The sequence below is a fragment of the Rhodococcus sp. NPDC056960 genome, from assembly GCF_042674125.1.
Taxonomy (GTDB): Bacteria; Actinomycetota; Actinomycetes; order Mycobacteriales; family Mycobacteriaceae; genus Rhodococcus_F.
Window position 1 is genome coordinate 1 of sequence record NZ_JBHURF010000029.1, and the last position, 57,054, is coordinate 57,054.

General features: G+C 66.6%; 56 protein-coding genes and 1 pseudogene (1 of these 57 only partly in view). 35 read left to right on the forward strand and 22 right to left on the reverse strand.

Going from position 1 to position 57,054, the window contains the following annotated elements; all coding sequences use genetic code 11:
* Positions 1-321: pseudogene (locus ACFTWF_RS35300) on the forward strand (dihydrolipoyl dehydrogenase); the annotation flags it as partial.
* Between the two features lie 113 nt (positions 322-434).
* Positions 435-884 (forward strand): DUF5709 domain-containing protein, encoded by a 450-nt coding sequence (locus tag ACFTWF_RS35305; protein ID WP_378465725.1) that lies wholly within the window; start codon positions 435-437, stop codon positions 882-884.
* Here ACFTWF_RS35305 and ACFTWF_RS35310 read toward each other — a convergent pair.
* Positions 877-1,287, reverse strand: a complete 411-nt coding sequence (locus tag ACFTWF_RS35310; protein ID WP_378465726.1) for a winged helix-turn-helix transcriptional regulator — start codon at positions 1,285-1,287, stop codon at positions 877-879. The genes ACFTWF_RS35305 and ACFTWF_RS35310 overlap by 8 nt on opposite strands.
* Positions 1,288-1,410: 123 nt before the next feature.
* Here ACFTWF_RS35310 and ACFTWF_RS35315 point away from each other — a divergent pair, with 123 nt between their 5' ends.
* A complete protein-coding gene (locus ACFTWF_RS35315) occupies positions 1,411-2,259 on the forward strand; it encodes an SDR family oxidoreductase (protein WP_378465727.1) in 849 nt (282 codons plus the stop codon).
* A 7-nt stretch (positions 2,260-2,266) separates the two neighbouring features.
* Here ACFTWF_RS35315 and atzF read toward each other — a convergent pair whose 3' ends face one another.
* The 12 genes from atzF to ramB all read right to left on the reverse strand — a co-directional run bounded on the left by atzF (position 2,267) and on the right by ramB (position 17,947).
* Positions 2,267-4,012 carry an allophanate hydrolase gene (gene atzF, locus ACFTWF_RS35320; RefSeq protein WP_378465728.1) on the reverse strand — a complete coding sequence of 582 codons (1,746 nt, stop codon included), beginning with the start codon at positions 4,010-4,012 and terminating at the stop codon, positions 2,267-2,269.
* Positions 4,012-7,662: an urea carboxylase gene (gene uca / locus ACFTWF_RS35325; protein WP_378465729.1), complete on the reverse strand. Its 3,651-nt coding sequence runs from the start codon at positions 7,660-7,662 to the stop codon at positions 4,012-4,014. Before uca ends, atzF begins: the two co-directional genes overlap by 1 nt.
* A 70-nt stretch (positions 7,663-7,732) precedes the next feature.
* Positions 7,733-9,172, reverse strand: coding sequence for a short-chain fatty acid transporter (locus tag ACFTWF_RS35330; RefSeq protein WP_378465730.1), 1,440 nt, complete (start codon positions 9,170-9,172; stop codon positions 7,733-7,735).
* Positions 9,173-9,253: 81 nt separating this feature from the next.
* Positions 9,254-9,787 carry a carboxymuconolactone decarboxylase family protein gene (locus tag ACFTWF_RS35335; protein WP_378465731.1) on the reverse strand — a complete coding sequence of 178 codons (534 nt, stop codon included), beginning with the start codon at positions 9,785-9,787 and terminating at the stop codon, positions 9,254-9,256.
* A complete protein-coding gene (locus ACFTWF_RS35340) occupies positions 9,784-10,620 on the reverse strand; it encodes an SDR family NAD(P)-dependent oxidoreductase (protein ID WP_378465732.1) in 837 nt (278 codons plus the stop codon). The genes ACFTWF_RS35335 and ACFTWF_RS35340 overlap by 4 nt, the downstream gene beginning before the upstream one ends.
* 99 nt (positions 10,621-10,719) lie before the next feature.
* Positions 10,720-11,418, reverse strand: a complete 699-nt coding sequence (locus ACFTWF_RS35345) for a GntR family transcriptional regulator (protein WP_378465733.1) — start codon at positions 11,416-11,418, stop codon at positions 10,720-10,722.
* Positions 11,418-12,131, reverse strand: coding sequence for an urea ABC transporter ATP-binding subunit UrtE (gene urtE / locus ACFTWF_RS35350; protein ID WP_378465734.1), 714 nt, complete (start codon positions 12,129-12,131; stop codon positions 11,418-11,420). The genes ACFTWF_RS35345 and urtE overlap by 1 nt, the downstream gene beginning before the upstream one ends.
* Positions 12,118-12,963 carry an urea ABC transporter ATP-binding protein UrtD gene (gene urtD, locus ACFTWF_RS35355; RefSeq protein WP_378465735.1) on the reverse strand — a complete coding sequence of 282 codons (846 nt, stop codon included), beginning with the start codon at positions 12,961-12,963 and terminating at the stop codon, positions 12,118-12,120. Before urtD ends, urtE begins: the two co-directional genes overlap by 14 nt.
* Positions 12,960-14,078, reverse strand: coding sequence for an urea ABC transporter permease subunit UrtC (gene urtC, locus ACFTWF_RS35360; protein ID WP_378465736.1), 1,119 nt, complete (start codon positions 14,076-14,078; stop codon positions 12,960-12,962). Before urtC ends, urtD begins: the two co-directional genes overlap by 4 nt.
* Complete coding sequence (gene urtB, locus ACFTWF_RS35365; RefSeq protein ID WP_378465737.1) at positions 14,075-14,959, reverse strand: urea ABC transporter permease subunit UrtB; 885 nt, start codon at positions 14,957-14,959, stop codon at positions 14,075-14,077. Before urtB ends, urtC begins: the two co-directional genes overlap by 4 nt.
* Positions 14,960-15,003: 44 nt before the next feature.
* Positions 15,004-16,257, reverse strand: a complete 1,254-nt coding sequence (gene urtA, locus ACFTWF_RS35370; protein WP_378465738.1) for an urea ABC transporter substrate-binding protein — start codon at positions 16,255-16,257, stop codon at positions 15,004-15,006.
* Positions 16,258-16,534: 277 nt separating this feature from the next.
* Positions 16,535-17,947 carry an acetate metabolism transcriptional regulator RamB gene (ramB, locus tag ACFTWF_RS35375; protein WP_185725308.1) on the reverse strand — a complete coding sequence of 471 codons (1,413 nt, stop codon included), beginning with the start codon at positions 17,945-17,947 and terminating at the stop codon, positions 16,535-16,537.
* A 520-nt stretch (positions 17,948-18,467) separates the two neighbouring features.
* Between ramB and aceA the strand changes: the two genes are divergently transcribed.
* The 4 genes from aceA to ACFTWF_RS35395 all read left to right on the forward strand — a co-directional run bounded on the left by aceA (position 18,468) and on the right by ACFTWF_RS35395 (position 24,312).
* A complete protein-coding gene (gene aceA / locus ACFTWF_RS35380) occupies positions 18,468-19,757 on the forward strand; it encodes an isocitrate lyase (protein ID WP_378465739.1) in 1,290 nt (429 codons plus the stop codon).
* Between the two features lie 118 nt (positions 19,758-19,875).
* Positions 19,876-20,772 carry a 3-hydroxybutyryl-CoA dehydrogenase gene (locus ACFTWF_RS35385; protein WP_185725306.1) on the forward strand — a complete coding sequence of 299 codons (897 nt, stop codon included), beginning with the start codon at positions 19,876-19,878 and terminating at the stop codon, positions 20,770-20,772.
* A gap of 122 nt (positions 20,773-20,894) precedes the next feature.
* Positions 20,895-23,189, forward strand: a complete 2,295-nt coding sequence (gene metE / locus ACFTWF_RS35390; RefSeq protein WP_378465740.1) for a 5-methyltetrahydropteroyltriglutamate--homocysteine S-methyltransferase — start codon at positions 20,895-20,897, stop codon at positions 23,187-23,189.
* Between the two features lie 82 nt (positions 23,190-23,271).
* Positions 23,272-24,312 (forward strand): NAD(P)-dependent alcohol dehydrogenase, encoded by a 1,041-nt coding sequence (locus ACFTWF_RS35395; RefSeq protein ID WP_378465741.1) that lies wholly within the window; start codon positions 23,272-23,274, stop codon positions 24,310-24,312.
* A gap of 1 nt (position 24,313) precedes the next feature.
* On the opposite strand, the gene ACFTWF_RS35400 is transcribed toward ACFTWF_RS35395, so the two are convergent.
* Both ACFTWF_RS35400 and ACFTWF_RS35405 read right to left on the reverse strand, forming a co-directional pair.
* Complete coding sequence (locus tag ACFTWF_RS35400; protein WP_378465742.1) at positions 24,314-25,111, reverse strand: RNA polymerase sigma factor SigF; 798 nt, start codon at positions 25,109-25,111, stop codon at positions 24,314-24,316.
* Positions 25,108-25,542, reverse strand: coding sequence for an ATP-binding protein (locus tag ACFTWF_RS35405; protein WP_378465743.1), 435 nt, complete (start codon positions 25,540-25,542; stop codon positions 25,108-25,110). Before ACFTWF_RS35405 ends, ACFTWF_RS35400 begins: the two co-directional genes overlap by 4 nt.
* 221 nt (positions 25,543-25,763) lie before the next feature.
* On the opposite strand from ACFTWF_RS35405, the gene ACFTWF_RS35410 reads away from it, so the two are divergent.
* Positions 25,764-26,531 carry an ANTAR domain-containing protein gene (locus ACFTWF_RS35410; protein ID WP_378465744.1) on the forward strand — a complete coding sequence of 256 codons (768 nt, stop codon included), beginning with the start codon at positions 25,764-25,766 and terminating at the stop codon, positions 26,529-26,531.
* A 358-nt stretch (positions 26,532-26,889) separates the two neighbouring features.
* Positions 26,890-27,198: an STAS domain-containing protein gene (locus ACFTWF_RS35415; RefSeq protein WP_378465826.1), complete on the forward strand. Its 309-nt coding sequence runs from the start codon at positions 26,890-26,892 to the stop codon at positions 27,196-27,198.
* Positions 27,199-27,220: 22 nt separating this feature from the next.
* On the opposite strand, the gene ACFTWF_RS35420 is transcribed toward ACFTWF_RS35415, so the two are convergent.
* From ACFTWF_RS35420 to ACFTWF_RS35430, 3 genes are all read right to left on the reverse strand, one after another.
* Positions 27,221-28,423, reverse strand: coding sequence for a glycosyltransferase (locus ACFTWF_RS35420; RefSeq protein WP_378465745.1), 1,203 nt, complete (start codon positions 28,421-28,423; stop codon positions 27,221-27,223).
* A 186-nt stretch (positions 28,424-28,609) separates the two neighbouring features.
* Positions 28,610-28,765 carry a DUF6131 family protein gene (locus ACFTWF_RS35425; RefSeq protein WP_005251863.1) on the reverse strand — a complete coding sequence of 52 codons (156 nt, stop codon included), beginning with the start codon at positions 28,763-28,765 and terminating at the stop codon, positions 28,610-28,612.
* Positions 28,766-28,781: 16 nt separating this feature from the next.
* A complete protein-coding gene (locus ACFTWF_RS35430; protein WP_378465746.1) occupies positions 28,782-29,339 on the reverse strand; it encodes a DUF2231 domain-containing protein in 558 nt (185 codons plus the stop codon).
* Between the two features lie 96 nt (positions 29,340-29,435).
* On the opposite strand from ACFTWF_RS35430, the gene ACFTWF_RS35435 reads away from it, so the two are divergent.
* Positions 29,436-29,666, forward strand: coding sequence for a hypothetical protein (locus ACFTWF_RS35435; protein WP_378465747.1), 231 nt, complete (start codon positions 29,436-29,438; stop codon positions 29,664-29,666).
* A 10-nt stretch (positions 29,667-29,676) separates the two neighbouring features.
* On the opposite strand, the gene ACFTWF_RS35440 is transcribed toward ACFTWF_RS35435, so the two are convergent.
* Positions 29,677-30,537 (reverse strand): polyphosphate kinase 2 family protein, encoded by an 861-nt coding sequence (locus ACFTWF_RS35440; RefSeq protein WP_378465748.1) that lies wholly within the window; start codon positions 30,535-30,537, stop codon positions 29,677-29,679.
* 35 nt (positions 30,538-30,572) lie between these two features.
* Here ACFTWF_RS35440 and ACFTWF_RS35445 point away from each other — a divergent pair, with 35 nt between their 5' ends.
* Positions 30,573-32,048, forward strand: coding sequence for a flavin-containing monooxygenase (locus tag ACFTWF_RS35445; RefSeq protein ID WP_378465749.1), 1,476 nt, complete (start codon positions 30,573-30,575; stop codon positions 32,046-32,048).
* Here ACFTWF_RS35445 and ACFTWF_RS35450 read toward each other — a convergent pair.
* Both ACFTWF_RS35450 and ACFTWF_RS35455 read right to left on the reverse strand, forming a co-directional pair.
* Positions 32,035-32,343 carry a DUF4873 domain-containing protein gene (locus ACFTWF_RS35450; protein WP_378465750.1) on the reverse strand — a complete coding sequence of 103 codons (309 nt, stop codon included), beginning with the start codon at positions 32,341-32,343 and terminating at the stop codon, positions 32,035-32,037. The two genes, ACFTWF_RS35445 and ACFTWF_RS35450, sit on opposite strands and share 14 nt — an antisense overlap.
* A gap of 48 nt (positions 32,344-32,391) precedes the next feature.
* Positions 32,392-33,126, reverse strand: coding sequence for a TetR/AcrR family transcriptional regulator (locus ACFTWF_RS35455; protein WP_378465751.1), 735 nt, complete (start codon positions 33,124-33,126; stop codon positions 32,392-32,394).
* A gap of 145 nt (positions 33,127-33,271) precedes the next feature.
* Between ACFTWF_RS35455 and ACFTWF_RS35460 the strand changes: the two genes are divergently transcribed.
* The 22 genes from ACFTWF_RS35460 (at position 33,272) to ACFTWF_RS35565 (ending at position 54,558) form a co-directional block, all read left to right on the forward strand.
* Entirely contained in the window at positions 33,272-34,543 is a 1,272-nt protein-coding gene (locus tag ACFTWF_RS35460; RefSeq protein ID WP_378465752.1) for a DUF445 domain-containing protein, read from the forward strand.
* A 91-nt stretch (positions 34,544-34,634) separates the two neighbouring features.
* The gene (locus ACFTWF_RS35465; RefSeq protein ID WP_185725292.1) at positions 34,635-35,141 is read left to right on the forward strand and encodes a helix-turn-helix domain-containing protein; all 507 of its coding nucleotides are present in this window, start codon (positions 34,635-34,637) and stop codon (positions 35,139-35,141) included.
* On the forward strand, positions 35,134-35,979 hold the full coding sequence (gene tadA, locus ACFTWF_RS35470; protein WP_378465753.1) for a major lipid droplet protein TadA: 846 nt from the start codon (positions 35,134-35,136) through the stop codon (positions 35,977-35,979). The genes ACFTWF_RS35465 and tadA overlap by 8 nt, the downstream gene beginning before the upstream one ends.
* Positions 35,980-36,051: 72 nt before the next feature.
* A complete protein-coding gene (locus ACFTWF_RS35475; RefSeq protein ID WP_185725290.1) occupies positions 36,052-36,345 on the forward strand; it encodes a DUF2516 family protein in 294 nt (97 codons plus the stop codon).
* A gap of 126 nt (positions 36,346-36,471) precedes the next feature.
* Positions 36,472-37,398 (forward strand): diiron oxygenase, encoded by a 927-nt coding sequence (locus ACFTWF_RS35480; protein WP_378465827.1) that lies wholly within the window; start codon positions 36,472-36,474, stop codon positions 37,396-37,398.
* Positions 37,398-38,168 carry a MerR family transcriptional regulator gene (locus tag ACFTWF_RS35485; RefSeq protein ID WP_378465754.1) on the forward strand — a complete coding sequence of 257 codons (771 nt, stop codon included), beginning with the start codon at positions 37,398-37,400 and terminating at the stop codon, positions 38,166-38,168. Before ACFTWF_RS35480 ends, ACFTWF_RS35485 begins: the two co-directional genes overlap by 1 nt.
* A gap of 18 nt (positions 38,169-38,186) precedes the next feature.
* On the forward strand, positions 38,187-39,215 hold the full coding sequence (locus ACFTWF_RS35490) for an alpha/beta fold hydrolase (protein WP_378465755.1): 1,029 nt from the start codon (positions 38,187-38,189) through the stop codon (positions 39,213-39,215).
* Positions 39,216-39,395: 180 nt separating this feature from the next.
* The gene (locus tag ACFTWF_RS35495; RefSeq protein ID WP_378465756.1) at positions 39,396-41,078 is read left to right on the forward strand and encodes an FAD-dependent oxidoreductase; all 1,683 of its coding nucleotides are present in this window, start codon (positions 39,396-39,398) and stop codon (positions 41,076-41,078) included.
* A gap of 228 nt (positions 41,079-41,306) precedes the next feature.
* Positions 41,307-42,179 (forward strand): SDR family NAD(P)-dependent oxidoreductase, encoded by an 873-nt coding sequence (locus ACFTWF_RS35500; RefSeq protein WP_185725286.1) that lies wholly within the window; start codon positions 41,307-41,309, stop codon positions 42,177-42,179.
* A 13-nt stretch (positions 42,180-42,192) separates the two neighbouring features.
* Complete coding sequence (locus tag ACFTWF_RS35505; RefSeq protein ID WP_378465757.1) at positions 42,193-42,426, forward strand: ferredoxin; 234 nt, start codon at positions 42,193-42,195, stop codon at positions 42,424-42,426.
* A 6-nt stretch (positions 42,427-42,432) separates the two neighbouring features.
* A complete protein-coding gene (locus ACFTWF_RS35510; protein ID WP_378465758.1) occupies positions 42,433-43,662 on the forward strand; it encodes a cytochrome P450 in 1,230 nt (409 codons plus the stop codon).
* A 181-nt stretch (positions 43,663-43,843) separates the two neighbouring features.
* Positions 43,844-44,446, forward strand: coding sequence for a TetR/AcrR family transcriptional regulator (locus tag ACFTWF_RS35515; RefSeq protein ID WP_378465759.1), 603 nt, complete (start codon positions 43,844-43,846; stop codon positions 44,444-44,446).
* Positions 44,447-44,916: 470 nt separating this feature from the next.
* Positions 44,917-45,972 (forward strand): ABC transporter ATP-binding protein, encoded by a 1,056-nt coding sequence (locus ACFTWF_RS35520; RefSeq protein ID WP_378465760.1) that lies wholly within the window; start codon positions 44,917-44,919, stop codon positions 45,970-45,972.
* 95 nt (positions 45,973-46,067) lie between these two features.
* Entirely contained in the window at positions 46,068-46,880 is an 813-nt protein-coding gene (locus tag ACFTWF_RS35525) for an ABC transporter permease (protein ID WP_378465828.1), read from the forward strand.
* A gap of 91 nt (positions 46,881-46,971) precedes the next feature.
* Positions 46,972-47,757: an MlaE family ABC transporter permease gene (locus ACFTWF_RS35530; protein WP_378465829.1), complete on the forward strand. Its 786-nt coding sequence runs from the start codon at positions 46,972-46,974 to the stop codon at positions 47,755-47,757.
* Positions 47,758-47,760: 3 nt separating this feature from the next.
* Positions 47,761-48,849, forward strand: coding sequence for an Mce family protein (locus ACFTWF_RS35535; protein WP_378465761.1), 1,089 nt, complete (start codon positions 47,761-47,763; stop codon positions 48,847-48,849).
* Positions 48,846-49,859 (forward strand): MlaD family protein, encoded by a 1,014-nt coding sequence (locus ACFTWF_RS35540; RefSeq protein ID WP_378465762.1) that lies wholly within the window; start codon positions 48,846-48,848, stop codon positions 49,857-49,859. Before ACFTWF_RS35535 ends, ACFTWF_RS35540 begins: the two co-directional genes overlap by 4 nt.
* Entirely contained in the window at positions 49,847-50,872 is a 1,026-nt protein-coding gene (locus ACFTWF_RS35545; protein WP_378465763.1) for an MlaD family protein, read from the forward strand. The genes ACFTWF_RS35540 and ACFTWF_RS35545 overlap by 13 nt, the downstream gene beginning before the upstream one ends.
* A 1-nt stretch (position 50,873) precedes the next feature.
* Positions 50,874-51,905 carry an MlaD family protein gene (locus tag ACFTWF_RS35550; protein WP_378465764.1) on the forward strand — a complete coding sequence of 344 codons (1,032 nt, stop codon included), beginning with the start codon at positions 50,874-50,876 and terminating at the stop codon, positions 51,903-51,905.
* 1 nt (position 51,906) lies between these two features.
* The gene (locus ACFTWF_RS35555; protein ID WP_378465765.1) at positions 51,907-52,914 is read left to right on the forward strand and encodes an MlaD family protein; all 1,008 of its coding nucleotides are present in this window, start codon (positions 51,907-51,909) and stop codon (positions 52,912-52,914) included.
* Positions 52,911-53,870, forward strand: a complete 960-nt coding sequence (locus tag ACFTWF_RS35560; protein WP_378465766.1) for an MlaD family protein — start codon at positions 52,911-52,913, stop codon at positions 53,868-53,870. The genes ACFTWF_RS35555 and ACFTWF_RS35560 overlap by 4 nt, the downstream gene beginning before the upstream one ends.
* 82 nt (positions 53,871-53,952) lie before the next feature.
* Positions 53,953-54,558, forward strand: coding sequence for a hypothetical protein (locus tag ACFTWF_RS35565; protein ID WP_378465767.1), 606 nt, complete (start codon positions 53,953-53,955; stop codon positions 54,556-54,558).
* Between the two features lie 25 nt (positions 54,559-54,583).
* Here ACFTWF_RS35565 and ACFTWF_RS35570 read toward each other — a convergent pair whose 3' ends face one another.
* Positions 54,584-55,186 carry a TetR/AcrR family transcriptional regulator gene (locus ACFTWF_RS35570; protein ID WP_378465768.1) on the reverse strand — a complete coding sequence of 201 codons (603 nt, stop codon included), beginning with the start codon at positions 55,184-55,186 and terminating at the stop codon, positions 54,584-54,586.
* A gap of 71 nt (positions 55,187-55,257) precedes the next feature.
* On the opposite strand from ACFTWF_RS35570, the gene ACFTWF_RS35575 reads away from it, so the two are divergent.
* Positions 55,258-56,439 (forward strand): Rieske 2Fe-2S domain-containing protein, encoded by a 1,182-nt coding sequence (locus tag ACFTWF_RS35575; protein WP_378465830.1) that lies wholly within the window; start codon positions 55,258-55,260, stop codon positions 56,437-56,439.
* Positions 56,436-57,054, forward strand: the 5' portion of a protein-coding gene (locus ACFTWF_RS35580; RefSeq protein WP_378465769.1) for an enoyl-CoA hydratase/isomerase family protein. The gene runs 143 nt beyond the window's last position; 619 of the gene's 762 nt are visible here — the first part of the coding sequence; the start codon lies at positions 56,436-56,438; its stop codon lies beyond the right edge, outside the window. Before ACFTWF_RS35575 ends, ACFTWF_RS35580 begins: the two co-directional genes overlap by 4 nt.

The following is a 57,054-nucleotide window of genomic DNA, read 5'->3' on the forward strand; positions in this document are numbered from 1 at the left end:
GGTCTGACCGAGCAGCAGGCGAAGGACGAGGGTTACGACGTCAAGGTCGCGACGTTCCCGTTCGCCGCGAACGGCAAGGCGCACGGCCTCGGTGACGCCACCGGTTTCGTCAAGCTGATCGCCGACACCAAGTACGGCGAGCTGATCGGTGGACACCTCATCGGCCCCGACGTCTCCGAGCTGCTGCCCGAGCTGACCCTCGCGCAGAAGTGGGACCTGACGGTCAACGAGCTGGCCCGCAACGTGCACACGCACCCGACGCTGTCCGAGGCCCTGCAGGAGGCCATCCACGGTCTCGCCGGACACATGATCAACTTCTGACCCGAACACCGACGAGGGCCCGCACAGTTACTGTGCGGGCCCTCGTCGTGTCTCACCGGGTTGCTTGCGTGACCCGATGGCGAATTGCCCGTTCCGGTGGCATCGTGGGGAAGATGACCATGCCGGACAGCACACCAGAAGGATCCGCGGGCGAGTACAGCCTGGACGAAGAGGACCAGCTGCAGCCGGAGGACACGTTGGTCGACCGAGGCGTGGACGACGTTCTCGACGAGGGGTATTCGCCGCCGGAGAAACCACTCGGGCTCGACGCGTTCGGAACGACGGCGGCCGAACAGCGTGAAGGGGAGACCCTCGATCAGCGGCTCGCGGAGGAAGAACCGGATCCGGCGTTCGAGGAGGACGACAATGCGGAGATCCTCGACGACAACGAGGTCGGACGGATGCGGTCGGGCCGACTTCTCGCCGAGGACGAGGGTTCCGGGGCGGACGAGGAGAAGGATCTCGTGGCGTCCGACATCGGGATCGACGGGGGAGCGGCATCAGCCGAAGAGGCCGCGGTTCACATCGTCGACGAAGAGTCGGATCTCGACGAGTTCAGCTGACGCCGCGATTGGCGTCGTATCTCTCCTGCGCCGCCCGGACGTCGGGTACGCGTGATTCGACCAGTTCGATGAGGCCGATGAGGCGTGAGCCGATCTCGGCGCCGAGCGGCGTGAGGCTGTATTCGACCTTCGGTGGAATCGCTTCGAGCACTTCGCGAATTACCAGGCCGTCTCGTTCGAGTGCCTGCAACGTCTGCGACAGCATGCGCTCACTGACGCCGTCGACGCGTCGGCGGAGTGCGCTGAATCGGTAGCTGCCCTCGGTCAGTGCCGCGAGGGCGAGCACTCCCCACCGGCCGGTGACGGTCTGCAGCGTCTCGCGCGACGCGCAGTCTCGCGCGAAGACGTCGGCTTCGAGGGTGCGGTCGTCACTTTCCTGTGCTGGGTGCGCGGGCTCGGACATGCGTCCAGTGTATCCCACGATGAGGAAGCACTTACCTAAACATTTGCACTTACGAAAAATTAGTGCATGATGGAAAGTGAGCTTGAATCGTCAACTCGCACCACTACGCGCTAGGAGTTCGTCATGACCATCGCCGTCACAGGAGCAACCGGACACCTCGGACGCCTCGTCGTCGAGGCACTGCTCGACAAGGGCACACCCGCCGCCGACATCGTTGCCGTGGTCCGTACCCCGGCCAAGGCTGCGGACCTGGCAGACAAAGGCGTCGACGTCCGCCAGGCGGAGTACGGTGACCGCGCCGCACTGGAGAAGGCGCTCGCCGGCGTCGACAAGCTGCTGCTCGTCTCGGGCAGTGACATAGGGCAACGGATTGCCCAGCACACCAACGTGATCGACGCCGCGAAGGCCGCCGGCGTCGGGTTCCTCGCCTACACGAGCATCCTCGATGCGCAGAACTCTCCGCTCGGACTGGCCGTGGAACACCGTGGCACCGAGGACCGGCTGGCGACATCCGGAATCGACTTCGCCCTGCTCCGCAACGGCTGGTACTGGGAGAACTACCTCGGCAGCATTCCCGCGGCGCGTGAGATCGGAGCCCTGTTCGGCAGTGCCGGAACGGGTGTCGTGGCCGCGGCCGCCCGGAAGGACTACGCCGAGGCCGCCGCCGCGGTCCTGCTCGCTGACGGTCAGGCCGGCAAGGTATACGAACTCGGCGGCGACGAGCGCCTGACCTACAGCGAACTGGCCGACGTGTTTTCCGAGGTCCTCGGAAAGCCGGTGTCGTACAAAGACCTTCCGCAGGCCGAGTACGCCGCGGTGCTCGAAGGTGCCGGACTGCCCGCGCCCATCGCGAGCATGCTCGCCGACTCCGATGCGGGAGTGGCGGCCGGCGCCCTCGACACCGAGAGCGGTGACCTGCAGACGCTGATCGGCCGCAAGTCGACCCGGGCAGTCAGTGCCCTCGGCCTGTGAGTACTTGTTAACCGCCCGCGGTTAACAAGTACTCACGGGTGTAAGCAACCCAACTGCGGAACTCGGTGATGTCGGTGGCCCCGTCGACCGCGTCGTGGGTGCAGCTGAAGCCCACCACGGCGCGGCCGTCGGACAGTTCGACGCTGGTCAGCGCCATCGGGGCGGGCAGGGCGGCCAGGAAGGTGCCCAGGCCTGCGGGCGACACGCGGAACAGTTCCCCGGCGATCTCGGCTCCCGCGCCGGGGCCGCGGCGGACGAGACCGGGTTTGGGCGGTGTCGTGGCGAGCGCGGTGAGCCGGTACGCGTCCGTGGTGGTGACGGTGCCGACGAACCGTGCGCCGATGTCCTCGAGCTGGAAATGCAGGGGCTGCCCGCGCAGGTGCGCGCCGAACACCGCGAGCTCGACACCGTCCTCGACGAGCGTGGGCGCGGGGACGCCGACGAGGCGGGCCGCCAGATCCACGGCGACCTGATCCGCGAACGCCGGCACCACGAACATGACGCCGAACGGGTCGCCGGCCGCGGTGGCGACGCCGGGGACCGCGACGGCCGCCATGTCGAGCAGGTTGCAGAAGTTCGTGTAAGTGCCCATCCGCCGGTTGATCTGGATCGGATCCGCTTGCACGGCAGCGATGGTCGGGTGTTCGGTGGTCGTGGGCAGAAGGAGGCCATCGAATCCGGCCAGCAGTTCCCGAGCTTGTGCTTTGACGCGGGCGAGGGTGTCGAGGTCGGCGGCGAACTCGTGGCCCGCCGGTTTCCGCGCCGACTCGACGATGGCGGTGACCACCGGGTCGGCGCCCGCGGGCGCGGTGTCGAGGAACTGCCCGACCGCGGTGTACCGCTCGGCGACGACCGCGCCGTCGTACAGCAGCCGCGCCGCGCCGAGCAGCGGGGAGATGTCGACCGCCTCGACGGCGAACCCACGGTCCGTCACCGCCGCCACGGTGGCGTCGAACGCCGCCCGGTACTCCGGCGTCAGCAGCGCGAGATCCGCCTCCGTGGGAATCGCGACCCGCGGCTGCGCTGGCGCCGCGAGTCCGACGTCGGAGGGCCACGCGCGGCTGCGCGGGTCCGCGTTCGCCGGTCCCGCCATGATGCGAGCGGCGGTCACGGCAGTGTCGAGTTCGGTGGCGAAGACGGTGACGCAGTCGTAGTCGACGCACGCGGGAACCACGCCGTCGGCGGGGATGACGCCGAGGGTCGCCTTGATCCCGACGAGACCGTTGAACGCGGCCGGGACCCGTCCGGATCCCGCTGTGTCGGTGCCGATTCCGATGTCGGCGATGCCGAGTGCGACGGCGACCGCCGAACCCGAGCTGGATCCACCGGACACACGTTCGGGATCCCACGAGCACCGGACGGCGCCGTACGGACTGCGCGTCCCGACCAGTCCCGTTGCGAACTGGTCGAGGTTCGTCTTCCCGAGGACGACGGCACCCTGTTCGACGAGGCGGCGCACGGCGGTCGCGGTGACGTCGGGAAGGTAGGCGAACTCGGGGCACGCCGCGGACGTGGGCAGTCCGGCGACGTCGATGTTGTCCTTGACCGCCACGACCTTCCCGGCCAGGGGGAGACGTTCGCCGGCGTCGAGACGGGCCTGCACGGCAACGGCATCGGCGTGGACGTCCGCGGCGGGCCGGAGGGTGATCCACACTTCGGGGCGGTCGACCTCGGCGATGCGCCGGAAGGCGTCCTCGACACGGGCGGTGGGGGACAGGGTGATCTGTGCGCGGTTCACGGCATCGACAGTCATCAGTTTTCTGCTCCAATCACGACGAGAGGGGTGCCCGGTTCGACGATCGCGCCCGGTGACACGAGGACGTCGAGGACCGTTCCGGAGGACGGGAACGCGACCGGCATCTCGAGTTTCATCGCCTCGAGCACCACCGCATTCTGTCCGGCTTCGATGCGTTGCCCGGCCTCGACCTCGACGCGCCACACGCTTCCGACCATCGGCGCCTCGACGACGATCGCGCCGGACGGAAGCTCGCCCCGCGCGGACGGTTCCGGGGCGGGCGCCTGTTCGACGCGGTCGAATTCGCCCGACGCCCGCCACGCCGCCTTCTCGGTGTCGAAGGCCGCGGACTGGCGTGCGTCGAATTCGGCGATGGATCGAGCATTGTCCCGCAGGAACTTCAGGTGGTCGGCGAACGCGAACGTGCCGTCGGAGATCTCCGCGTCGAACCGCCCGGCGACCGCCTGCGCGCGGTACTCGCGTAATTGCTCCGGGGTGACGGGTTCCCACACGATGCGGTCGAAGAACCGGAACATCCACGGCTTGCCCTCGTCGAACGGGCGGTGCTGCCGGTATCCGGACCAGATCGGGACGGTGCGGCCGATCAGCTGATACCCGCCCGGCGACTCCATGCCGTACACGCACAGGTACTTGCCGCCGATACCGACGGCGTCGGACGGCGTCCAGGTGCGCGCCGGGTTGTACTTGGTGGTGACCAGGCGGTGCCGCGGGTCGAGGGGCACCGCCAGCGGCGCGCCGAGGTAGACGTCACCGAGCCCGAGCACCAGGTACTCGGCGTCGAACACGGCGTTTCGGACGTCGTCGACGCTGTCCAAACCGTTGATGCGCCGGATGAACTCGGTGTTCGACGGCAGCCACGGCGCTTCGTCGCGGACACCGTTGCGGTAGCGGTCGATGGCCTCCGCGATGGACGGGTCGTCGAACGACAGCGGCAACCGGACCGTCCGGCTCGGGACCACCAGATCGTGCGTCGCCGGCAGCAGTTCCTCGATGTCCTGCAGGATGTCGAGCAGTCGACGGGCCGGAAGTTCGTCGGCGTCGAAGTGCAGGTGCAGCGACCGCACACCGGGGGTGATGTCGATGATGCCGGGGACGCGGCGCCGGACCAACGCCTCCGACAGCGCGTGGACGCGCATGCGGAGCCCGAGGTCGAGTTCGCGGTCGCCGTACTCGACGAGGATGTTGTCGTCGCCGCCGCGCAGATACACGACCTCCGGTCGGTCCAGTACGGGCGCGATCCGGTGCAGCACCCCGCCGTCGCCGGCCGTCGCCCGGGTAGAGGCGGGCGGAACATCCAGGCGCCGAGCCGAATCCGATGCCCGCAGCGCGTCCGCACCGTCGTCGGAGACCGCGAGAAACCGCACCCGGTCGCCGGGGCGGATCTGCCCCAGCTTCCAGCGGTGCGCCTTCACGACGGTGAGGGGGCACGCGAAACCGCCGAGGCTCGGACCGTCGGGTCCGAGCAGGATCGGAGTGTCCCCGGAGACGTTGAGGGCGCCGACACTGTACGGGTTGTCGTGCAGATTCGACGGATGCAGCCCGGCGTCGCCGCCGTCGGTCCGGGACCAGACCGGCTTGGGTCCGTCGAGCCGCAGTCCGGTGCGGTTGGCGTGAGTCTGGACCTTCCAGGTGGTGTCGTAGAACTGCGCCATGTCGGCATCGGTGAAGTAGATGGGCGCCGGTTGCGGTCCCTCGGTGACGGCGAGATGCCACTCGTGGGTGAGCTCGGGACGGAAGTCCGCCGGGACAGGTTGGGGCGCAGCGAGTCCCGCAGTGTTCTCGAACAGCGAGTCGTCGAAAAGGCCCAGCACATCACCCGTGGCGACGGCCTTGCCGGTGATGCCGCCGAACCCGCCGAGCGTGAACGTCGACGCGCTGCCGTGATACAGCGGCGCGTCGATGCCGCCGCGGAACGCGACGTACGTGCGCAGACCCGTGTCGCCCGGCGTGCCGATGTCGAGCACGGATCCGGCAGACACCTCCACCGGTTCCCACAGCGGGATCGGTTCGCCGTCGAGGGTGACCGGGGTGTCGGCGCCGCCCACGCAGATCACGGTCGGGTCCGAGAACACGAGCCGCGGGCCCTGCAGGGTGCATTCGAGCCCCGGTGCGCCGGCCGCATTGCCGACGGCGGTGTTGACGAGCTGGAACGACAGGTCGTCCATCGGTCCCGACGGCGGAATCCCGACCTCCCACAGACCGATTCGGCCCGGATGGTCCTGCACCGTGGTCATGGTTCCGGCGCGGAGCACGTCCACGCGGCGGCCGGTGGGTCGCAGATCTGCCAGCGACCGCGTGGTGTGCTCGACGGCCGGCACCGTGTCGGCGGCGCAGATCCGACGCAGCTGGGGCAGGTTGGTCTGGACCCCGTAGATGTGCGTGTCCCCGAGCGCCTCGGCGAGGGCCGCGAACGCCGCCGTGCGCCGGTGCCCGCGGGTGATCACCTTCGCCAGCATCGGGTCGTAGTGGGCGCTCACCTCGGTGCCCGTGTCGACCCACGTCTCCACCCGTGTGTGAGCCGGGAACTCGACGCCCGTGAGCCGTCCGGCGCTGGGACGGTAGTCGTGGCCGGGGTCCTCGGCGTAGATGCGGGCCTCCACAGCGGTTCCGGTGATCGCGGGTCCGGAGTCGGGCAGCCCGTCCAGCATGGACCCGTCGCCGCGGGCGAGCCGCAGCATCCACTCGACGAGGTCGATTCCGGTGACTTCTTCGGTCACCGGGTGCTCGACCTGCAGTCGCGTGTTCATCTCGAGGAACGACGCCTCACCCCGGTCCACGTCGTAGACGAACTCGACGGTGCCCGCGGACCGGTAGTTCACCGACGACGCAAGGCGACGCGACGAGCTCAGGAGTTGATCGACCAGGTCGTCGGAGAGTCCGGGCGCCGGGGCCTCCTCGACGACTTTCTGGTTGCGGCGCTGCAGTGAACAGTCACGGGTGCCGAGGCTGATCGTGCGGCCCAGGCCGTCGCCGAACACCTGCACCTCGATGTGCCGGGCCCGGGCCACGAACCGTTCGAGGAACACCCCGGACGAGGAGAAGTTGGCCTGGGCGAGGCGCTGCACGCGGTCGTAGGCGTCGCGGAGTTCCGCGGCGTCGGCGCAGGCCTGCATCCCGATGCCGCCGCCGCCACCGACGGCCTTGATCATCACCGGATAGCCGATGTCGGCCGCCGCGGACACGGTGGCGTCGGCGGAGTCCAGGAGGCCGCTGCCCGCCACGAGGGGAACGCCGACGGCCCGGGCGGCCTCGCGGGCCGTGTGCTTGTTTCCGAACGTGCGCAATTGTTCGGGGGTGGGGCCGACGAACGCGATGCCCGCGGCTTCGGCCGCCGCGGCGAACGTGTCGTTCTCCGAGAGGAAGCCGTAGCCGGGGTGAATCGCGCCCGCGCCCGTGGCCAGTGCGGCCTCCACGACGGCGTCGGCCCGCAGATACGACTCGTGGGCGGGTGCCGGGCCCAGCCGGACGGCGACGTCGGCCATCTCGACGTGTGCGGCGGCGGAATCGGCGTCGGAGTACACCGCGACCGTCTTCAGTCCGAGGAGATGCGCGGTTCGCATGATGCGGCAGGCGATTTCGCCCCGGTTGGCGACGAGCAGGGTGTCGAAGGAGTACTCGATCGTCGGCGTATTCATCCCTGTGGACATGGTTGTATACGCTAGGGACGGGGTGTTTCACCGAGATTTCTCGAGGTAAAGCGTGGGTAAGTAACACCTCTCACGGTGTCGAGGGCTGCACCGGGGGAACGAAGTCGAATGTCGTGCCGAGCAACCACACCAGGAGCAGGACCACCGGCAGGTGGAACATGAACTGCAGGAACGTGAATCCCACCAGATCGCGTGCCCGGAGCCCCAGCACCGCCAGCAGGGGCAGCATGAAGAACGGGTTGATCAGGTTCGGCAGCGCCTCGGCGACGTTGTACACCTGGACGGTCCAGCCCAGATTCATCCCGACGTCGGTGGCCGACTGCATGACATACGGCGCCTCGACCAGCCATTTGCCGCCGCCGGACGGGACGAAGAGGCCCAGCACGACGGTATACAGGGCGATGACGACGGTGAAAACTCCGCCGCTGCCGATATTCGTGAAGAATTCCGCGAGGTGCTCCGAGATGGTGAGACCGTTTCTGCCCTCGGCCTTGGTGAGGATCGCGGCCATGGCGGCATAGAGCGGAAACTGGACCAGAATGCCGGCCGTGGCCGGGACGGCCAGGGCTACGGCTTGCAGGAATTTGCGCGGCGTCCCGTGGAGCACCAGCCCCAGCATGAGGAAGACCAGCAGGTACGCGTTGAGGCTGCTGACGACGGTGAGCAGGGGCTTGGTCAGCAGCTGGGAGACGAGCCAGCCCAACGTCATCAGGCCGGCCAGCGCCGGCAGGATCCGGCTGTACTCGAGCCACTCGCCCGGTCGTGATCGGGGCGGCACCTGCTTCGGCCGGTCGTCCAGGTCCACCTCCAGATCCTGGGCGGTCGTGACGGCGGCGCCCCTCGGCGCCGAGAAGTGGGCGATCACCACGGTCAGGGCGATGATGATCGCGCACATGAGCAGCGACTGCCACGTGAAGATCGTGGTGCCGAAGTCGAGGACGCCGGTGATCCTCAGCAGCGCCGGAGGCAGGGACGCGGCGGTGGCCTGCAGCTGGGCCGCCGACGACGACATGCCCAGTGCCCACACTGCGCCCAGGCCCATGAACGCCGCCGCGCCCAGAGCGCGGTAGTCGACCCGCAGGTCGGATCGGCGCGCGATCGCCCGGGCCAGCAGCCCGCCGAACACCAGGCTGAGTCCCCAGTTCAGGAACGAGACCGACATGGCCAGGAAGGCGACGAAACTGACTGCGCTGCGCGCCGTCCGGGGCACCATGGCCAGGCGATCGATCAGCCGAGCGACCGGCGGGGACGTGGCGACGACGTATCCGGTGAGCACCACCATCGCCATCTGCAAGGTGAACGCGGTCAGATCCCAGAAGCCGTCGCCGAACGCGTCGACCACTTCCTGTGGCGACGAACCGTTGGCGAGCGCGGCCACCGCGACGACGAAGACACCCACGAGCGCGAAGACGTAGGCGTCCGGAAACCATTTCTCCGTCCACCCGGCCAGCGACTGCGCAACCCGCGCCAGTCCCTTCTCGGAACGGACGTCTTCGGTGGCGGATGTCATGCGGCCGGTCCTCTTCTCTACGCGATGCGGAACCTACGCGGCGTGGAACCTACGCGGTGTCGAACCTACGCGGTGTCGAACCTACGAATAGTCGCGTTCGATCCTCAGAGTCCCGATCGTGGTGGCCAGCGCGTCGTATTGGGTCACCAGAAAACAGAATTCGATCAGGCGGCGGTCGTCGTAGTACGCACCGAGCGCCGACCACGTGGCGTCGTCGAGGTTGTCGGTGGAGACGAGTTGGTCGACGGCCGTGAGGACGGCGCGGCGACGCGCGTCCCAGCCCGCCGCGTCGGGACCTTCCAGCACCTGTTCGAGCAGCGCCGGGGTGATGCCCGCGCGGCGTCCGAGGCGCACGTGGTGGTCCATCTCGTAGCCGCACTTCCGCAGGTGCGCCACCCGGATGATGATCAGTTCGGTCTCGTGCCGGGAGATCTTCCCGCCCGGCATCAGCTTGCCGGAGTAGCGCAGCCACACACGGAAGAGGCCCCTCGCGCGGCCCACCGTGCTGAACAGGTGCGCGTCCGGGACACCGGCGACGCGGGAGATGATCCGCCACAGCACCCAGTTGACGGGGCCGAGTTCCTTCAGACGTCCGGGTGGAATGCGTGCGGTCACGCGGCCCCCTCTCCTTCTATCCGCCCCTTCGCAGGAACGGTTGCGTGCGCGCGTAGTTCGATCGACCGGGTCATCTCCGTGGCCCGAAGTGCGAGCATACGCACAGATTCGGACCCGGGTACCCGGGACGGTGCGTATATCCGATTCTTCCGCCCGGCGATCGCCCGTTCGAGAGCGTCGACCGCCACCGTGATCGAGGAGGTCCGGGCCCGTGCGCTGCCGCGGGGTGCCGGAACCGCGACACCGTCGAAATCGATCAGCGTCCGGTCCGTGTCGATCTCGCCGAGACGGGCGATGCCCACCCGCGTCCCCAATGGTTTCAGCTCCTCCCGCAACACTTCGCCGAGTTCCTCGGCTCCGCCTCGCGTGGCGCCGTGGACGCCGCGCAGCGGGGTGAAGGCCGTCGACGATGCCACAACCAGTGCGTACCCGTTGCGGTGTCCGATGTGCGGTCCCGCGGCCCGCAGCGTGTGGTACGTGCCCATCACGTTGACCTCGACGGCGTACCGCATCACATCCGGGTCGCCCGCGACTATCTGCGCCGGCGGCGTCACGCCCGCGTTCGCGACCACCACGTCGAGTCCGCCGAGCCGATCGGCGAGATGGTCGACCGCATCCTCGACGGCCTTCCTGTCGCGGATGTCGCATCGACGCCAGGGTGCCCGGCCGCAGGCGGTGGCCGTCTGTTCGAGGAGTTCGGGTTCGAGGCCGAGCAACCCGACACGGGCGCCCCGCTCGTGAAGTCGTCTGGCGAGTCCGGCGCCGATACCCCGGGCTGCGCCGGTGATCAGGACGCGGCGTCCGACCAGATTCTCTTCGAGAGTGCGTGACATGAAGCGAGTTCCCAACCTGTGTTACCGAGCGGTAGCAAGACGCTAGCACCCGCTCGGGTCGGGGGAGGGAAAAATGTCACACGAAGTTGGACAACTGTCTCAATCGCGGATCGCCCACGCCATACGCGCGAGGGAAAGTGCCTGTTCAGCGCGCTCGACGACCACTTCCCGGGACTCGCTGATGTGCGCGAGAAGCGTGTCGTACGCGGTGTCGAGTTTGCCGTCGAGGGCGAACTCGGCCACCGAGATGTGCTCGTCGATGGTGGCGCTCATGCGGTCCGGGGTGAGGTAGTCGAACATCCGGACCGGCCGCACCTTCGCGTTCACGCCGACGAGCGCATCGGACAGCGCCCGGTTGCCGGCCGACCGCAGCAGCACCGTGTGGAACTGCTCGTCGAGCGCCACGAACCCGGCGTCCGGGGCCGGGACCTCCTTCCGTAACGCGTACCACCGCTCGAGTTCGGGCCCCAGAATGTCCGGGTCGTGCGACAGCGACGCGTCGGCGCGGACCCGGGCGATTCCCTGAAGCTCGAGCGTGATGCGGAGTTCGTACAGTCCCGCGAGTTCGTCGATGCGGGGACGGTACGGAAACAGCCCACCCACGTCGCGCTGGACGAGTCCGTCGGCGAGCAGGCGGGCCAGGGCCTCCCGCACCGGCGTCCGCGACACCCCGTACACGTCGGCGAGACGCTCCTCGCCGAGCCGCTGTCCCGGCGGGATCCGTCCGCTCATCAGGTCGGTACGCAGCGACAGATACACGTGGTCGCTGAGGGAACCGGCCGGCTCTCGGCGTGCCATCAGATCGCCATCGCCGCGCGGACGTCGGAGACCGCGGTCCCGACGTCGGAGCCGGGGGCGGCGCCGCCGGCGCCGGAGGACGTGACGCGCCCGGATTCGAGGACGTGATAGCTCTCGGCCGATTGGAGTGCGAACCCGATGTGCTGTTCCACCAACAGAACTCCGAGCCCACCGCGGCGGGTGAGCTCCATGATGGTGCGTTCGATCTCCGCGACGACGGACGGCTGGATGCCCTCGGTCGGTTCGTCGAGGATCAGCATTTTCGGTTCCGTGATCAGCGCCCGCGCAATGGCGAGTTGCTGCCGTTGCCCGCCGGAGAGGAGGCCGGCGCGCCGGTCGAGCAGGCCGCGCAGGGCCGGGAACAGGTCCAGTGCCTCGTCGACGAGTTTCTTTCCGCGCCTGCGGCCGTCCGCCACCACCTGCAGGTTCTCGGCGGTGGTCAACTGACCGAACGACTGCTGGCCCTGGGGGACGTAGGCGAGGCCGCGGGCGACGCGGGCGCTCGGCCGCAGCGCCGTGACGTCCTCGCCGTCGAAGAGCACCCGACCGGAACCGACTTTGATCAGCCCGACCGCAGCCCGCAGCAGTGTGGTCTTGCCCGCACCGTTGTGTCCCATCACCGCTGCTACGCCGTCCGACGGAACGGTCAGCGAGACCCCGTGGATCACCTCGGTTCGGCCGTACCCGGCGCGGATGTCGTCAAGCTCGAGCATCGCTGTCCTCCTTTGAAACCTCGGGCTGCAACTCGGGGGCGGCGCCGGCCGCCGCGGTCCCGAGGTACACCTCCTGCACGCGGGGATCGGCCTGCACCTGCTCGACCGTTCCCTCGCTCAGCACCTTGCCGGCGTGCAGCACGGTCACCGACGTCGCGAACGCGCGCATGAAATCCATGTCGTGCTCGACCACCACGACGGTCCGCTCACCGCCGATGCGGCGCAACAGTTTTCCCGTCTCGTCGCGTTCCTCGTGGCTCATTCCCGCCACCGGCTCGTCGAGCAGCAGGACGGAACAATTCTGCATCAGCAGCATCCCGATCTCGAGCCACTGCTTCTGCCCGTGTGCCAGGATGCCCGCCGGGGTGTCGCGGAGCCTGCCGAGACCGGTGACGTCGAGCGCCTCCTCGATCGCGGGGAGCACCGTCTTGCGGCGGCGCAGCAGCGTGAGCGCCGAGCGGCCGGCGCCCGCCGCAATGTCGAGGTTCTGGAGCACCGTCAATTCCTCGAACACGCTCGCGGTCTGAAACGTGCGGCCGACGCCGAGCCGGGCGATGCGGTGCACCTTCCGGCCGATCAACTCGACACCGGACTTCGTGACCGAGCCCGTCGCCGGAACGAGACCGGTGATCGCGTCGACGAGAGTGGTCTTGCCTGCGCCGTTGGGGCCGATGAGGAACCGCAGATCACCCTGCATGAGGGTGAGGTCGACGCCGTCGACCGCGGTGAAGCCGTCGAAGCTGACCCGAAGGTCCCGGACCTCGAGGTATTCGCTGGACATTCCGGCGTTGCCGCCGAGCACGGGTTCCTTGGTGGTGGTGGGAATCGTCATCGGGCCATCTCCATTCGTTCCGTCGGCTCCGTCTCGTCCGCGGGCCCGGGCGGTGCCTGCCGCTCGGACGAGGCCTTCTTCTTCCGCTTCAGCAGCGCGAACAGCCCCGCGACGCCGGCCGGGAAGAATCCGACGACCACGATGAACAGGAGGCCCTGCGCGTAGATCCAGCCGGAGGGGAACGACTCGGAGAACGCGCTCTGCGCCCACGCCACCCCGATGGCGCCGAGGACCGGGCCGAGAAGTGTGGACCGGCCGCCGATGGCCACGCCGATCAGGAACGCGATCGACGGGACGATTCCGACGTCCGCGGGGGAGATGATCCCGACGATCGGCACGAACAGTGCGCCCGCGAGGCCCGCGAAGAACGCGGCCGTCACGTAGGCGACGAGTTTGATGTTCGCCGGGTCGTACCCGAGGAAACGCACCCGCTCCTCCTGGTCCCGGACAGCGACGAGCAGTTCGCCGTATCGGCTGTTCATCAGCTGGCGGGTGACGGCGACGACGGCCAGCAGCACCCCGGCGGCGATGAAGAACAGCATCTGCTTGTTGGCCGGATCGTTCAGGTTGAACCCGAAGAACGTGCGGAACCGGTTGAGGCCGTTGCTGCCTCCGGTGCTCTGCTGGCCCACGAGCAGGATGGCGAACGCCGCTGCGAGCGCCTGGCTGAGGATCGCGAAGTAGGCGCCCTTGACGCGGCGCTTGAACACCCCGAGACCGAGGACGAACGCCACCAGTGCCGGGACGAGCAGGATGCCCAGGATCGTCACGATCGGCGACGTGAACGGCACCCAGTAGCCCGGCAGGTCGCGGATACCCGCGATCTGCATGAAGTCGGGCACCGGGTCGCCGCGGAGTTCGGCGTCCGCGATCTTCAGATGCATCGCCATCATGTAGGCACCCAGCCCGAAGAACACACCCTGGCCGAGGGTGAGCATGCCGCCGCGGCCCCACGCCAGGCCGATACCGACCGCGACGATCGCGAAGCACAGGAACTTGCCGAGCAGACTCAGCCGGAAGTCGCTGAGGACCGCGGGGGCGACGACGAACAGAAGCAGTGCGGCCAGCGCGAATCCCGCCCACGCGCGGTACCGGCCACTCGTCGGGATGCTCATACGAGACTCCTCGTCTTGACGGCGAACAGGCCCTGCGGCCGAACCTGGAGGAACACCACGATGACCACGAACACGATGACCTTGGCGATCGAGGCCGTGGTCGAGTACTCGACGAACGAATTGAGGATGCCGAGCGCGAACGCGGCGATCACCGCGCCCTTCATCTGACCCAGGCCACCGACCACGACCACCAGGAACGCGTCGATGAGGTAACTCTGCCCGATGGTCGGGCTCGTCGAGCCGATCAGGGTCAGCGCCACACCGGCGACACCCGCCAGACCGGAGCCGATGAAGAACGTCGTCACATCGGTTCGGCGACTGGATATCCCGCTGGTCTCCGCCAGGTCGCGGTTCTGCACGACGGCGCGGATGCGGCGTCCCATCGGCGACTTCTGCATCGCCAGGCTCAGCGCGACGACGGCCACCACCGCGAGCACGAGAATGAACAGGCGGGTCTTCGGGACCACGGCACCCAGAATCTCCACGCCACCCGAGAGCCATTCCGGTGCGGCGACGTTGACCGCCGGGGCCCCGAAGACGTCCCGTGCCAGCTGCTGCAGGATCAGCCCCACACCGAACGTCACCAACAGTGTGTCCAACGGCCGGTGGTACATCCGCTTGACGAGCGTGACCTCGAGCAGGACACCCATCGCGCCGCCGACCACGAATCCGACGAGCAGAGAGATGAACAGAGAACCCGTGGCGCTCGAAATCACCTGCTGCACCACGTATGCCGTGTACGAGCCGGCCATGATGAACTCGCCGTGGGCCATGTTGATGACGCCCATCTGACCGAACGTCAACGACAGCCCCAGCGCCGCGAGCAACAGGATCGACCCGATACTCAGCCCGGTGAACAGCTGTCCGATCACTACATCCATCGATGTATGTCCTCTCTCTTCCCTCGTGCCCGTCGGACGGTGTCCTAGCTGCCCAGTGCTTCGGCCCACGGGTAGGACTTCAGGTACGGGTCCGGCTGGATCGGAGTGCCCGAATCCCAGACCGTGTAGATCAGGCCGTCGCCCCGGATCTCACCGATGCGCGCCGTCTTGGTGATGTGGTGGTTGGACCCGTCGATGGTGACCAGACCCTCCGGTGCCGCGAACGTGACGCCGTCCGCGTTGTCCTGGACGTCCTTGGTAGCGAACGACTTCGCCTTCTCGACGGTGTTCTTCCACAGGTACACCGACGTGTACGCGGCTTCCATCGGGTCGGACGTCGGCTTGTTCGCGCCGTACCGGGCCTTGTATGCGTCGACGAACTTCCTGTTCTCCGGAGTGTCGACGGTCTGGTAGTAGTTCCAGGCCGTCAGCTGCCCCTCGACGTTCTGGACGCCGATGCCACCGACCTCCTCCTCGGCGATCGACACCGACACGACGGGCATGTCGGCGGGTTTCAGGCCGACGTTCGCGTACTCACGGAAGAACGCGACGTTGGAGTCCCCGTTCAGGGTGTTGAAGACGGCGTCCGCGTCGGCGGAGCGCACCTTGTTGACGATGGTCGAGAAGTCGGTGGAGCCGAGCGGCGTGTAGTCCTCGCCCTTGATCTCGATGCCGTTGGCCGCCGCGTACGCCTTGATGATGCGGTTGGCGGTCTGCGGGAACACGTAGTCGCTGCCCACCAGGTACAGCGACTTGACGCCCTTCTCCTTCAGGTAGTCGAGGGCGGGCACGATCTGCTGGTTGGTGGTGGCGCCGGTGTAGAAGATGTTCTTCGAATCCTCGAGCCCCTCGTACTGCACGGGGTAGTAGAGCAGCGAATTGTTGTCCTCGAACACCGGCAGCATCGCTTTGCGGCTCGACGACGTCCAGCCGCCGAACACGGCCGCGACGCAGTCACTGCTGATCAGCTTCTCCGCCTTCTCGGCGAACACGGTGGGCTCCGAGGCCCCGTCCTCGGCGACGACCTGGATCTTCTTGCCGAGCACGCCGCCCGAGTTGTTGATCTCGTCGACCGCGAGCGCGATCGAATCGCGGACGGTCACCTCGCTGATGGCCATCGTCCCGGACAGCGAGTTCAGCGACCCGACCTTGATCGTGTCCCCGGACGTGTCCACACAGGACGCCGTGGTGGATTCGCCGGCCGTGTCGGACGCCTTGCTGCCACAACCGGTCAGCAGGAGCCCGATGGCGGCGAGCGCGGTCGGTGCAGCGAGGGCGCGCTGGGAGAAGGTGCGCATGTACGGGCCTTTCCGTCGGAGGACTTGGTGGACCTCCGCAACCCGGGACATGTATCCGCCCCACGTATACAGAGGTGTATTCGTGGGGCGAACAGTAAGCGGCCGTTGTTGCGTACGAATGTCTGCCGGTGACGTGTTCGTGACACCGATTACGGTGGCGTGAACAACCGCTCACAGTGCCTGCGGTGCCGCCGGCTTCGGCCGGCGCGCGCGGCCGATGTCACACCGGTGCAGTCGGATTGGACCGATGTCACATTGGGCGAACCGGCGGAACGGGTCAGCGAATCAGGTACGGGGACACCGAACTCTGGTGCTCGCTGATGTCGAGTTGTTTGCCGAGCGGCGGGAACGCGCGCTGCGGGCAGTTGACGCGCTCGCACACCCGGCAGCCGGCGCCGATGGGGGTGCCCGGGTTGGAATCGTCCAGGTCCAGACCGTCGCCGTAGACGAGGCGGTGGGCGTGCCGGATCTCGCAGCCGAGCCCGATCGCGAAGATCTTCGCGGGCTGACCGTAACGCTGGGCGCGGCGTTCGACGGTGCGGGCGATCCACAGGTACCGCCGGCCGTCCGGCATCTGCGCGATCTGATTCATGATCTTGCCGGGGTACGCGAACGTCTCGTACACGTTCCACAGCGGGCACGTGCCGCCGCTGGTGGAGAAGTGGAACCCGGTGGCGGACTGCCGTTTCGACATGTTGCCCGCCCGGTCGACGCGGACGAACATGAACGGCACCCCGCGCAGCTTCGGACGCTGCAGCGTCGACAGACGGTGGCAGATCGTCTCGTAGCTCACCGAGTAGAACGCCGACAACCGCTCGATGTCGTACCGGAAGTCCTCGGCCACGTCGTGGAACTGACCGTAGGGGAGGACGGTGGCCGCGGCGAAGTAGTTGGCCAGCCCGAGCCGGGCCAGCGCCACCGACTCGTCGCTCGTGAAGCCGCCCTCCGCCACCAGCTTGTCGAGCAGGTCGCCGTACTCGAGGAACGCCAGTTCGGTCGCGAACTTGAACACCTGCTGCCCACCCGACAGGTGCGGCGAGATCTCCAGCAACCGGGACTCCGGATCGTACCGGTGCAGGACGTTCTCGCCGAGGTCGATACGCCGGACGATCTGCACGTCGTGCACGGTCTGCAATCTGCGGGCGATCTCACCGCCGACGTCGCCGCGGTGGAACCGCATGCGCGCGGTCAGTTCCTCCGCCGCCGTGTCCAGGTCGTGCAGATAGTTCTGCCGCTGATAGAAGTAGTCGCGGACCTCTTCGTGCGGCATCGTGATCGCGCCGCTGCCGCTGCCGTCGCTGTAGCGGTCCTCCGTCGCGAGCGCCAGCTGGGCGGTGGTGTTGCGGAAGCGGCGGTGCATGTTGACCATCGCCTTCGCCAGACCGGGATGCGACGCCACCATCTCGGCGATCTCCTGGGCGTCCGCGTCGATGCCCATCTCCTGGTCCAGCGCCACCTCGCGCATCTCCGCGATCAGGCGTGTGTCGTCCTGAGAGGAGAAGAACGTGGTGTCGACGCCGAACACCTCGCTGATCCGCAGCAGCACCGGCACCGTCAGCGGCCGCACGTCGTGCTCGATCTGATTGAGATAGCTCGCGGAGATCTCCAGTGTCTTCGCCAGCGCCGCCTGGCTCAGACCACGCTCGGTTCGGAGCTGACGCAACCGGGTGCCGACGAAGGTCTTGGACATACGGCAATGGTACCGGCGCAGGTCAGATGTGCGAACGGAACCTTCGCAAGATTCGCTCGGGTGTTCGGGGTGCAGTGGCGCGGGCGAATGTACCTTTCGGCGCATCGGAGACGCCGGACGGTACGTTCACCCCGCGCTCGGGTCCTCGGTGACCGTTCACGGGCGAGGAAGCCAGTGATTGCAGTCACAACGAACCCGCCGGGTGGTGTGCCGAGGCGCGGGCGGCGCGCGCCGAAGGGGATAAATACCTGTGTACGACGAGTTGCGGGCATTGGGTTCACCACCTGCGGCTTCTTGCTACTGGCGAGTATTTTTCCTCTCCGATCGGGCAGGCGGAGTGCTGATCTTTCTTAACAGTCTTTGCAAATGGTTGTGAAAAGCTAGCCAAGATTGGCATTAGCAACAGGTAGACGGCACTTTTTGCTTATGTCATTCTCGGTGAGTACATACGAAGGGCCTGGCAAGGATGTGAAGCAGTACATCCGTACCGGACCAGCAGATCGAAGAGAGTGGAGTCTTGATGTCGACCACCGGCACCCCGAAGACCGCAGCTGAAATCCAGCAGGATTGGGACACCAACCCGCGCTGGAAGGGCGTCACCCGTAACTACACGGCCGATCAGGTCGTCAAGCTCCAGGGCACCGTCGTAGAGGAAGCCACCCTCGCTCGCCGTGGTTCGGAGATCCTGTGGGACCTCGTCAACAACGAGGACTACATCAACTCCCTGGGCGCCCTCACCGGCAACCAGGCTGTTCAGCAGGTCCGCGCCGGCCTGAAGGCCATCTACCTGTCCGGTTGGCAGGTCGCCGGCGACGCGAACCTGTCGGGTCACACCTACCCGGACCAGAGCCTGTACCCGGCCAACTCGGTGCCGCAGGTCGTGCGCCGCATCAACAACGCGCTGCTGCGCGCCGACGAGATCGCCAAGGTCGAGGGCGACACGTCCGTCGACAACTGGCTCGCTCCGATCGTCGCCGACGGTGAAGCCGGCTTCGGTGGCGCGCTCAACGTCTACGAGCTGCAGAAGGCCATGATCGCCGCCGGTGTCGCCGGTTCGCACTGGGAGGACCAGCTCGCGTCGGAGAAGAAGTGCGGCCACCTCGGTGGCAAGGTGCTCATCCCCACGCAGCAGCACATCCGCACCCTGACCTCGGCTCGCCTCGCGGCCGACGTCGCGGACGTTCCCACCGTGGTCATCGCCCGCACCGACGCCGAGGCCGCGACCCTCATCACGTCCGACGTCGACGAGCGCGACCGTGAGTTCCTCGACGGCACCCGCACGGCCGAGGGCTTCTACGGCGTGAAGAACGGCATCGAGCCCTGCATCGCCCGCGCCAAGGCGTACGCGCCGTACTCCGACCTCATCTGGATGGAGACCGGCGTGCCGGACCTCGAGGTCGCGAAGAAGTTCGCCGAGTCCGTTCGCAGCGAGTTCCCGGACCAGCTGCTCGCCTACAACTGCTCGCCGTCCTTCAACTGGAAGGCGCACCTGGACGACTCGACCATCGCGAAGTTCCAGAAGGAGCTCGGCGCGATGGGCTTCAAGTTCCAGTTCATCACCCTCGCCGGCTTCCACTCGCTCAACTACGGCATGTTCGACCTGGCTCACGGCTACGCCCGCGAGGGCATGACCGCCTTCGTCGACCTGCAGGAGCGCGAGTTCAAGGCCGCCGAGGAGCGTGGCTTCACCGCCATCAAGCACCAGCGTGAGGTCGGTGCCGGCTACTTCGACAGCATCGCCACCACGGTCGACCCCAACACCTCGACGGCTGCCCTGAAGGGCTCCACCGAAGAGGGTCAGTTCCACTGAGCCTTGTCCTTCGAGGCTCGACCGATCACGGTTTCACCTGATCAACCCGACCCCGGGGAGGGGCCCGCGCCAGGGCCCCTCCCCGGGTGACGACTCCACTAGACGAAAAGGAGCTGACGTGACCAGCGAAAAGATTCAGCGCGTCGGCGTGATCGGCGCCGGGATCATGGGTGCCGGAATCGCAGAGGTGTGTGCTCGCGCGCACGTCGACGTCCTGGTGTTCGAGCAGACCCGCGAGCTTGCGGCGGCGGGACGTTCGCGCATCCTGCGTTCGCTCGATCGCGGGGTGAGCAGTGGCAAGATCACCGAGCGGGAACGTGAGCAGGCTGCCTGGCGGTTGCGGTTCACCTCCGATCTCGGTGATTTCGCGGACCGGCAGTTCGTCGTGGAGGCCGTCGTCGAGGACGAGAAGGTGAAGAGTGAAATCTTCACCGAACTCGATCAGGTCGTGACAGATCCGAATGCTGTGCTGGCGTCCAACACGTCGTCGATCCCGATCATGAAGCTGGGCATCGCCACCAAGTCCCCGGACCGGGTCATCGGGATGCACTTCTTCAATCCCGTGCCGGTTCTCCCGCTGGTCGAGTTGGTGACCACCCTCAAGACGAGCAAGTCGGTGTCCGAGCGGGCGGAGGCGTTCGCGAGCGACGTGCTGGGCAAGCAGGTCGTCCGTTCCGCGGACCGCTCCGGATTCGTCGTCAACGCGCTCCTGGTGCCGTACCTGCTCTCCGCGATCCGGATGGTGGAGTCCGGGTTCGCCACCAAGGAAGACATCGACAAGGCAACGGTTCTCGGCCTCGCGCATCCGATGGGTCCGCTCGCGCTGACCGACCTGGTGGGGCTGGACACGGTCAAGTCCATCGCCGACTCCATGTACGAAGAGTTCAAGGAGCCCCTGTATTCGGCGCCGCCGCTGCTGCTTCGCATGGTCGAGGCCGGGCTGGTCGGCAAGAAGTCCGGCGCGGGCTTCTACGAATACGGCGACAACGGTCGTGCCAGCAAGAAGGCCAGCTAGTAGGTAGGTAGGCGACTACGCCTGTGCGCCTTTCACGACCACTGGCGGTTGTGAGGGGCGCACAGTGCATCGAGCCCAGAGGCATTCGCAGCCACTGGACTGAGCCCAGAAAGGTCGACCGCATGTCCAGCACCGCAGCATACGGATCCAGCATCCTGGGGTATCCCCGCATCGGACCTCGCCGCGAACTCAAGCGTGCCCTCGAGTCCTACTGGCACGGCACGAGCACGAAGGAAGAACTCGTCGCCGTCGCGCGGGATCTGCAGGAGGAGACGTGGAGTGAGCTCGCCGCGACCGGTCTGACCCAGGTCCCGGGCAACACGTTCTCCTACTACGACCACGTACTCGACAATGCGTTGCTGTTCGGTGCGATTCCCGCGCGGTTCACGCCGCTCGAGAATCAGCTCGACCCGCTGGACTTCTACTTCACGCTCGCGCGGGGTGAGCCGGACTTCCCGCCGCTCGAGCTGGTGCGCTTCTTCGGCACCAACTACCACTACCGTCAGCCCGAACTGGACGAGAACACCGAGTTCTCGCTGCGGTCCGAGACGGTGTTGGACGAATTCGAGCGGGCGAAGACGCGTGGCATCGAACTGCGTCCCGTCGTGCTGGGTCCCGTGTCGCTGCTTCTGCTGTCGAAGATCGGTCCGACGTCGAAACGGCACGGCTTCTCGACCCTCGATCTGATGGACAAGTTGCTGCCGGAGTACGAGCGGTTGTTCGAGCAGCTCGCGAAGGCCGGCGCCACGTGCGTTCAGTTGGACGAGCCGTCGTTCACCGAGGACCGCACGCCGGCGGAACTGGCCGCACTGGCCCGGGCGTACGAGAAGTTGTCGCACGCGCCGCTGCGTCCCCGCATCCTGGTGACCGGTCCGTACGGGCATCTCGGGGAGGCCCTCGCGATCCTGGCCTCCACCAAGGTGGAGGCTCTCGGCCTGGACCTCGTCAGTCATCGGCTCACTGCCGACGAGCTGGCGAAGATCCCGGGCATCAAGCGCAAGCGCATCTACGCCGGCGTGGTGGACGGCCGGAACGTGTGGCGGGTCGACCGGTACAACACGCTGACGTACCTGAACACGTTGAAGGACGTCGTGCCGGATCTCGTGGTCTCGACGTCGACGTCGTTGCTGCACGTGCCGTACGACGTGTTGTCCGAGTACGACATCCCGGGCGACGTCGCGGACCGTCTCGCGTTCGCGAAGCAGAAGGTCGGCGAGGTGGTCTCGCTGGCCAAGGCGCTCACCGAGGGGCCGTCCGACAAGTGGCGCAAGCGTCCCACGTCGGTGCACTTCAAGCTCAAGCACGCGGTTCGGGCCCGGGTCAACGCGATCAAGCCGGACGACCGCATCCGGGTTCCGTACGAGGAACGGCGGGTCGCCCAGCAGGAACGCCTGAATCTGCCGCTGGTTCCGGCGACGACCCTCGGTTCGTTCCCGCAGACCACCGAGATCCGCCGGGCCCGCTACGAACTGGGTCAGGGACGCCTCGAGTGGGACGAGTACTACAAGCGCATCCAAGCCGAGATCGAAAGCACGATCCGGTTACAGGAGGACATCGGTCTCGACGTCCTGGTGCACGGCGAGCACGAACGCAACGACATGGTGCAGTACTTCGCGGAGCTTCTCGAGGGGTACGCCTTCACCCACAACGGCTGGGTGCAGGCGTACGGCTCCCGGTGTACACGTCCGCCGATCCTCTACGGGGACGTGTCGCGGCCGAAGCCGATGACCGTCGAATGGATCGCGTACGCGCAGTCGCTGACGGACAAGCCGGTCAAGGGCATGCTCACCGGTCCGGTGACGATGATCGCGCGCTCGTTCGTCCGGCAGGATCAGCCGCTGTACGAGACGGCGGACCAGTTGGCGTTGGTGATTCGTGACGAGATCGCCGACCTCGAGGCGGCGGGCATCGCGATCATCCAGGTCGACGAGCCGGCCATCAGGGAACTGCTGCCGCTGCGGGAGGACGGCCGCGAGGCCTACCTCGAGTGGGCGGTCGACGCGTTCCGCCTCGCGACGGGTGGGGCGAAACCGGAGACGCAGATCCACACGCATCTCACGTACACGAGCCGGGCGTCGGTGGTCGACGCCATCGAACGGCTCGACGCGGACGTGACGGCGATCGTGGCTACGCGTTCCATCACGTGGGTGCTCGACGCGATCAAGGAGCGGGCGCTGACGCACGGCGTCGGGCCGGGTGTGTACGAGAGCCGGTCTGCCCGGATTCCGGACATCGACGAGCTGGACGAACTGCTCACGAGGGCCGGCGAGTCGGTGTCGCTCGAACGGTTGTGGGCGAACCCGGACGGTGGCCTGAAGACCAGGCACTACTGGCAACTCGAGCCGTCACTGCGCAACCTGGTGGCGGCCGCGAAGCGTCTGCGCAGGCGGGCGGAGAAGGAAGATTCCGAGGACTGATTTCTCCGGCGTGTTCGGGGTCACCGTGTGAACGGTGGCCCCGAACGTGCGTTCGGGCGCACCAGCATGTAGGCATGTAAGCATGGTTACCGCAGCCGCATACGCAGTTACGTCCGCCGAAGGCTCCTTCGAGAAGACCACCATCGATCGCCGCGAGCTCGGACCGCTGGACGTACTCATCGAGATCAAGTTCGCCGGCATCTGCCACTCCGACATTCACACCGCACGGAACGAGTGGGGTGGCACCCGGTATCCGGTCGTGCCCGGACACGAGATCGCCGGTGTCGTGGTCGCGGTCGGAGCCGAAGTCACGAAACACCGGGTCGGCGACCGCGTCGGTGTCGGATGCTTCGTCGACTCCTGCGGGGAGTGCGACGCCTGCACGGCCGACGAGGAACAGTACTGCGTCCACCGGGCCACCGGAACGTACAACGCCGAGGGGCGCGACGGCGAGCGGACGCAGGGCGGCTATTCGACGCACATCGTCGTGACGGAACGATTCGTCCTGTCCATCCCCGACAGCCTCGAACTGGACGTCGCGGCGCCGCTGCTCTGCGCGGGCATCACGCTCTACTCACCCCTCGCGCACTGGGGCGCCGGGCCGGGGAAGAAGGTCGCCATCATCGGAATGGGCGGACTCGGCCACGTCGGCGTGAAGATCGCGCACGCGATGGGCGCCGAGGTCACCGTGCTCAGCCAGTCCCTCGGCAAGAAGGACGACGGGCTGAAGTTCGGCGCCGACCACTACTACGCCACCTCGGATCCGGCCACGTTCACGCGGTTGCGTGGACACTTCGACCTCATCGTCAACACCGTCTCGGTGAACCTCGACATCGACGCGTATCTGTCGATGCTCGCGATCGACGGCACCCTCGTCGAACTGGGCCTGCCCGAGAAGCCGATCGAGGTGCGCGCGTTCAGCCTCGCGGCCAACCGGCGCAGCCTGGCCGGTTCGATGGTGGGCGGCATCGCGCAGACCCAGGAGATGCTGAACTTCTGCGCCCAGCACGCCATCGGGGCCGAGATCGAGATCATCTCCGCGGGCGAGATCGACGACGCCTACGACCGGGTCGTCGCCAGCGACGTGCGGTACCGATTCGTGATCGACACGGCAACGATCTGACTCACTGATCGCCGAGTTGGTCTCGTAACGATGCCAGGGTCTTCGCCAGCAGGCGCGAGACGTGCATCTGCGAGATACCGACGCGATCGGCGATCTGAGTCTGGGTCATGTTGCCGAAGAAGCGGAGCATGAGAACCGTCCGCTCACGTTCGGGCAGTGACTGGAGCAGCGGGCGCAGGGTCTCGTGGTTCTCGACGTCGTCCATCGCGGCGTCGTAGTCGCCGAGCGTCTCCACCATGGACAGCTCCCCGGCGCGGTCGGAGGACGTGTTGTCGACCGACACGGTCTGATAGGCGTTGCCGGCGAGGAGGCCCTGCGCCACCTCCTCCTGTTCGAGGTCGAGATGCTCGGCGAGTTCGCTGACGGTGGGGGCGTGGCCGAGACTCTGGGACAGTTCGGCGACGGCCTGGCTGAGTGCGAGGTGCAGTTCCTTCATGCGGCGCGGCACCCGGACCGCCCACCCGGTGTCTCGGAAGTGCCGCCGGACCTCACCCATGATGGTGGGGACGGCGAACGACACGAAGTCGGATCCACGATCGACGTCGAAGCGATCCACCGAGTTGACCAGGCCGAGACGCGCGACCTGGACCAGATCGTCGTGCGCCTCACCGCGGCCGTCGAAACGACGGGCGATGTGCTCGGCGAGCGGGAGGCAGCGAGTCACGACGGCGTCGCGCAGTCTGCTGCGCCGGGGGTCGTCCTCGTCGAGGGCTGCCATCTGTTCGAACAGTGCTGTGACGTCCTGATACTCGTCCGGCCAACGGGCCGTGTGCCCCCCACTGTGAGTATGGGACGTCACAGACTCAGGCCGTTCTTCACCTTGGTGAATTCCATGGTGGTGACGAACCCCGCCGTGACGGGATCGCGTTCCTGTCGTAGATCGACCGAATCGGTGAGTGCGTTGAGCACGTGCCAGGCGAACGAGCGCTCGCCGAGAGAGTCGACCGAGGTGGTGGTGCTCGACACGTCGACCCGCAGTGTGCCGTCCAGATATTGCAGGCGGCACACGAGCACTGCGTCCGGTGTCGCCCGGACGATCAGCTGGGTACAGATCTCGTCCATGGCCAGTTTGATATCGGCGATGGAGTCGAGGTCGTAATCTTCGTGGATGGCAACGGTAGCTGCCAGGGCGCGCAGTACGGAGAGCTGATCGGGCGTTGCTCGCACGCGCAGTTCGACGACGGGATGTGTGTGATCCTGGTCGGGTTCGATTGTCTTGGCGATGGCCATGAGACCTCCGGGTCGGGCGTTCCGGGCTTACGCGGGCGGTGGGGTCGGCTCGCGCTGCTGAGAAATCAGGGTAGCGATCCGTCGACACCGCAGGTGGAATACCGCAGAACGGGGCCGATCAAACCAGTCCGATCAGTACGTTTGCCCGAGTAATGTTGGCGGCACGATCAGCGTTCCTACGGCCCTCGGCAGGGGCATGGTGGTCACGGGAGACGAGCGGGATGCCTGACGAGATTCACCTGCACACTTTGACGAGCGACGTCGATACGGGGGGCTTCGACGCGGTCACGGCGTCGCTCGAAGCGGTGCTCGCGCTACTCGAGACCGAGGACGAGGCGAACGCCGCTCTGCACACGCTGTGCCTTCAGGTGGTCCAGGCGTTCCCGGGCGCATCGATGGCCGGGGTCACCGTTCTCCGGACGTCGGGTCCCGTGACGGCGGCGGTGACGTCGGACGTGGCGGCACGACTGCAGGAGCTACAGCACCGCCTCGGCGAGGGCCCTGCGCTCGATGCCGCACGCTCCGGCGACACCGTGCGGGCCGACCGCGCGGGCGCGCACGAGAGGTGGCCTGCATACAGCGCGAGTTCCGAACAGGCTGGTGTGCACAGTTATCTGTCGGTGCCGTTGCTGCCCGGCACGGAGCAGCCCGGCTCTCTGAACCTGTACGGCGTGCTGCCTCACGCCTTCCATCGGATGAACGAGTCCGTCCTCGCGTTGTATGTGGAGGCGGCCGCCGTCGCGGTGCGCAATGCGCGGCGGTACGGCGAAGCACGGAATCTGATCGAGCAGCTTCGCATCGCGCTGCGGTCGCGTGCGGTCATCGACCAGGCGAAGGGAATCGTGATGGCGCTGCGCGGTCTCGACGCCGAGACCGCTTTCGACGTTCTCGTCGCGCGTTCCCAGCGGGAAAACGTGAAATTACGCGTGGTCGCAGAACGTGTCGTCGCGGCTGTTTCCGGGCGTGAATCCGTGCGTAACGGTTTGTAATCTCCCACCTGGGCAAATGAGGGCCCGAGTATCTGTTATTTCCTTGTGACACATCACAGGCGGGAGTAGTCTCGAACCGAGGTTGAACACACAGCCGATGTCGGGAAGCGCTGCCGTAGCAGACAGTGTCATGTGTCCGAGGTCGGGTCTGTCTGCAAGTGCTCCGTTTCCCTACTCAATGTTCGAGATGGGGTGAGCCATGTCTGTTGGTGCAGGGGTCCCAGAACCTGAACTGGCGTGTTCGGGCACGGAGTTCGGTACCGGTTACAAGCCGAGAGTAACGCTCTCGGCCGTCGGTTCCGCTCCGACACGCTGTGGGAGCGCGGAATTCACTTCCGAGCGCCTCGGGTCCGGGGTGGTGTTGGTAGGGGTGCGGGGCGAGATCGACCTGTTCAGTGCACCGGTCTTTCGTGACTACGTGTGCACGCAGATTTCGCCGGAGGGGCAGTTCATTCTCGACATGTCGAAGGTGGACTTCATCGGAACCGCGGGTCTGTCGGTGCTCGACAGCGTGCACGCGCGACACGTCCGGGACGGGCGGACGTGGGCGATGATCTGCGGTCGGCCGGTATACCGCCTGCTCAGGGCGGCCGGTCAGGAGTCGAGCTACCCGTGCTTCGCTTCCGTGGACAGTGCCCTCGGGGCCTGGCACGGCAGAACGGCCTGATCGATCGAACCGGCGCCCACGCTCAGTGGGCACCGGTTCGACTCGTGCGCGGAGGAGCCGACACACAGCGCCCGTAGGCGCGCAAGGTGTCGGTGGCGACCCGGTCCCACGAGTAGCGCGCCCGCGCGCGGTCGCATCCCGCCATGCCGTAACCGGTGCGCAGGGCGTCGTCGTCGAAGATCTGCCGCAGCGCCTCGGCCAGGCGGACCGGATTCCGGGGCGAGATCAAGCGCCCCGTGATTCCGTCGACCACCGTGTCCCGCATACCGCCGACGGCGGACGCCACCACGGGGGTTCCGCAGGCCATCGCTTCGAGCGGAACCATGCCGAACGGCTCGTACCACGGGGTGCACACGACGGCATCCGCGGAACGCAGCAGCGACGGCATGGCGTTTCTCGGCACGCGCCCGACGATCCGCACCCGGTTGCGCACCTTGGTCTCCCGGGCCAGCGTCATCAGCCGAGACGCCTCGGGATCGTCGGCGACGTCGTCGGCAGCGGGACCGCCGGCAATGACGAGTTCGGTGTCGGGGAAGTGCGAGAGCGCCTCGATCGCGGTGTCGAAGCCCTTGCTCGGTGCGAGCCTGCCGACCATGACGAGCCGATGGCGCTTGCCCTTCTCGTCGGCGCGGCCGTCGGGCGTGAACTCGGTGACGTCGACACCGGACGGGACGACGGACGTGCGCGACCGGGGCAGGCCGAGATGGGAGAGTTCGAACACCTCGTCCGTACACGTCGCCACCACCCGGGTGGCTCCGCGGGCGATCAACTGCTCCAAATGAATTCGGCTGTGGGTGCTCGACGGCTCCGCGTGCTCGAATCTCTGCTCCACCACGCCCAGTGCATGGAACGTCTGGACCACCGGAATGCCGAGCGTGCGGGCGGCGAGTTGCGTCGCGATGCCCGACATCCAGTAGTGGGCGTGGACGATGTCGGGCCGCGCGGACTCCCAATCCGTCTTCAGGAAGCTGCCGAATGCGCCCATCAGCGGCAGGATCTCGGCTTCCGAGAGCCGGCGGGCCGGTCCGACCGGCACGTGCACGACGGTGTATCCGGCCGGGGCCGTGACCCGTTCGGGAACGTCGTCGCTCTCCGCCCGCGTATAGACGGTGACGTCGTGCCCTTCCCTCGTGAGAGCGGCGGACAGTTCGGCAAGGTGAATGCTCTGGCCCCCGACGTCGGCGCCGTCCGCGATGTCGAGCGGACTGGCGTTGGCCGAGACCATCGAAATCCTCAATCGTCTCGAGGTGCTGACGGAGGCCGTTCTCATCGGCTGCACGCCGCACACGGGAGGTCTCGGTTCGCGATGAAGGGCGGTCATGCCACGGGGATTCCCGAACTGCGGGTTTGTAAACCGACCGACTCGCACTCTGTCACGGGACGGGTGGCACGGGCCGGCCGGTGTTGCGAACTAGTACCAGCGTCGCCTGCCGCCGACCGCTCGCCCGGTGGCGCCGAGAATCCACAGGATCGCGCCGATCACCAGGAGGATGATGCCGATGGTCCACAGCCACGTGAGGCCGGTCAGCCATCCGATCAGGAGCAAGATCAGTCCGAGCACGATCATGACGTTCCTCGATTCTTCATCCCACCGGGGTGAGGAGCGAATCCGGTTCCGGACCCTCCCGCACCCCGTCGACTCCTGCGCCCATTGCGTAGGTCAGATGCCCGCCCAGCGCGCCACCGATGCCGATCGCGAGGAGTCCCGCGGTACTCGTGGCGATCGCGCGTGCGTCCGTTCCGTGCCTGCGGCGGAGGTAGGACGCGAGCATGGCGACGACCCCGACGGCGTTGGCCTCGGCGTGGATCAGTCCGACGCGACGCTGACGGGTGTCGCGTTCGGCCCAGTCCGCCCAGCCGGTCATCAGCGTCGGGGGAGTGGCGAGCAGTCCCAGGCCGATCAGTCTGCGCGCGCCGACGTGATCGCGAAGCGCCAGATCGAAGACGGTCGCGCCGATCCACGCCCCGATCGGAAGGCTCACGAGAACGGGATGCACGGGATGCCCGAGCCAGGATCCGCGCAACAGTGGACCCGCGTCAGAGGAACCGAGCGCCCCCCGGATCCTCTGCTGCAGAAATCGGCTGCCGCCGTCGAGGAAGCCGGCGGATTCCGCTTTCCGGAACAGATTCTCGAGCTTCATGACGTCCGATTACCCAGGGCCGCGCGAAGAAAACCCGTCTGCCTTGTCGTCGGTGCAGGTCGGGCGTAGCGTCGGGACCACGTTCTCGAAGGTGAGGTGAGTGCCGTGAAACTCAATCTCTTCGCTGCATGGGTCAGCTTCGCACTGGTGCTGCTCTCGGTGGTCTGTCTCGGCGGGTTCCTCGTCGCCGCAGGATCGGGCCAGGGGGGCTGGGCGGTGATCTCCGGATCGATGTGCGTGGTCGCGTTGGCCGGGGCGATGGCGCTGTACGGCGGAACCGTGCGGCACGATCACCGGCTGCATCACGAAACGCCGCACCTGTTCTGACGGTGCGGCTTCAGGATTCCGCGAGCCGCCGCTTCTCCTCGTCGATGTCGAACGCGGCGGGCGGCCAGTCGAGGTCGAGCTTCTCCAGGGCGTCGATCAGCAATTCGGTGACCGCGATCCTGCTGTACCACTTGCGGTCGCACGGCACCACGTGCCACGGCGCGTACTCGGTCGACGTCCTGTCGAGCATCGCCTGATACGCCTCCTGGTACGCCGGCCACATCCTGCGCTCGTCGACGTCCGCCGGGTTGTACTTCCAGTACTTGTCCGGCCGGTCCAGTCGCTCGTGCAGCCGCGCCTTCTGTTCGTCGAGTGACACGAACATGGCCACCTTCACCAGGGTGGTGCCCGCCAGGACGAGTTCCTTCTCGAATTGGTTGATCTCGTCGTAGCGGCCGCTCCAGACCGCCTCGGGCACGAGGTCGTGAACCCGGACCACCAGCACGTCCTCGTAGTGCGATCGGTCGAACACGCCGAGTTGCCCGCCGCGGGGCACGGCCTTACCGATCCGCCACAGGAAGTGGTGGCGCTTCTCCTCGGGAGTGGGAACACCGAACGAGGCATGATCGACACCCTGCGGGTCCACGTGCCCGATGACGTGGCGGACCATCCCGCCCTTCCCCGCGGTGTCCATGCCCTGGAGCACGAGGAGCACCGATCGCCGATCCCCGGATCGTCCTTTGGCGTAAAGCTTTTCCTGCAGGGCGGACAACACCGCGCCGCGTTCCTCGAACAGCTGGAGGCCGTCCGACTTGTCGCCGACGAATCCGGGTGTGCTCCCGCAGTCGAGGTCGGCGATCCGCCGGCCCGAGTGTGACCGTAGGGCCTCGGTAGCGGGCGTCTTCCAGAATCCGCGTGCGTTCTCTGCCATGTACAGACAGTGCCACACGAGCGTTACATGGAGGTGTGGGCGGCCAGGTGCATCAGTGCCGTGTCCTGGTGATCGGGACCGGCTTCTCCGGACTGGGCACGGCCATCCAGCTCCGCAAGCGGGGACGCGACGACTTCATCCTCCTGGAGAAGGCGCGGGAGGTCGGCGGCACCTGGCGCGAGAACACGTACCCGGGCTGTGCGTGCGACGTGCCCTCCCACCTGTATTCGTTCTCGTTCGAGCCGAACGCGGACTGGACGCGGATGTGGTCGGGGCAGGCGGAGATCTTCGAATATCTGCGCGGACTGGCCGACAAGTACGACCTACGGCGCAACATCCATTTCGGCCGCACGATGACGGCGGGGTCCTGGGACGCCGAACACGGCCGGTGGCACATCCACACCGAGTCGGGCGACGAATACGTCGCCCAGTTCGTCGTGTCCGGGATCGGCGCCCTCCACATCCCGAACGTCCCCGATCTGCCCGGAGCCGGGACGTTCGAAGGCACCGCGTTCCATTCGGCGCGGTGGAACCACGACTACGACCTGCGGGGCAAGAAGGTCGCGGTGATCGGCACGGGCGCCAGCGCCATCCAGTTCGTTCCCGAAATCGTGGGGGACGTCGCCGAGTTGCAGGTGTATCAGCGGACGCCGCCCTGGGTCATACCGGACTTGAACTTCCGCATTCCGCCGAGGGCGCGACGCCTGTTCGGCCGGGTCCCGCTCGCGCGACGGATGGCGCGCGCCGCGGTCTACTGGACGTACGAATCGCTCGCGCTCGGGTTCAACGGCCACTTCCGCCTGATGCGTCCGATCCAGAGCGCGGCGCGGAGGAATCTGCACAGGACCGTCACCGATCCCGAACTCCGCCGCAAGCTCACCCCGTCCTACCTCATCGGCTGCAAGCGGATCCTCGGGTCGAACGTGTACTACCCGGCGCTGATCTCACCGAAGTCGGTGGTGATCACCGAGGGCATCGCGGAGGTCCGCCCGCACGGCATCGTGGCGGGGGACGGGACGGTGCGGGACGTGGACGCGATCATCTACGCCACCGGATTCCACGTCACCGACGGCTTCGACAGGGCCGACCTCACCGGGGTCGACGGCAGGCGCCTCGCCGACGAATGGGAGAAGCACGGGATCCGCACCCACCTCGGTATCACGGTCGCGGGTTACCCCAACGCGTTCTTCCTGTTCGGCCCCAACACCGGGCTCGGTCACAATTCGGTGGTGTTCATGATCGAGTCGCAGATTCGTTACGTGCTGCAGCTGATGGACCTCGTCGACCGGCGCGGCGCCGAGGCTGCGGTCGTCCGCCCGGCGGTGCAGAGCAACTTCAACGCGGACATTCAGCGGAAGCTGTCGAAGGGTGTGTGGTCTCGCGGCGGATGCGTGAGCTGGTATCTGGACTCGCACGGCGTCAACCGCGCGATCTGGCCGGGCTCGACCGTGCGTTACTGGCAGCAGACGCGGTCGGTCGATCCGGCGGACTTCGAGTTCACACCCGGCTGAACGGCGGGGGCGTCACGCCGTCGACGAGATGGCTTCCCCACAGGTCCACCCCGGTGATCCGGGCGGTGGCCGTGCCGTCCGGGCTCGTGATCTGGAGTTCCGTGCCTGCGGACAGGTCTGCATCCGCGCCGAGGGCGTCCGTCAGCGTGCGGACGCGGCCGTGCCACACGTACCGGCCGCTGATGGGTTCGAAGTTTCCCGCCAACTGGACCTGCACGGTGACGGCGGGATGGTCACCGACAACGACGTCGGCGGGGCCGCGGTAGCCCTCTTCTTCTTCCTCGTGTTCGTTCACACAGGGAAGTTTACCTGTAACTGGCAGTTACACAAGAATGGGTGACGCCTACTCCGCCTCGGACGGAAGGAGCGGGTGGGGGATAGCGTTGAACCGCGCGGGCGAGCCGTTGACGGCCGCGATGCCGGTGACGCCACCCCAGGTCATCATCGTGAGGTAGTTGATCAGGTCCTCGACCGACATCGACCGGTTGGAGATCCACCAGTGGGTGGCCAGTTGCACACCGCCGACGATTCCGTACGCCCACGGGACTGCGCCGCCGGAGTCCATCTCCATCTGCCGCAGCCGCTCGCCGAGCACGGTGGAGAGCACCTCGGCGATCATCCGCTCCGAGTCGGCGACCGTCTCGCGGCCGGGGCCGGAACCGTTGGCCATGATGTACAGATAGACGTCGGGATCCGACGCCACCGTCTCGACGTACGCGGTGATGGTGGCGCGGGTCAACTCGAAGTCGTCGAGGTCTCCGCCGATGGCCTCGTAGATCCGCGGGGCGAGCGTGGTCTCCACGTACCGCGCCATGGTCGCGTTCGTCAGGTCGCTCTTGTCCGCGAAATAGCGGTACAACACGGTCTTGGAGACGCCGATCTCGGACGCGATCTCGTCCATGCCGATGTCCCGTCCACGCAGGCGGATGGCGGCGATCGTGCCGTCGACGAGTTCTTCGCGGCGCGCGATCTTGTGCTCACGCCAGCGGCGCTTGCGCCCATCGGGCTTTGCCGGCTTGTCCAGCTTCGTCATCGACCCGGTCACCTGCTCGGGATCCTTCACGTCGTCGTTCGCCACTGCGTCTCTTCACATCCGTTTCGTGTCGCGATCTCCTGTCAGCTTAGTGCGCGGGTCTTGTCCCACGGCACAACGCCGTCTGTGCGGGCGCGCGTCCAGCGGCTGGGCGGCCGCTTCCGCGCCGACCTTCGGCACAATGGCGTGTGTGGATCAATTGAGCCTTTCCGCCTTCGACGACGATGCGAAGCGTCGCGATCTCCGCAAGATGAAGGCTGTCGCAACGGGCTTCCTCGTCTTCGCCACCGTGGTCTACCTCGTGTGCAGGTGGCAGGAATCGCGGGGTGCCGGCGCATGGGTCGGCTACGTGCGGGCCGCGTCGGAGGCGGGCATGGTCGGTGCGCTGGCCGACTGGTTCGCGGTGACCGCGCTGTTCCGGCATCCGCTGGGGTTGCCGATCCCGCACACCGCGATCATCAAGCGGAAGAAGGACCAGCTGGGCGCGAGTCTGAGCAACTTCGTCGGCCAGAACTTCCTCGCACCCGAGGTCGTGTCCGCGAAGGTGGAGGCCGCGGAGATCCCGCTCCGGCTCGGCACGTGGATGGCGCAGCCGAAACATGCCGCGCGGGTCGCCGCCGAGACGGCCACCATCCTGCGCGGCTTCGTCGAGATCCTGCGTGACGAGGACGTGCAGCAGATCATCGACAGCACCTTGGTGCGCAGGCTGGCCGAGCCCCAGTGGGGGCCGCCGATCGGGCGGGTGCTCGGCGAACTGCTGCGCGAGAACCGGCAGCTGCCGATCCTGGATCTGCTCGCCGAGCGGGCGCACCAATGGGCGCTCGGGAGTCAGGAGACCATCGACCGGATCGTCAGCCGCGATTCGCCCGCCTGGTCGCCCAAGTTCGTCGACGCCATGCTCGGCGAGAAGATCCACCGAGAGCTCGTCGAATTCACCTGGAAGGTGCGATCGAACCCGGAGCACGAGGTGCGGCAGGCGGCCAACCGCTTCCTCGTCGACTTCGCCGACGACCTGCAGAACGATCCCGCGACCATGGAGAAGGCCGAGAAGATCAAGGCCGAGATCATGGGCCGCGAGGAAGTGACCGGCCTCGCCGCCGCGACGTGGAAGGTCGCCAAGCGCCTCATCATGGAATCCGTCGACGACCCGAACAGCACACTGCGCACGAAGGTCGCGGAGAACGTCGTGCGGTTCGGCGAGCGGCTGCGGGACGACCACGAGCTGAGGGCCAAGGTCGACGGGTGGGTGCTCGCCGGCACGCGCTACGTCGTCGTCCATTACACCGACGAGATCACCGGAATCATCTCCGACACCGTCGAGCGCTGGGACGCAGAGGAGGCGTCGAAGAAGATCGAGTTGCAGGTGGGACGGGACCTCCAGTTCATCCGCATCAACGGCACGGTGGTCGGTTCCATCGCGGGTCTGCTGATCTACACGTTCTCGACGCTGCTGTTCGGCTGACGCGCTGCCCGCTAGCTGGGTGCTAACAGAGTGCTTGCAATTGCTAGCACCCTCCTCTAGGCTTGGTCTTGCCCAGCAACACGGAGGACTGATGGCAAGCGACGATCGCGACGCAGCCGGTGCAGGAGATCTGGCAGCTCGCGTAGTCAGCAATGCCGCTCACGACATCGGAGGTTTCATTCGTGCCCAGCGCGAAGCGGCCCAGGTGTCGATGCGGCAGCTGGCGCAACTGGCCGGTGTCAGTAATCCGTATCTGAGTCAGATCGAACGTGGGTTGCGCAAGCCCTCGGCCGAGGTGCTTGGGCAGATAGCGAAGGGTCTCCGGGTTTCCTCGGAGGTCCTGTACGTCCAGGCGGGTTACCTCGAGCAGCGGCCACACGGTCCCCTCCGTGACGCTCTGCTCGCGGACACGGCCATCACCGAGCGGCAGAAGCAGGTGCTGCTCGAGATCTACGAGTCGTTCTGTCGTGAGAACGAATCGGCGGAAGCGGCCGAATCCCGGACGTCCGAGCTTCGGACAGATGAACACCAGCGTTCTGATTCCCAGACGCCGGAACCAGAACCCCCCACCGTTGAAGAGGAGAAAGCCGATGACTGACCAGAAGACCATCGACAGTGTGAAGACCTCGCTGTACGCCGCCGTAGGTGCCGGAGACGTCGTGGTGCAGGCCGTGGCCGACGTCGTCGCCCAGGTCCGCTCGCGTGCCGAGTCCACCCAGGGTGACGTCGAGGAGCGGGTCGGCGGCGCCAAGGAGCGCATCGCCGGCCTCCAGGAAGAGGTCACCGAGGGCGTCGAGAACCTGCGCGACCGCCTCGCCGGACTGCCGTCCGAGCTGCCCGAGGAGCTTGCCGAGCTGCGGGAGAAGTTCACCGCGGACGAGCTGCGCAAGGTCGCCGAGGCGTACCTGAAGGTCGCCTCCGATCTGTACACGTCGCTCGCCGAGCGCGGCGAGGACACGGTCGAGCGCATCCGCAAGCAGCCGGTCGTCGAGGAGGGCATCGGCCGCGCCGAGACCGCTTTCGGTGACGCCGTCGAGCTGACCGAGGAAGCTCTCGGCACCGTCGCGCGGCAGACGCGCGCAGTGGGCGAGCAGGCCGCGAAGCTTGCGGGCCGCGCGTCGGGCCGCATCTCCGACACCGCCGAGGGTCTCGGCGAGGCCATCGCCGACGCCGGCGACGAGGCTGCCCTGAAGGTGCTCGACCTGGGCGATCAGGCCGAGGCGGCGTCGAAGGATGCCGCCGAGCGCGTCACCGCCACCGCGGCCGACGTTCAGGCTCAGGCAGACAAGGCCGCCCCCGCCAAGCACGCTGCTCCGGCCAAGGCTGCTCCGGCCAAGGCTGCTCCGGCCAAGGCCGCGGCAACGCCCGCAGCGGCACCCGCCAAGAAGACCGCTGCTGCTCCGGCCAAGAAGGCTGCTCCGGTCAAGAAGGCTTGATCCTTCACGCTTTTCGGCCCCCGCACCGTTGGTGCGGGGGCCGTTTGCGTGCCGACCTCGTAGGATGGTGCTGTGATTCAAGTTGACGGCGTCGTGTCGGTGATCTTGCTGGTGATTCGCATCATTGCCCTGGGTGGTGCGGCGTTCGCGCTGTTTCACGCGGCTCGCCAGCGCAAAGACGCGTTCACCGCAGTGGACAAGTTGAGCAAACCGATCTGGCTGAGCATTCTCGCCGTCGCGTTCCTCGTTCTCCTGCTGTTCCCCGCGGTCCAATTGTTCGGCATCGTCGCGGTCGTCGCAGTGTGCGTCTATCTCGTCGACGTGCGTCCGCGCGTCGACGACGTGCAGCGCGGACCTCGCTGGTAGCTGCGCAGCCATCGTCTCTCCGAAACGAAGTCGTGGACTTCGCATGCCTCGATCATGACAATGGACATTGTGACAATGCTATTGTGATGAGACGGCTACCGAGGAGCTGACATGTCCGTCGTCAACATGCGGAACTCAGAGAGCACTGCCCACCCCGCGTCCCGGCTGACGCGCGCCGGTGATCGCCAGGACACGGCGGCCCGGCTGCTGGCCTCCTCCGCGCGCAAGTCGTACGACCCGCTGATCGAGGTCGACTGGGAGGCGCCGATCCCGGAGGATCGGTACGGCATGACCCCGGAATGGTGCAGCCTCTACGGCACCGCCATGTGGGACGCCATGACCGAGGAACAGCGCGTCACCCTCACCAAACATGAGGCGGCCAGCATCGCCGGCACCGGAATCTGGTTCGAGCTGATCCTGATGCAGATGCTGGTCCGCGACATCTACTCGCACGACCCGTCCACACCCCACGTGCAGTTCGCGCTCACCGAGATCGCCGACGAGTGCAGGCACTCCACGATGTTCGCCCGGTCCGCACAGCGATTCGGGATTCCGTCGTACCGGCCCAAGTGGTGGATCCGGCAGAGCGCGCGCGCCTTCAAGGCCACGGCCACGGGGTCGCTGGCATACGGCGGGACCTTGTTCGCCGAGGAGATCCTCGACATGATGCAGCGCGATTTCATGAAGGACGAACGGGTGCAGCCGATCACCCGCACCGTCAGCAGGATTCACGTGCTCGAGGAATCCCGCCACATCAAGTTCGCGCGCGAGGAGACGGTCCGCCGCGTACGGAACGCGTCGTGGTTCACCCGGGCGCGGGTGCGACTCGTCCTCGGGACCACCGCCTACTTCGTCGTCACCAGCCTGGTGAATCCGCGGGTCTACGCGGCCGCCGGTCTCGATGTGGACGAAGCGAAGAAGGCCGCGAAATCGAACCGGCACTATCACGACATGCTGCGCGAGGGTTGCTCCAAGACCATCGAATTCCTCGACGCGGTCGGCCTCGTCGGCGGACCCTCCCGGCTGCTGCTCCGACGGGCGCACATCGTCTGATGAAGGAATACCGGATCGACGACCTCGCTCGCGAGGCGCGGGTCAGCGTGCGCAACGTGCGCGTCTATCAGGATCGCGGCCTGCTTCCGCCGCCGCGGAAGCAGGGGCGCACCGGGTGGTACAACGAGTCGCATCTCGCGCGGCTGCACCTGATCGGGCGCATGCTCGACCGCGGCTACACGTTCGCCACCATCAGCGAACTCCTCACGGCCGCCCACTACGGACTCCAGGTCAAGGAGGTCCTGGAGACCGACGACCCGGGCAGCCGGTGGACGAAGCGCCGGCGTGCGGCCCGCCTCACGATGGCCGAGCTTCGACGCATGTTCGGGGCCCAGACCACCGAGGCCAATATCGCCCGGGGCGCCGAACTCGGTGTGCTCGTCCCCGCCGGCGACGACTATTCGGTGAACAATCCGCGTCTGGTCGAGGCGGCGCAACTCCTCGTCGACGCAGGCATCCCGCTCGAGGAGGTTCTCGAGCAGACTGCGGCAGTGCGGCAAGGGCTTTCGGACGTCGCAGCGCGGTTCGTCGCCGTCGTCGCGGACCGCTATCTCGGCGCCGGAGACGAGCCGCTCGAACTGGACGAGGCGAAGGTGTCGGACATCGCGCAGCTCGTCGACCGGATGCGGCCCCTCGCGCACGACGCCGTCCAGTCGCTGTTCGCAGAGGCGATGGAGGAGCAGATCTCCCAGGCGCTCGAGCGGGCGGCCCGGCGGCTCGGCGAGACGCCCGACCCGGCGAAGAACCCGGACACCAACAGAGCAAGTTAGACAGGAACAGGGGTAGGAATGACCAGCAGTCCACGCACCATCGCCTTCGGGGCACTCGCCGGCGCGGCCGGGGTGGGTGCACTCGCCGCCGCGGCGACGATCCGCCGCAAGCGCGCCACCCGGGGGTTGACGTTGTCGACCGAGGTGGCCCCGAACGAACTGCTGCGCCCCCCGACTCTGCGCCCGGACGTGACCGAGATCCTCATCGACGACGGAGCGACTCTGTACGTCCGCGCGTACGGTCCGGTGGACGGCGATCCCATTGTGCTGAGCCATGGTTGGACCTGCTCCACCGAATACTGGTATCCGCAGGTGAACGCTCTCGCGGGTGAGTACCGCGTGATCACCTACGACCAGCGCGGCCACGGTCGCAGCTCGGTGGGCTCGCTCGCGCTCGGCCCGGACGTCCTCGCCGACGATCTGTCGGAGGTATTGAAGGCGACGGTGCACGAAGACAAGAAGGCCGTGCTCGTGGGTCACAGCATGGGCGGCATGAGCATCATGGCGTGGGCCGGCCGGCACCCCGACGAGGTGAAGAAGTACGCGCAGGCCGTGCTCCTCGCGAGCACCGCCTGCGACCGTCTCATCGCCGAGACCACTGTCATCCCGCTGCCGAATCGTTTTCCGCGCGTGCCGGTTCCGGTAGGCCGCGCCGTCCTGAGCGCACCGATGCCGCTGGTGTCTTCCTCGGTGACGACCCGCGCGATCCAGTACGTGTCGATGTCGCCGAACGCCTCGCGCGCCGAGGTCCAGTTCTGCGAGAACATCGTCCGGGACTGCAAGCCGCGGATCCGGGGCGGCTGGGGCGCGGCGCTCAGCGGCCTCGACATCCACGAGGCGCTCGACAACCTCGACGTGCCGACCACGGTGCTCGTCGGCTCCATGGACCGGCTGACACCGCCGGTTCACGCTCGCAAACTCGCCCGCGTCCTCGACGAGGCCGGTCATCTCGAGCGGCTCATCGTTCTTCCCGGGGTCGGGCACATGAGCTCGGTCGAGAACATCGACGAATTCGACAAGGAGATCGTGCGGCTTCGCACTCTCTGACCCGTCGACCGCTCCGCTCGGAGAAATCGGGCCCACACGCGCAGGCGTGTGGGCCCGATTTCGTCGTGCCGGTGTGAGGCTTGACACATTGTTGGCTGACATCTAACGTTATTTGTATCACTGTTAAACGTGACGAGGTGCGCGTCCGCAGATCCGATCTCGAAGCGATAGGAGCTCACGTTGGCTCATGTAGTCACCCAGTCCTGCTGTAACGACGCCAGTTGCGTCCCGGTGTGCCCCGTCGATTGCATTCATCCGACTCCGAACGAGCCCGGCTACGGCCGCGCGGAGATGCTGTACATCGATCCGGCCGGCTGCATCGACTGCGGCGCATGCATCGACGCGTGCCCGGTCGACGCCATCGTTCCCGACTACGACCTGACCCCGGAAACCGCGCGCTACGAGGAGATCAACGCGGCGTTCTACGCGAACCGGGACCCGCTCGCTCCGGCCGCCGTGCCACCGGCCGCAGCGCTGCAGGTGTCCGAACGCGGGCTGCTGCGGGTGGCGATCGTCGGGTCCGGGCCGTCCGGCTGTTACGCCGCGGAGAACCTGCTGTCGCGCAGCGGCCTCGCCGTGGAAGTCTCCTTCTTCGAGAAGTTGGCGACACCGTTCGGGCTGATCCGGTTCGGCGTCGCACCGGACCATCAGGGGACCAAGGCGGTCGCGTCGCAGTTCCAGAAGACGGCGTCGCGGAAGAACGTGGACTTCTACCTCAATGTCGAGGTGGGAGAACACCTCACGCACGACGAGTTGCTCGCGCACCACGATGCGGTGATCTACGCGGTCGGCGCCCCCGCCGACTGCGCGCTGGGGATTCCCGGCGAGGATCTGCCCGGAAGCCACTCGGCAACCGAATTCGTGGGGTGGTACAACGGTCATCCCGATCACGCGCACCGCACCTTCGACCTGTCGGGCACGCGCGCCGTGATCATCGGCAACGGCAACGTCGCGCTGGATGTGGCCCGAGTGCTCGTGTCCGGCGCCTCCGTGCTGAGGAAGACCGATATCGCCCCGCACGCACTGGAAGCGTTGTCGGAGAGCAGGATCGAGGAAGTGGTCGTCGTCGGGCGGAGAGGACCGGCGCAGGCGGCGTACACGAACCCCGAGTTGCTTGCGCTGGGCTACCTCCCGGGCGTTCACGTCGCGGTAGATCCCGACGAGATGGCGGAGGCACCGACATCCGGTGGGCGCCCCGATTCGATCGAGGCGATGAAAGCGAGGATCGTCGCGGAGTTCGCCGCGGCCCCGCGTACGCCGGGAGACAGACGTATTGCGTTGCGCTATCTGCTTTCTCCGGTGGAGATGCTCGGGCACCACCGGGTGGAGGGGATTCGTCTGGTTCGCAACGAGCTGGTTCCGGATCCGGCGGGCAACCCGGCGGCGGTGCCGACCGGTGTTGCCGAGGACATCGATTGCGGCCTGGTCCTGCGGTCGGTGGGGTACCGCGGCGTCCCGGTGGCGGGTATCCCCGTCTCGGGTGCGCGCGCGACGATGCGGAACGATGGAGGCCGTGTGCTGGATCCGGATTCGGGCGCCCCGATGCCGGGCGTGTACACAGTCGGGTGGATCAAACGCGGTCCGTCCGGCGTCATCGGGACCAACAAGGCCTGCGCCGCCGAAACCGTCGACGCCCTCGTCGACGACTTCCACGCCGGGCGTGTGACGGCTCCGGGCGGCGGTCGCGACGAGCTCCGCCGGCTGGTCGCGGAGCGGCGGCCCGACCGGATCGACTACGACGGATGGAAGACGATCGACGCCTACGAGCGGCGGCTGGGCAGGGAATCCGGCAGGCCGCGGGTGAAGCTGGTCGACACTGCTTCGATGATTGAAATCGCCTCACGTGCAGTCATTTCCGGATGATGCACGCGCGATGATCCGATTCGCCGCACGCCGAGAAAGTGATTGACGTCTCACGGCCTAACGGTATAAGGTTTATCCGGATCGGAGATGCGGCTCGCATACGATCCGCTCGACCGGCAACAGCCCGCCGTCGAGGATCGGAACAGTCTCGCCGCCCGGCTTCGCCGCACGAGGTCCACCCGCACCGCGAATCTCCGGCATCTGACGAACCATCACAGAGGAGTCCCCATGAAACTTCAGGACAAAGTCGCCGTCATCACCGGAGGTGGGTCCGGGCTCGGGCGCCAGGGTGCGCAGTTGTTCGCCTCGGAAGGCGCGAAGGTCGCGGTCGTGGACATCGACGGCGACCGGGCCGAGCAGACGGTGAAACTGGTTGAGCAGCAAGGTGGAACGGCGATCGCCGTCACCGCCGACGTGAGCGACGAGGCAGCCGTCTACCGCAGCGTCGAGACCACCGTCGAGCAGTTCGGCAAGCTCGACATCATGTGGGCCAACGCGGGCGTCGTCTCACGGGGCGGAGTGCCGTCGGTGGCTGGCGGCGAACACGTGGAGTTCCAGGACCTCACGGATGCCGACTGGCAGCACGTCCTCGGGGTCAACCTCAGCGGCGTCGTGTACTCGTGCAAGGCCGCGGTGCCGGCGATGCGGGCCAACGGCGGCGGCGTCATCCTGGCAACGTCGTCCGCGGCGTCCTTCGCCGCCTATCACAGCATCGCGATGTACTCGGCGACGAAGGCCGGTGTCAACGGACTCGTTCGCGGCCTCAGCCTGGATCTCGGGCGGTACGGGATTCGCGTCAATGCCCTCGCCCCCACACACGGAATGTCCCCGAACTTCCTCATGGGTCCGGGCACCCCGGTGATCGGCCAGTCGTACGAGGAGACCGCGGGGCCGTGGGACCCGGGCGTCTCGCCCATTCCGCTCAAGCTGCAGCGCCCGCCGTCCCTCGTGGACAACGCGAAGGTCGCCCTCTTCCTCGCGTCCGACGACTCGGCCTACATTTCGGGTCTCACGCTGCCCGCGACCGACGGCGGCACCCTGTCACGCGTGGCGATGATGTTCGAAGAGGACGCTCCGAATCCGACGGTCCCCGTCGACTGAACGGAGCTTTTCGATGACCATTCATGCGCAGAACCGCGCGCTGTTCCTGCAGGTCGACCGGTCCGCGTGCGCGGGCCACGGACTCTGCTACGGCGCCGCTCCCGAGATAGTCGACTGCGACGACCAGGGCTATCCCGTCGTCGTCGCCGAACCGGTTCCCGCGGAACTACGAGACCAACTGGGTGCCCTCGTCGAGATGTGCCCCGAACGCGCGCTGAGCGTCGAATTCCCGACTTCGGAAGGCTGAGAAGCTGTGACGACTACCCAACTACCCGACAAGCTCATCGTGGACTTCGACGTCTACGACCAGACATTGGCCATGCCCGAGGACGTGTTCCAGGAACGGGCGGCGGCGCTGAGGGCCATCGGCCCGGTCGTCTACTCCACGGCCCACGGCGGACACTGGATCGTGACGCGCTACGAGGAGATCCACCAGGTCCTCCGCGATCCGGAGACCTTCTCCAGCTACCCGAACAACCTCGTCAACGCGGGCCAGGGGAAGTTCATCCCGATCGAGCTCGACCCGCCGGAGCACACGTTCTACCGGCAGGCGCTGCAACCGCTGTTCAGTCCCAAGCGGATGAAGGAGCTCGAGCCCCAGATCCGGGACGTCGTCAACGAGCTGATCGACGACTTCGCGGCGCGCGGCGAAGCCGAGTTCATCTCGGAGTTCGCCCACGAACTGCCGACGCGGGTGTTCCTGGCTCTCATGGGCTGGCCGCTCGAAGACGCCGAGATGTTCACCAAGACGACAGATGTTGCGCTGCAGGGTATTCCCGGTGGAACGGAAGAGGAATCCGCGAAGGCGCGTGAGGACGCGGCCAATCAGATCTTCGGCTACTTCGGTGCCATCGTGGCCGGGGTGCGTTCGGGCGAGAACACCTCGGACAGCCTGACCGCGCAGATCATCAACACCCCGATCGAGATGGAGGACGGGGTACGGCTGCTCACCGACGAAGAGCTGTACCGCATGTTCTTCCTCCTGCTCATCGCGGGCCTGCACACCGTCCAGGGGTCACTTGCCTGGGGGATCATCCACCTCGCGAACAATCCGGGTCAGCGGCAGGAGATCGTGGACGATCCCGACACCATCCCGGCCGCGGTGGAGGAGATCCTGAGGATCGAGGCTGCCGTCATCGCCGGCCGGCGAGCGACGCGCGACGTCGAACTCGGCGGAGTCACGATCGCGGAGGGCGACCAGCTCATCGTGCTGCTCTGCTCGGCGAACCGCGACGGTGGCGAGTTCGAGGATCCCGACGAGCTGCGGATCGACCGCTCGCCCAACCGTCACTTGTCGTTCGGTGCCGGGCCGCATCGGTGCATCGGGTCTCATCTGGCTCGAATCGAGCTCAAGCTGGCCATGGAGGAGATTCACAAGCGGTTGCCCGACTACCGCCTCGTCCCGGAGGACCCGCCGATCCTGCACGCCACGCAGGTACGCGGCTGCATCCGACTTCCGATCACCTTCACGCCCTCGTCCTAGGTTCGAGGCATGTTCGAGGCAGCTGTCCGTGGTCCCCTGGGGCTTCGGACAGCTGCCTCGCTCTTTTGGTGTAATGAACAGGGTGTGGTCGCCACCCATGGTGCAACATTTTACGTGTATTGTCATTTGTATCGCGGCTTGTCGGGGTGGCCGGCCGGAAATGACAGTGTCTGGAGCGAGGATGGCAAGAAGAAAGACCGCGGGCGTCCTGAGTCAGGACGCCGATGTGGCACGGTCTCAGATACTCGTGGCTGCCCAGACGATGATTCTCCGTTTCGGGATCGCGAAGACGACGATGGAGGATATCGCCAAGGAGGCCGGGGTCTCGCGTCCGACCGTCTACCGGTACTTCCAGGACCGCGAAACGCTCACCACCGAGTTGATCAGGTGGCGTTCCCGTCAGACGCTCGAACGCGGCCGGAAGTTCCTGATGGAGTGCGCGACGTTCGAGGACAGGCTGATCGAGGGCCTCATCTACTTGGTCTACGACGGCATCAACGATCCGATCGTGCGCATCCTCGTCAGTCCGGAACACGTCGGCGGAGATTCGTGGCTCGAGACAATCCCGCTGGCGACGAGTCTGACCACCGAACTGTGGGGGCCGATCTTCGACGACGCCAAGGCCGACGGCGAGATGCGAGCGGACATCGACACGGACGAAGCCTGCTCCTGGATCACCCTCGTGCAGCTGATGCTTGCGCCGCGACTGGACAATTCGGATCCGAGCGATCCGGCGCACCGGCAGATGATGAGGCAGTTCGTCCTCCCCGCCTTCCTGTCGTAGTTTTCGCCCGGGTCCCCGACAGCGTCGAAGCCGTGTCCCTCCGAGGGGCACGGCTTCGTTGTGTGTTGGGCACGACGTGCTCTGCTGTTCGTAAATCTAATGGACGTAGCTTCGCGAGCGGATGGCTCCAGTGCCTGGTCACGGCCCGATCGAGCGGGAATGCCTCCGCGCGGGCATATTTCGCGAGGCAATGATTTTGTGAACCACTCTTGCCTGGGTGGTCATCTGGCGTATAACGTAATACGTGCGACGTAATTTGTATCACAGTCGGACGTTGCGAAGTCGGCATCGATCGACTGCAGACCGATGAAAAGTTCTGCCGCGAAGCTCTATTCGACCACAGTTTGTCACCCGGCGTGCGCACGGCGGGATCTCGACGTGCGCGCGGGGAACGACTGTGGGTTCCGGCTCGAGGTCGCGAGTGCCCTGCAACATCCGAACTGGCATTGATGCCTGAATGCACGGAGGTAATGGTGGGAGTCGAGGTTTCCGTCGAGGGACTTACCAAGTCTTTCGGCTCGCAGAGGATCTGGCAGGACGTCACGTTGACTCTTCCGGCCGGTGAGGTGAGTGCGTTGCTGGGCCCGTCGGGTACGGGTAAGTCGGTGTTTCTGAAGTCGCTGATCGGTCTGCTCCGTCCGGAGCAGGGGTCGATCGTGATCGACGGCACCAACATTCTGGAGTGCTCGTCCAAGGAGTTGTACGAGATCCGGAAGTTGTTCGGGGTGCTGTTCCAGGACGGTGCGCTGTTCGGGTCGATGAATCTGTTCGACAACGTGGCGTTCCCGTTGCGGGAGCACACGAAGAAGTCCGAGTCCGAGATCCGCAAGATCGTGATGGAGAAGATGGAGCTGGTCGGTCTGCTCGGGGCCGAGGACAAGCTGCCCGGGGAGATCTCCGGTGGTATGCGCAAGCGTGCCGGGTTGGCGCGGGCGCTGGTGCTGGATCCGCAGATCATTCTGGTGGACGAGCCGGACTCGGGTCTGGATCCGGTGCGTACCACCTACATTTCGCAGACGTTGATCGACATCAACGCGGAGATCGACGCGACGATCCTGATCGTGTCGCACAACATCAATCTGGCGCGGACGGTGCCGGACAACATCGGGATGTTGTTCCGGCGGCATCTGGTGATGTTCGGTCCGCGGGAGGTGCTGCTCACCAGTGAGGAGCCGGTGGTCAAGCAGTTCCTCAACGGCACGATGATCGGTCCGATCGGGATGTCGGAGGAGAAGGACGAGGCGCAGATGGCGCAGGAGCAGGCGATGGTCGACGCCGGTCACCACGCCGGCGGCGTCGACGACGTGGAGGGCATCGTTCCGCAGATGAAGGCGACGCCGGGGATGCCGTTCCGGCAGGCCGTGGCCCGCCGGCAGGAGCGGGTCCGGCACATCATGCACACGTTGCCGGAGAACGCCCAGATCGCGATCCAGGAAAGCCTCGGAGCTGGGTGCCTCGACGAGGAGTGGGATTCGAACGACGCAGACACGCAGGTTCTTCCGGCGTACACAGGAGTAACGCAGTGACGAGTGTGAGGGAGCCGATCGCGGTGGACACCGCGCCGGCAGGTCCGGCCACGCCGGTAGATCGAGCCGCACCGGAGAAGCGGCGACGGCCGCGTCTGTCGTTCGGTTCGGCGGGAAAATACTTGAAGGACAAACCTGTTCGAAGCCTCGAGACGTTGGGGAGATCGGCCGAACTCGCGGCGAACATACTGAGACACACCGTATCCGACACCATTGCGCTGCGGCTGCCCGTCGAGGAGGTGGCCACCCAGATGTGGAAGCTCCTCAAGGTCACCGCACTGCCCGCGCTCCTGATGGCGGTGCCGATCGGCGCCGAGGTGTCCGTTCAGGTCGGTGGAATCATGAACCAGGTCGGCGCGAATTCACTGGCGGGTGCCGCCAGTGGACTCGGCGTGGTGGGACAGGGGGCGCCGATGGCGGCGGGACTCCTGATGAGCGGTGCGGCCGCATCGGCCATCGCGTCCGATCTCGGCGCTCGCGCGATTCGCGAAGAGATCGAAGCGATCCGAGTAATGGGTATCGACCCGGTCCAGCGGTTGGTCGTTCCGCGGTTCATCGCGATGATCGCCATCGCGCCGATGCTGTGCATCGTGATCGTCGCGGCAGGTGTGGCCGCAGGGCTGGTGATCTCCGCGAACGTCAACGACGTGGTGCCCGGCAGCTTCTGGCAATCGTTCGGTTCGTTCGCGACGCCGACCGATCTGGCCTTCTCCGTGCTCAAGTCGGTGATCTTCGCGGCGCTCGTCGTGTTGATCGCCAGCCTGCGCGGGCTCGAGGCGAAGGGCGGCCCGAAGGGCGTCGCCAACGCGGTCAACGCCTCGGTGGTACTCAGTGTCTTCTGTATCTTCATGACCAATCTCGTGGTCAGCCAGGTACAGATGATGTTCTTCCCGGCTCGGTTGGCGTGACGTGAACACACACTCCACGCGCCGTAACGGCCCCGCCGGTGGGATACTCCTGACGCCGTTTCGCTCACTGGGTGGCGCGGTCACCTCGGCGATCGAGGAAATCGGGCAGGTCGCGGTCTTCGCCGCCAAGACGGTCGCATTGCTGCCCACGACACTGCGAAAATACCGCAAGCAGACCATGACCACCATGAACAACATGGCCTGGGGAAACGGCTCGCTCGTCGTCGACGGCGGTGTGGTCAGTCTGATGTTCTTCCTGGGATTGGCCGTGGGCGCCGTGGTGGCGATCCAAGCGTTCATGGCCTTCGATCTGCTCGGATTCGGGGCGCTGACCGGGATCATCGGATCGTTCGGCAATGTCCGGGTGATCGCGCCGATCATCACCGGAATCGGATTCGCCGCTCAGGCCGGCTGCAGGATGACAGCCGAGATCGGCTCGATGCGTATCTCGGAGGAGATCGACGCCACCGAATCGATGGGCTTGCAGGCTATTCCGTTCGTGGTCGGGACGCGGCTGATCGGGAGCATGCTCATCGTGATCCCCGGATACCTGATGGCGCTCGTGGTCAGTTTCATGACCGGCGGGTTCATCATCAAGACTTTTCATCGTCAGCCGGCGGGTACCTACGATCACTACTTCAGTCAATTTCTCAGTGTTCCCGACCTGGTGGCGTCGCTCGTCAAGGCGGTCGTCTTCTGCGCGGTCGTCACGATGATCCACTGCTATTACGGATACTTCGCGAGTGGTGGGCCGGCTGGTGTGGGTGCGGCGTCCGGGCGTGCGATCCGGGCAAGTCTGGTCGCGATCGTGGTCCTGAATTTCTGTATGACCGTGGCGATCTGGGGTCTGAGTCCCGAGCTGGTGTTCAAAGGATGAGGAATGAGTAGAGCACGGAGCCAAGACTTTCTGAGGGGCGTGCCGGGTCGTCAGGCCCGGGTGCTGAACACGGCGGGGCTGGGGGTCGTCGTCACGACGTGCGCGGTGATCGCCGCTGCCGTCTGGGTGTACCCGAGCAGCGCCGAACCGGACGGGATGCCGATCAGCATCGACGTCCCCTACGTGGGGCCGGGCGTCGACTCCGGCACGAAGGTGATCCTGCGGGGTGGCGAGGTCGGTGTCGTCACCGGTCTGGAACGCATGGGCGCGGATTCCGTCCGCATGGACCTTCGGCTCGACCCGAGTCAGATCGCAGGCCTGACCGACGCATTCGACGTCGACTTCCGGCCGCAGAACTACTTCGGTTCCACGGCCGTCAATCTGGTGGGCAAGCCCGGCGGTTCCGAACTGGCGGCGCATCGCACACTCGACCGCACGCCCACAGGAGATTTCACGATGTCGACCATGATCGAGAAGGGGTCGCTGACCGTCGACGGCACGCTGACGGACTCGATGATCGCCGGCCTGGACGAGGTCGTCCGGTACACCGACGGTCTGACACCCATGATCGACGCAGGACTTCTGTTCGCCGACCGGGTGGCGCAGACTCAGCAGGCCCTTCCCAGCGAACTGCTCGGGCGGGTCAACGACATCCTCGCCGTGTTCCCGGCGTTCAACCGCCAGGCGATCGATTCACTGACCCACATCTACAACAGCACGTACAACCAGCGACCCGACGGTTCGGTCGGGGTCGACGACCCGTTCATGGACGAGACCGACGCCGGTCTGACCCTTGCGGCGGGGCAATTGTTCGGACAGGCCGGTCAGTTGTTGAAATCGCACGGCGAGGAACTGACGCCCGTGACCGAAGTGGTCGGAGAACTCGCCGACGTGGTGCCGCACCTGTACGACGGGGGCGCGCGGCCCGAGCGACTGCGTGACGCTGTCGAGCGGCTGGACACGACGTTCGAGGGCAGCGGCGACGGTCAGCGACTCAACCTGCGGATCGTCCTGGACGACCTGCCCGCGCTGGCGGCCCCGCTGGCGTACACCGGTGCCGCGGCGCCGACCGGGAACGGAGCCGGCCGATGAGCAACCGCACCGGATTCGTCGTCACTCTCGTCAAACTCGCCGCGGCGGCCGCGGTGTCCGTGCTCCTCTTCGTCATCGTGATCAGCGCGATGAAGAGTCCGGTGGACAGCGAGACGAGAAGCTATACAGCGGAATTCACCGATGTCTCCGGTCTGGGCGCGCACGGGGACATCCGGACGAAGGGCGTGCGGATCGGCAAGGTCGAATCGGTCGAGCTGATCCGGGACGGCGGGCGGAGTCTCGCGGAGGTGCACTTCACGATGGAGAAGCAGTATCAGCTCACCTCCGGCACGGTTCTGGCGGTGAAGTACCAGAACCTCACCGGGGTCCGCTACATCGATGCGGAGTTTCCCTCGGACCCAGGCGACGCGGTCGATCGTCTGCCTGCCGACAAGACGCGACCCTCGTACGACATCACCGAGTTGTTCAACGGACTGCAACCGGTCCTCGCCACCATGAGCACGGACGACATCAACACGTTCACCGAGAACGCGATCTCCCTGCTCCAGGGTGACGGAAACGGACTGTCGCCGATGCTTGCGGACGCGCAGAAACTCGCCGGTCTCGCCCACGATCGTGAACAGGTCATCTCGACGCTCACCGGCAACCTCGCGCGAATCTCCGACAGCATGGGAGGCCGCTCGCCCGAGGTCGTCGAGTTCCTGCGCTCGGTGAGTTTCCCCATCGCGAAGGCGATGTCGGTCATCGACGAATTCCCGAAGACGGCCGCGTTCGGCCCCGAGTTCCTCACCCCGATCAAACGATTGATCGACGCCCTCGGCCTGCAACCGGGAATGGACGTCGAGAAGATGCTGTCCGACGCGTTCGCGTCGGTGCCGGACACTGCCGAAGCGCTGCGGCTGCTTCCGGTCACCTTCGCCGGACTGCAGGTTCCGCAGACAGCTGCGCGCGGCCCGGACGCCCTCCGGTGCACGAACGGTGTGGCGCAGTTGCCCACCGAAGTCGAGGTCCTGCTGAGAGGGAGCGAGGTCGTCGTATGCAACCCGTGACGAAAAGCCGTGCCGGGCGGATGGGCCGGACGTCGATCGCGGTGCGGTCGCTGATCGGCAGGGAGGTGGCGTTCGGCGCGGGAGTCGTTCTCCTGCTCGTCGTCGCGCTCACGACAACCGCGGTCCTGTACGCGAACCCGCCGGGGCGCACGTCGTTCTCGTTCCGGACCGACGACGCGTCCTCGATCGACATCGGCCAGGACGTCCGGGTGGCCGGAATCGGCGTGGGAACGGTCACGGATGTGTCGATCGAGCCGGACACGGTACTGGTGACGGCGGAGATCGACCACGAGATACCGGTCGGCTCGGAATCCCGCGTCGACGTGCGCATGCTCACCCCGGTCGGCGGCTACGCGATCAGCCTCGTCCCGCTCGGCGATCAGCCGCTCGGCGACGCGGCTCTGCCCGCCTCCCAGGTCAGTGTTCCGTACTCGATCGGAGATGTGCTCCAGGCCGCGCCGCACACGACCGACGACGTCGAGGGCGGCACCGTCGATGCGAACCTCGACGAGGTCGCGCGGGCTCTCGACGAGAACCCGACGTCGATCGCCTCGATGATCTCGGGACTCACCAGCATCGCCCGGGTGATGGATCACCAACGTGCGCAGGTGCGCACCGTCGCGGACCTCGCCGCGGAGTACCTCCAGAGCTTCGAGGCCGATCAGGGCATGGTGTTCGAACTGATCCGTCAGATCGACGTGGTTCTCTCGACGTACAACACCACTCACGCTGGTTTCAACGAGGCGTACCGGCTGCTCGGCAACGTCCTGATGACGATCCAGCCGTTCGAAGCGTTCTATCTCGACCACAAGACGGAGGTGCTCGCAGCGGTGGACCAGGCGAAGACGGTGATCGACGAATTCCGGACGTCGATGGGCCCCGCCATCGACAATCTTCAGGCGTTGCGCGGTCAGCTCGCCGAATGGCTGACACCCGACGGGATGGCCGCGATCAAGGGCGGCACACTCATGGCCTCGGACTTCTGCGTCCCCGTTCCCGGACGGACGTGCTGAGATGCCTGCGACATCACGCCTGACGGTCAAGGTGCTGGCAGTCGTCTGCGCGGCCGCCGTCGTCGGCGGTGCCGGTGTGGCGGTGGCGACGACGGGAGAGCCCGCAGACCGGTCGACGTTCTGCGCGCTCATGCCGGACGCCGTCGGCCTCTACACGGGCAACCCTGTCACCCAGATGGGTTACCAGGTCGGCCGCGTCGAAGGCATCGAACCGCGGGGCGATCACGTGCAGGTCACCTTCTCGCTCGCGAGTGGCCGATCCTATCCGCAGGATGTCCGGGCGGTCACCCGCTCGAAGTCGCTGCTGGCCGATCGGAGCCTCGAACTGGTGGGCAACTACGCCACCGGTCCGGAACTGGAGCCGGCGGAGTGTATCCCGCTGGAGCACAGCCACACCCCGAAGAGCATCTCCGAAATTGCCGGTTCGGCAGCAGATTTCATCGATGCGATCGCTCCGGACGACGGGCAGGAGAACGTTCGGGGAACGGTGGTCGGTCTCGAGGCGGCGCTGCGCGGTCAGGGCGAGAACGCCGCAGACATGATGAGGCATGCCGCGGCGGCGGCTGCCGATCCGGACAAGCTCGTCGCCGACATCGGCTCGTCGATCGCGAACATGGCTCCGCTGACGGACGAAGCGCTCCGGCGCTGGAGTTCGATCCGGTCGATCGTGGAGCAGATGCCGGCGGTCGTGGCCGCGGGGATCGACCTGTGGCCCGGAGTCATCGAGGTGTGCGAGGGAATCGGCTGGCTGGTAGCGACATTGAACGACATCCAGCAGAACTACGGCGCCGACATCTGGCCGTTCGTGCACGGACCGGCGACCGACGCCCTGAAGCTGGCGGCGACGCGGTCGACCGACGTCGCGAGCCTGATCTCGACGATTCCGTCGGTCGCGCCCTTCCTCGCGCAGCAGACGGCGCGCGACGGAGCGCTCTCCATCGCCTATCAGCCACCGACCGTGGCGACGACCGCCACCGGAACCGAGGTGCCGATGGGCCGGCTGCTCGACCTCGTGCTCGCGGGAAGGAAGTGACATGAACCGATCGAGAAGAACGAGGCGGCTTCTGGGCGCCGTGACGGTGGGCGTGGTGGTACTGACGGTGCCGGCCTGCTCCCTGGGCCCGGACGACCTCCCCTCGGTCCGTGCCGGCGTCGGGGAAACGTACGACCTTTCGCTCGAGTTCACCAGCGTGATGAACCTGCCTGCGGGCGCCGACGTGATGATGGACGGGTTGCGGGTCGGCGAGGTCCGGTCCCTGCAGGTGTCCGGGCCGATCGTGACGGTGTCGGCGGGCATCGGAAGTGGCACCCGAATCCCGGCCGACGCGCGCGCGTTCGTCCGTCAGGACACCCTCCTGGGCGATACGTACATCGCGGTCACCGATGAGGGCGGCGGTGCGGCCGGCGAGTATCTGCCCGCCGGGGGCACCATTCCCGTGAGCCGCACCATCTCGCCGCCGCAACTGGAGGACACCATCGCCGTGCTGGCGAACTTCGTCAACGGCGGCAGTATCCAGCGGATCGAAGACGTGATGGCCCGGGTGAATTCCGTGGTGCCCCCGCTCCCGGCCGTGCGCGACCTGGCGTCCGTGGCGGCGCTGGACATGCGGGACCTCGCGGGGCGAACCGAGGAGATCGATCGGACGTTGTCGGGGTTGAACGAGACCGCGCTGTCGTTCGACGACCGGACCGGCGCCTTGTCGGCGATGTTCGACAGTTCCAGCGTGCACTACTGGCGGCGACTCGCGATCTCGGTCGTCGCCCACATCGGCCAGATCCTGCCGTCCGTCGGCAGCGTCTACGAGGGCGGACTGTGGATGGTTCCCATGCTGAACTCCCTCGCCGACACGGGGGACGTGGCGCGCGGGGCCTGGGACGAGGCGCCGGACACGACCGTCGTGCTGTCCCGCTTCCTGCGGAGCAGGATCGTGCCGTTCGCGCAGAAGCCGTCCGTCGACATCGAGGGCATCGAATCAGCCGGGGGAGACCAGATCGTGGCCGACGCGGAGAACCTGCTCCGCATGCTGGGAGCAGTGAAATGACCGTGAAGACGCAATTGTCGATCGTCGGCATGGTGGTGATCGCCGTGTTGTCGTTCCTCTACATGGGCCGAGCGGGCCTGCACGTGAGCCGGTTCGACGACGTGCGCACCGCCACCCTGGAGGTGCCGGACACGAACGGACTCGTCGTCGGCTCACGGGTGCTGCTCCGCGGGGTGGCCATCGGGCACATCAGTGACATGACGACGTCGGCAGACCACATCGAAGTCGCCTGGAACTACGAGAGCGGCCGGTCGATCCCCGCCGACAGCGCGTTCCGGGTCGACAATCTCTCGGCACTGGGCGAGCCGTATCTCGCCGTGCTGCCCTCGTCGAACGCCGGACCGTATCTCGAGGACGGTGCCACGGTCCCGGCGTCGCAGGTGGTGGTGCCGACGACGTTCAAGGAGCTCTCGGAACGCCTGACCAGGCTTCTCGAGCAGGTGGATCCCGAACGGGTGCAGTCGATCTTCGACACGATCGACGTCGCGCTGCCCGACGACTTCGCGGTCCTGAACAATCTCAACCGGGCCGGCGAACTACTCGCCGCGACGCTCACCCAGCAGTCCGACACCCTCACCACGTTGTTCGACACCCTGCAGCCGTTGCTGATGGACAGCGGCACCCTCCCGGAGGGATTCCGGGGCACGACACCGATCGTCGCCGAGTTCGGCAGCGGGTTCCACGACGTGCTCGGCGGAATCCGATTCGCCACCGAGAAGGGTCCGCTGCGCGACGGAATCGCCAACGGGGCAAGTCCTTTCATCGGGGAGCTGCAGACCTTCCTCGACCACACGGCCCCGGACCTCCAGGTGATCGGTGTGAATCTGCTCCCCTCGGTCCAGGCCGGAGCGGCCGCGATGCGGACCGTCGATGTGGGCCGCTTGCTCGACAACGTCATGGCGGCCACCACATCCGGTGACGCACTGACAGTCCACCTCAGCCCGTCCGGACGGTAGCACCGACCGGACCCGACACGTTCTCGATCGTCCACCCCCGGAGATCGGGCAGCCCAGCGAAAGGCGAACGATGCACAAATCGATGGAACTCGTGAACCCCGGAACCACCCCCGAGACCGATCACTCCGATGGTGCGGGCGATCGCGAGCGCCGAGGGGGCAGGAAAGTGCCGCTGCGGTCGGTGGTGATCGGGGGCCTGGTCGCCGTTCTCGTCGTAGCACTGGCCGTGCTCGGGTGGCAACTCCGCAGCACGACGCACGAACTCGACCAACTCCACGACGCGGCGGCGAGCACGCAGCAGGCGGAACGCATCGCCCTCGACTACGCGACCGGCGCCGCCGAAATGGACTTTCGCGACCTGTCCGCGTGGCGGACACGGCTGACGGCGGGAACGTCGCCGGAACTGTCGAACCGTCTCACCCAGGCGGCGACGTCGATGGAGCAGATCATTGCTCCGCTGCAATGGACGTCGACCGCACAACCGATCTCGGCGAAAGCCGAACCGGGACCGGACGGAACCTATTCGGTGGATTGCTTCGTCAGCGTCCTGACGAAGAACAGTCAGGCACCCGACGGGCTGCAGTCGACGGCCACCTACAAGATGACAGTCGACAGCGGTAACGAGTGGAAGATCACCGAGATCAGCGGAATCGACTCGGCACTCGACGGTGACACGGCGCCGCGGTGACCGGTGAGTCGTACGCGGCGGTCTCTCAGCGACCGGCCGGCAGCAGCGAGGGGATGACGAAGGCCCGGAGCTTCTCGCGGAACCGTTCGAGCGAGCCGGTTCCGCCGTTGAGCTGGCTGATGCACATGATCTCGAGTTCCGAGATCCATTCGCACAGCAATGTCGGATCGACGTCCGCCCGGATGTCGCCGGCCTCCTGCGCCTCGCGCAGAATCGGCTCCCACAGTTCACTCGTGAGTTCGACGGCCTTGCCCGACGTGGTCAGCAGGGAGTTCGCCAAGGTCATTTCCGACGGGGAGACGAGGAGGTGAACCATCGGGTCGCGCAGACCGCTCTCGACGTTCTGGCAGATGCCCTCGACGAGTCGCTCCTCGATCGTGGGCCACTTCGCGATGAACGCGCGGGCGGGCGCCATGTTCATGCGCGCGCGTCGCGCGACCGATTCGATGATCAGACTCTCGCGGTCCGAGAAGTACCGGTAGACGGTCGCGCGGGACATGTCGGCCGCGCGGGCGACGTCCTCCATGGTCGTCTTGGTGATTCCGAAGCGTTCGAAGCACGACTCCGCTGCGGAGAGGATCGTCGAGCGGACGTCGGTCGCGGGGTCGTTTCCAGTCCTTGCAGCCACCAGGAAACAGTACCGCCACCATTTCGCATGAGACGCTAGACAATGAATGTCTCATGTGCCACTCTCGGTGTATGGAGCGCGAAGACAAGATCACACTCACCGAGCGACTGATCGCACATGTCGACAACAACAGCACCGACTACGCGGACGACCTGCTTCGAGTGCCGTTCTCGGTGTTCACCGACCCCGAACTCGCCGAACGTGAGCGCACGGTGGTCCGGCGACTGCCGCACATCGTCGCCCACGTCGACGAGCTGAAGAAGGCGGGCGACTTCGTCACGACCGAGCTGATCGGCACTCCGCTGCTGGTGGTGAAGCAGACGGACGGCAGCGTCAAGGCCTTCTCCAACGTGTGCAGGCACCGGGGCTCGAAGGTGGAGTTCGACGACTCGGGATGCAAGCGCATCTTCAGCTGCCCCTATCACAACTGGGCGTACGGCCGCGGCGGAGATCTGCGGGGAATGCCGCACGCCGAAGGCTTCGACGGCATGGACCGCTCGCAGTACGGGCTCGTCGAGTTCCCCTGCGAGGTGCGGCACGGTCTGGTCTGGGTGGTTCCGACGGTCGGCGCCGATCTCGACATCGCCGGGATCCTCGGCGCCAAGCACGACGCGGAGGTGACGGCGACCGGAATGGCCGAGTCGTTCCAGGTGCGCAAGGAGACCTGGAAACTCGACATGAACTGGAAGATCGCCGTCGACGGCGTCCAGGACTCGTACCACCTCTGCCAGTTGCACACCAAGACCGTGTGCAACTACCTCGAGGGCAACATCACGGCGTACGACCTGGTCGACCGTTCGTGGCGAATCGTCGTGGCCCGCAAGTCGATCACCGAGGTGCGGGGAGCGGACCCCGACTCGTTCGACGTCCGCGACTACTCCCTCGCGAACTACACGATCTACCCGGGCACGATGCTCGTGACGGAGCCCAATCATTTCGAGATCTGGACGATCGTGCCCGACACCGACGATCCCAACGTCTCGTACTGCACAATTCGTCTCCTCTCCCCGAAGGAGCCCGAGACGCCGCGGGAGAAGCGGATTCTCGACAAGAACTGGGAACTTCTCATGGAGACGTTGCACGCCGAGGACTGGTTCGTCACCAAGACGATCACGGCCAACGCCGCGCACGGCCAGGTCGACGAGCTCATCTACGGGCGGAACGAGCTCCCCGGTCAGGTGTTCCACAAGATGATCACCCGGGATGCCGAGGAGGTCGCCCGGCAGGAGGCCGCGGTCGGCGGTGCGAGGTGACGTCGGGCGACCTGCGTCGTTCGTCTCCGGCGCCGGGGGTTCTGCAGCTCGACCTCGCTCGGCCGGACGTGCACAACGCGATCTCCCTCGGCCTGCAACGTGAGCTCGATGCCGCGCTCGCCGACGCCGCGGACGATTCCGACGTTCGGGTGGTGGTGCTCGCGGGAGACGGTCCGGCGGCGTTCTCCGCCGGATACGACCTGAAGGAACTCCGGGCGATGACGGCGGATGCCCGCGCCACGAGCATGCTCGAGCGGGACGAACTGCTGTGGAGGTATTTCACCTTCCCCAAGCCGACGGTCGCCGCCGTCCACGGGATGGCCTACGGTGCGGGAACCCTGCTGGCGGTGTGTTCGGACCTGCGCGTGGGCGGTCCCGGGACGAGCATCACCGTCACCGCGGCGAAGTACGGCGGCGCCAACCTCACGTGGGTGCTCGACCACCTGATCGGCGCGGGGCAGGCCCGCGACCTGCTGATGACCTCACGAACCGTGGCCGGTGAGGAGGCCTCCCGGATGGGACTCGTCTCCCGGTACGCGGCCGACGGCGACGTCCTCGGGTCCGCGCTCGAGGCGGCCGGTCAGATCGCCGCCCAACCGCCGGAATCGCTGCGCG

Coding starts and splice junctions, on each gene's coding strand:
- ACFTWF_RS35315 (WP_378465727.1), top strand. CDS start 1,411: ATGACCATCGCCGTCACAGGAGCAACCGGACACCTCGGACGCCTCGTC.
- urtB (WP_378465737.1), bottom strand. CDS start 14,959: ATGGATGTAGTGATCGGACAGCTGTTCACCGGGCTGAGTATCGGGTCG.
- ACFTWF_RS35565 (WP_378465767.1), top strand. CDS start 53,953: ATGGAACTCGTGAACCCCGGAACCACCCCCGAGACCGATCACTCCGAT.
- aceA (WP_378465739.1), top strand. CDS start 18,468: ATGTCGACCACCGGCACCCCGAAGACCGCAGCTGAAATCCAGCAGGAT.
- ACFTWF_RS35330 (WP_378465730.1), bottom strand. CDS start 9,172: ATGACATCCGCCACCGAAGACGTCCGTTCCGAGAAGGGACTGGCGCGG.
- atzF (WP_378465728.1), bottom strand. CDS start 4,012: ATGACTGTCGATGCCGTGAACCGCGCACAGATCACCCTGTCCCCCACC.
- ACFTWF_RS35395 (WP_378465741.1), top strand. CDS start 23,272: ATGGTTACCGCAGCCGCATACGCAGTTACGTCCGCCGAAGGCTCCTTC.
- ACFTWF_RS35485 (WP_378465754.1), top strand. CDS start 37,398: ATGAAGGAATACCGGATCGACGACCTCGCTCGCGAGGCGCGGGTCAGC.
- ACFTWF_RS35440 (WP_378465748.1), bottom strand. CDS start 30,537: ATGGCAGAGAACGCACGCGGATTCTGGAAGACGCCCGCTACCGAGGCC.
- ACFTWF_RS35345 (WP_378465733.1), bottom strand. CDS start 11,418: ATGGCACGCCGAGAGCCGGCCGGTTCCCTCAGCGACCACGTGTATCTG.
- urtE (WP_378465734.1), bottom strand. CDS start 12,131: ATGCTCGAGCTTGACGACATCCGCGCCGGGTACGGCCGAACCGAGGTG.
- ACFTWF_RS35465 (WP_185725292.1), top strand. CDS start 34,635: ATGGCAAGCGACGATCGCGACGCAGCCGGTGCAGGAGATCTGGCAGCT.
- ACFTWF_RS35515 (WP_378465759.1), top strand. CDS start 43,844: ATGGCAAGAAGAAAGACCGCGGGCGTCCTGAGTCAGGACGCCGATGTG.
- uca (WP_378465729.1), bottom strand. CDS start 7,662: ATGTCCACAGGGATGAATACGCCGACGATCGAGTACTCCTTCGACACC.
- ACFTWF_RS35420 (WP_378465745.1), bottom strand. CDS start 28,423: ATGGTCTCGGCCAACGCCAGTCCGCTCGACATCGCGGACGGCGCCGAC.
- ACFTWF_RS35505 (WP_378465757.1), top strand. CDS start 42,193: ATGACCATTCATGCGCAGAACCGCGCGCTGTTCCTGCAGGTCGACCGG.
- ACFTWF_RS35310 (WP_378465726.1), bottom strand. CDS start 1,287: ATGTCCGAGCCCGCGCACCCAGCACAGGAAAGTGACGACCGCACCCTC.
- ACFTWF_RS35555 (WP_378465765.1), top strand. CDS start 51,907: ATGAACCGATCGAGAAGAACGAGGCGGCTTCTGGGCGCCGTGACGGTG.
- ACFTWF_RS35520 (WP_378465760.1), top strand. CDS start 44,917: ATGGTGGGAGTCGAGGTTTCCGTCGAGGGACTTACCAAGTCTTTCGGC.
- ACFTWF_RS35490 (WP_378465755.1), top strand. CDS start 38,187: ATGACCAGCAGTCCACGCACCATCGCCTTCGGGGCACTCGCCGGCGCG.
- urtA (WP_378465738.1), bottom strand. CDS start 16,257: ATGCGCACCTTCTCCCAGCGCGCCCTCGCTGCACCGACCGCGCTCGCC.
- ACFTWF_RS35425 (WP_005251863.1), bottom strand. CDS start 28,765: ATGATCGTGCTCGGACTGATCTTGCTCCTGATCGGATGGCTGACCGGC.
- ACFTWF_RS35535 (WP_378465761.1), top strand. CDS start 47,761: ATGAGTAGAGCACGGAGCCAAGACTTTCTGAGGGGCGTGCCGGGTCGT.
- urtD (WP_378465735.1), bottom strand. CDS start 12,963: ATGACGATTCCCACCACCACCAAGGAACCCGTGCTCGGCGGCAACGCC.
- ACFTWF_RS35480 (WP_378465827.1), top strand. CDS start 36,472: ATGCGGAACTCAGAGAGCACTGCCCACCCCGCGTCCCGGCTGACGCGC.
- ACFTWF_RS35305 (WP_378465725.1), top strand. CDS start 435: ATGACCATGCCGGACAGCACACCAGAAGGATCCGCGGGCGAGTACAGC.
- ACFTWF_RS35500 (WP_185725286.1), top strand. CDS start 41,307: ATGAAACTTCAGGACAAAGTCGCCGTCATCACCGGAGGTGGGTCCGGG.
- ACFTWF_RS35340 (WP_378465732.1), bottom strand. CDS start 10,620: ATGTCACGCACTCTCGAAGAGAATCTGGTCGGACGCCGCGTCCTGATC.
- tadA (WP_378465753.1), top strand. CDS start 35,134: ATGACTGACCAGAAGACCATCGACAGTGTGAAGACCTCGCTGTACGCC.
- ACFTWF_RS35575 (WP_378465830.1), top strand. CDS start 55,258: ATGGAGCGCGAAGACAAGATCACACTCACCGAGCGACTGATCGCACAT.
- ACFTWF_RS35540 (WP_378465762.1), top strand. CDS start 48,846: ATGAGCAACCGCACCGGATTCGTCGTCACTCTCGTCAAACTCGCCGCG.
- ACFTWF_RS35430 (WP_378465746.1), bottom strand. CDS start 29,339: ATGAAGCTCGAGAATCTGTTCCGGAAAGCGGAATCCGCCGGCTTCCTC.
- urtC (WP_378465736.1), bottom strand. CDS start 14,078: ATGAGCATCCCGACGAGTGGCCGGTACCGCGCGTGGGCGGGATTCGCG.
- ACFTWF_RS35405 (WP_378465743.1), bottom strand. CDS start 25,542: ATGGCCATCGCCAAGACAATCGAACCCGACCAGGATCACACACATCCC.
- ramB (WP_185725308.1), bottom strand. CDS start 17,947: ATGTCCAAGACCTTCGTCGGCACCCGGTTGCGTCAGCTCCGAACCGAG.
- ACFTWF_RS35410 (WP_378465744.1), top strand. CDS start 25,764: ATGCCTGACGAGATTCACCTGCACACTTTGACGAGCGACGTCGATACG.
- ACFTWF_RS35550 (WP_378465764.1), top strand. CDS start 50,874: ATGCCTGCGACATCACGCCTGACGGTCAAGGTGCTGGCAGTCGTCTGC.
- metE (WP_378465740.1), top strand. CDS start 20,895: ATGTCCAGCACCGCAGCATACGGATCCAGCATCCTGGGGTATCCCCGC.
- ACFTWF_RS35560 (WP_378465766.1), top strand. CDS start 52,911: ATGACCGTGAAGACGCAATTGTCGATCGTCGGCATGGTGGTGATCGCC.
- ACFTWF_RS35545 (WP_378465763.1), top strand. CDS start 49,847: ATGCAACCCGTGACGAAAAGCCGTGCCGGGCGGATGGGCCGGACGTCG.